Source organism: Arenibacter algicola, from assembly GCF_018860365.1.
Lineage (GTDB): Bacteria > Bacteroidota > Bacteroidia > Flavobacteriales > Flavobacteriaceae > Arenibacter > Arenibacter algicola_B.
On sequence record NZ_JAHKPO010000022.1, the window covers coordinates 57,672 to 115,342 of the forward strand.

Genomic DNA, 57,671 nt, shown 5'->3' on the forward strand with positions numbered 1-57,671 from the left:
ATTTTTACGCCGGCATCGGCCAATTTCTTGGTTGCATTGGCAACTAAAATATGACCGTTTTCATATTCCTTAATAGGTGCCATGGTACGATGTCTGGAACGAGCATCAATTACGCTTCTTGGAGTGTATTTTAAAAGCTTTTCGTTTTCCCAAACATTGGTGGTCTGGTACCAAAAGTATTCCCCGTTCAATCCGCCGTAATTAACGATAAGGGTAGGGGTGTAGGCCGTTTCGCTGGCCGACCATAATTGTAGCACATCATCATATATGGGAGCCACGGGTATATTGTGTTCTATACCTGTGTGTCCGTCCAAGATCATGGACATATTGTGAAAAAAGGTAGATCCTCCTTCCGGAACTACTTCTATCTGCTTCTCATGGGCCGCCTTAATGATCTGCTGTCTTTGATCACGTCTGGGCTGATTGTAGCTTTTTACGGAAAACGCCCCAAAGGCCTTGGTCCTTAGAATAGCGGAACGTGCATCTTCCAAATTGTTTACCGTAGCTTTAAAGTCGCCGTCCGCTCCGTATAAAATAACCCCGGTGGAGAATATTCTAGGGCCTACCATAGTTCCGGCCTTAACCATTTCCGATTGGGAAAATACCACTTCGGTATTGGCTGAAGGATCGTGGGTAGTGGTTACCCCATAGGCCAAATTGGCATAATAGGGCCAGTGTTTTTGGGCACTCAAACCAAACCTAAAATGACTAAGATGTGCATGCGCATCCACTAATCCGGGCATTATGGTCTTTCCGCTAATATCCAAAACTTTGGCATCGGCAGGGATGTTGATTATATCGCTGGGGCCAAGGTTCGTAATTTTATTGTCGTGGATGATGATGGTGCCGTTCCCTATAACTTCATCATTGTTCATAGTAATGATTCTGGCACCTTTTAGGGCAATGGTTCCCTTTGGTTTGTCTGTTGGTAGGCTGAGTTTGATTTTAAGACCTAAGGTGTCCATCGGCGGAATGCTATCCGGAGCCCCTTCCAAAAAGGTAAACCGTTGGTTGATGTCGGCATTAAAATAGGCATCGCCCAAAGTCCAATTTAGTTTGTTGCTATTCGAAGACCAGTGTAGGTTAATGCCAGCATCACGGGCTACCTGTGCTACTGGAACATTGGTGGCCTTTCCGTCCAATTCAATGGTATTTCCTGTCTTGGGCAGGGCCGCAATATATACTTTGAACAAATTGGTAAAGGCCAACCAATTATCATCCGGACTGGGGATGATTCGTTGTGCGTATTTGGATTTTACAATTTCCCGTTCTTCCTTACCCTGTAGGTTCACGGATTTTAAGGTCTTGGTGATGTTCCCCAAAAGATAACCGCCAGTTTGGTAGTAGATTCTGGTGGCATCCTTATTAAAACTTGGAAATATACCTTCCTTTACCACTAATTTTTTACTGGAGGTGATGCCCGATTTTCTGGATTCACTTATTTCCATAAGATAGATCCCGTGCTCTTTGGTATGTACATATCCCTGATGTTGATTACCATCTTCTTCGCGGTATACAATTTGGTTGTTGTTGATGGGGGAAAAGTTTGGCTCTCTATAAATTGCCTTTTCAGTGGTCAGTTTAATAGGACGGTTTTTATTGGAGCTGAGGTCCAACCTATGTAAGGCCCCCATATGTTCATCGTTCCAGGTTACGTACACTAAGTATTTGCCGTCTTTGGAAAATGCAGGTTCATATTCCAGATCCGTTCCGGAGGTAAGTCGGGCAGGGGTACCATTGGGCAGTGATTTTTTCCAAAGGTAACCGGCGGCGTTAAATATTAGTGTTTTTCCGTCAGGGGAGGTTACAGCATTGCGTATAGCCTTTGGGGTAAAGGTCTCCGGAGCTGCATCGTTTTTAAATTTTAAAGCATTTACGATCTTGTGTTCTGCAGTGGCCTCAAAGGGAATATCGCCGGCCTTTAAGGAATTGAGGTCAATTTTTTTGATTTTGCCCTGGACCCAGATTATGATGGCGCTATCATCTGGAGTAAAGTTGAATCCGGTATAGGGTCCAAATATGGCCCATGCTTCCTGTTGGTCCTTGCTAAGTTGATCGTAAATAGGCCATTCCCTTCCGGTTTTAAGGTCGTGCAGGTAGAGCACTGTTTTTTCCCTTACCCTTTTCACAAAGGCCATTACATCTCCCTTATGCGAAATTACGGGGCGTATGGCCCCTCCAGGTCCGCCCGTTACCCGTTCTATTTCCCCATCTTCCAGGTTATAACGATTTATAACGTATATCTGGCTATTGGGGTCTTTGTTGTACTGAAATTCCCCTCCTGGATAAACGTCTTCACTGTAGTATACATATTTACCATCAGGTGAAGCCCAAGGCTCTCCAACATCCTGTTGGTCGTTTTTCTTTTTGGTAAGCTGAATACCCTTGCCGCCAGATTTATGGTACATCCATATTTCGCCAGCTCCTAGAGAGCGGGTGGAGGTAAAATGTTTACGGCAAAAAATATAGTTTCCGTCTACGGACCAAACCGCGTTATTTACCAATCTAAAATCCTCCTTGGTGATCTGTTCGGCTTCGGAACCGTCTGTATTCATCACCCAAATATTATCGCCCCCACCGGCATCGCTGGTAAAGCTAATATGTTTTCCATCCGGGCTGTACCTGGGTTGCACTTCAAAGGCATGGCCGCCCCGTATCAATGTGGCGGTGCCACCGCTGATGGGCATGGTATAGATATCGCCCAGCATATCAAAGACGATCTGGCTCCCGTCCGGACTTACGTCCAGGCTTATCCAAGACCCTTCGTTGGTGGTGATAGAAACATTTTTAAAGGGAAGGGCAGGGGTATTGACATCCCATTTATCTTTTTTGGTTTCTTCTTTATCCTGAGAATAGGAGGTATGGCAAATAAGTAATAGAAGGGCGAATAGGATACTGTTTTTCATAGAAGGTAATTCTAGTAAAATAATGTTCTGCACTTAGGTTAGAAATAAAACTTTAAAGATAGTACTTTGTATTAAATTGCCCTATTGAAAGATGGCTTTGGGCGTTAAGAAAAGCATGTGAAGGTTGAGGTGCTCGAAGTAGGGAGACTGTGCGTGGCGCTTACTTGAACAAGAAAAACAACATCGCGGGGTCGCCCTTAAAGGCCTCCCTTATTTTGGTAAAGGCTATTCGCATTTGGGATTCCACCGTTTTTACGGAAATCCCCATCTGGTCTGCAATTTCTTTATATTTCACCCCCTGAATCTTATTTAACATGATGATTTCCTTACATTTTGGGGGTAGGGAATCAATGACCTGTTTCATTTTTTGGATACGCTCTTCCAGGGCGTCCGAGTCTTCCTGAATTCTATCCACTAAAGCGCGCTCCCAAATTTGACCAAGCAATTTTTCCTGTTTTTTAGCCTTTTTAACGGTATCTATATATCTATTGTAGGCAATGGCATAGAGATATGCCTTTGGGGATTTGGTTTCGTCCAATTTGGACTTATCCTCCCAAAACCGGATAAAGGCATGTTGTACAATATCCTCCGATTGTATTTTATCATGGGTATATGTGGTTATATAGGCCACCAACCGATTATAATATACATTGAATAGATATTTGAAAGCACACCTATCGCCGTTTTTCATGGCAATCACTGCCTCAATTTCATTCATTTGTCCTAGCTGTTGGTTTGGTAGGTTGTTGGAACATAAGTGCGAATATCAAATTTTTTTTTAATTCTTTTTAAGGGTTTTATATTTTTTTAAAGTATTGGTTGTGTAATGTGTAATGAAAGTGATTTTCAGAACTAACACATAACGGGAGAAAATTGGTAATAAGATAATGAAAAAAAATATAACTAAGCTGCTTCTTGGTACAATTACAGAAAAGGAGATTATTGAGCTTCGGGACTGGTTGAAAGATGAAAAAAATCAAACTATTCTTGAATCTTATGTTCGTGATAATCACGATTTAAATTTGGCAATATTGGAAAACAATCTTGATGATGCCTATAACAAAGTTACCCACCAAATCAACATTAATACAAAGCCGGTTAAAAAACTTTTCCCACTTTGGACAAAGTTTGCTGCTGCAGCAGCTATTGCATTGCTAATTGGTTTGGGATTCTACTTTCAACAAAATTCCTCAACAAATCATGGTCATTGTTGTAAGGCACCTTTGGTGCCAGAGGACGAACCTATTACCTTGGAATTGGATAATGGTACCATTCAGACCATTGATATTACAGGAAAGAAGGAAGTTAGGGATTCGGATGGAAATATTATTGGGGCCCAAGAGCAAAATCAGATCAGTTATTCCCATGCTGTCCAAAAGGAAGATTTGGTGTTTAATACCTTAAAAATACCCCACGGGAAAAAATTTCAATTGGTTTTATCAGACAGTACTATAGTTCACTTGAATGCTGGGAGTTCCTTAAAATATCCAGTAGCTTTTTTAACCGAAGGTCCAAGAGAGGTCTTTCTTACCGGGGAGGCTTATTTTGATGTTACCAAAAATGTATCCAACCCATTTGTTGTAAATGTGAACGAACTGGATGTGAAAGTTTTGGGAACGAAGTTTAATGTATCGGCCTATGAGGAGGATAAAAATATCGATGTTGTTCTGGTTGAGGGGGCGGTGAGTTTGGATAATAAAAAGGAATTGGAGGATGATGTTGTTACCTTAACTCCAGGTCAAAAAGGATCTTATGACAATGACTCCAAAGGCATATTGGTAAATAAGGTAAATACAAGCCAATACACTTCTTGGATGCAGGGGCATTTGGTTTTTAGGAATTTAACTTTTAATCAGATTTTGGCAAAATTGGAGCGCCATTATAATATAGAGTTGGAAAATACCAATATTGCTTTGGGGAAAGAAATTTTTAACGCCAGTTTCAATGATGCTAAAATAGATGAGGTGCTTAGTTATTTCAATGACACCCATGAAATAGATTATACCATACAGGAAAATAAGGTAATCATTAAATAGAAGTAGAACCCTAAAACAAATAAACTATGACATAGAATTTCGAATTGAATCTTCGACACTCTGAATTCATAAAAAAGAACCGGAAAATGCGCTAACATTTCCCGGTTAAAAAGAGTGATCGAGTAATTATTTACTAACCACACTTAAACATTCAAAAATATGAAAAAACCACTTAACCAGCGGAGGTTAGGCAAACCTTTGTTGAAATTTGACTTAAAAATGAAACTGACCACGCTACTGTTGTTTACCACTCTATTAGGTTTACAGGCCAATGATAGCTATGCGCAAAAGACCAAGGTTACCTTAGCCGTAGAGAACGCTACAGTGCGGGACATTATTGATGACATTGAATCTACTACGAAATTCCGATTTATTTATAAGGTAAAGGATGTGAACCTACAGCGTAAATTATCCTTGAGTGTTAATAAGGAGCACATTGATACCGTATTGAGAAGTTTATTTGGTAGTACACACACCGCATATAAAGTGCGGGGGACACAAATTATCTTAACTCAAGATGAAAATTTAAAAATTCCTCAAACGGTTTCTAAACACTCCCAAAACGACACTAAACAGGATCAAGTTCTGGTTTCGGGTCTAATTACCGATGATTCTGGCGTCCCTATGCCAGGAGCCAATATTGTAGAAAAAGGCACTACCAATGGTACTCAGGCCGATTTTGACGGTAAGTTTTCAATTCAATTGGACAGTGAAAATGCAACGCTTGTAATATCATATATTGGATTTGCAACACAAGAAGTCGCTCTTAATGGAAGAACGGATATCTCAGTTGTTCTAAAAGAAGATGCCGCTGGCTTGGATGAAATTGTTGTGGTAGGGTATGCCACCCAAAAGAAGTCTACATTGACAGGTTCTGTAAGTAGTATGAAAGGGGAGGAAATTGCCAATATTCCAACAGCAAATGTTTCCCAGAATCTTGCCGGTAGAATGACCGGGGTGAGTATGAGGCCAAACGGTGGTGCTCCAGGAAGTGATAACCCTGACATCCATATTCGGGGAGTTGTTTCCACAGGAAACAATAGTCCCTTGATAGTTGTCGATGGAATACGAAGGGACAATATGAGCCAGATAGACCCCAACGTAATTGAATCTGTAACGGTACTTAAGGATGCAGCAGCAGTTGCGCCTTTTGGTATTGGGGGTGCTAATGGGGTTATTGTAATTACGACCAAGAAAGGAAAGACAGGTAAACCTACTATCAGTTTAAGTAGCTCCTATGGTTTTCAAAGCCCTACTTACCTTCCAGAAATGCTGAGTGCCCGAGATTACATGGCCTTGCAAAACGAAGGGTATTACAATATAAACCCTACAGGGAACACACCTCCGAATGATCCAGGCCTAATAGCGGATTACAACCAATTACACTTGTCAGATCCATACAAGTACCCGGACTCCAATTTTACTGATGAGTTTGCAAAAAGCACGGGTGTATCTATCAACAACTTCCAGATAAGTGGAGGGACCGATGTAATAAAGTATAATGCCGGAATTGGTTATTTTGATCAAAATGGAATTTTTGATCCTGTTGGTTATGAACGATATAACTATAACTTGAGCCTAGATATCCAAGCCACAAAGACAACCAAATTTGGAATGTCTCTTTATGGTTCTGTTGAGACTACAGACGGGATCGATGCCGATGAGAGTCTTACCCACCTAATGCGTAGTTTCTATAAATTTGTGCCTACCCAGACCCTTAGATATCCTGAAGGGGATAAATGGGGTGAATCTTCTGCCAATACTCCAGTAGGGGTTTTAGAGTCTGAAGGTTATCGTAAGGACGAGGATAACACCTTGCTTAGCTCGGTCTATGTTGAACAGGAACTGCCTTTTATTCCTGGGTTAAAGGTTAAAGGGGTTTTTAGTTATGACCCAACTACGAATAATGATAAACTATGGCACGTTCCTTATGTTTATTATAACATTAACCTAGATGAGCAGCCTTACACTTATACCGAGGCAATTTCCTTACAGGAAGGTAATGGGGCCCCATATACTTGGTTACAGTTGGAAAATCGAAGACAAACAAAATTCACCTATCAAGGATATATTAATTATGATCGAATTTTTGGGGACCACAATATTTCTGCCCTGTTCGTTGCAGAGGCCCGCGAGACTAAAAATGACTTTTTCAATGCCCGAAGGAACAATTTTGCCATAGAAATAGACGAGTTGAGCTTGAGGAGTTCAGATAAATTGGATTATGACAATGGCGGCTCCTCGGGAACCGCAAGTGAAATTGGCTATGTTTACCGTTTAGGCTATACTTATAAGGACAAATATATCCTAGAGGCGTCTGGTAGGTATGATGGCCACTATTCCTTTGCACCGGGTAAACGTTGGGGTTATTTTCCAGCTTTTTCTGGAGCTTGGAGAATATCTGAGGAAAGTTTTATGAAGGAGATGACAGCCATCAACAATTTAAAGGTGCGGTCCTCCTGGGGTAAATCAGGGAACCTTCCTTATATTGATGGCAATCTGGCCGCATTCCAATATTTGGCAGGTTATGATCTGCGCGGTAACGCCTATGCGTTTGGGAATGGTAGCCTTGTTCAGGGGTCTAGGGTAAGTACTGAGCCAAACCCTAACATTACTTGGGAAATATCCACGAAATTGGATATCGGTTTTGATCTAACCATGTGGAACGGCCTTTTTAACATGGAATTCGATTATTTCCATGAAGATCGTACAGGGATGCTCCTAGCTCCGCAGGTTACAGTACCGGTAGAATATGGCCTGGCCCTATCACAAGAAAATAAAGGGTCTATGGACAACAATGGTTTCGAGATAGGGATGGGTACCCAGAAAATGTGGGATAACGGTTTCCGGTTCTCACTAAATGCCAACCTAAGCTATGCCGAGAACAATATGTTGGAGGTGTTCCAGTCCGATGCCGAAAGGGATAATCCCAATAGAACTAGAGTAGGACGCCCCTATGGCACACCTTATGGATATAAATCCTTGGGACTTTTCTCCACAGCTGATGACACCAACGGAGATGGCATCATAAACGCTACTGATGGTTATAACATTGTGCAATTTGGGGATTTACATCCTGGAGACGTTAGGTATGCCGATTTAAGTGGCCCTGATGGTACACCTGATGGGAGAATAGATTCCAACGACCAAACGGTAATCGGTAATCCTGTTTATCCATCTGTTACTTACGGGTTTAACACCACGGCAGATTATAAAGGCTTTAATCTTTCCTTGTTTTTCCAAGGAGTAGCCAATTCGGATATCAATATCCAGACATTTTTAACGTCCCCTTTTGCTAACAACGGAAGTAATACCTCCTATGAATATTTTAACAATAGGTGGACTCCTGATAGCCAAGATGCGAGGTATCCAAGGGCATCCCCTTCGCCTTATTCCAACAATACGCAAACTTCGGATTTTTGGATGGTAGACACTGGGTACTTACGTCTAAAAACAGCAGTTTTGGGATACACCCTTCCTAAAAGCGTGTCAGAGAAGCTAAATATGGAATCGATAAGTTTTCGTTTAACGGGACAAAACCTGTTTACTATCAGTAAACTGGATTTTATAGACCCGGAACTCGGGTATGATGATCGCGAAAACTCTTATCCCATTACAAAGACCTTGTCTTTAGGGGTCGATATTTCTTTTTAACTTAAAAAATCATAAAAACCATGAAAGGATTAATATATAAGATCAGTACCATTGGAATCTGTGCATCGCTTTTGTTGGGTGCCGTTTCATGTGATACGGAGGATTTTCTGGAAAACGAGAATAAATCCAAACTTACCGATGCCACCCAATGGTCCTCAGAGGCCAATGCGGATATCTTTATAAATGACGTTTACAGTGAAATACCTAGGATTTGCAACCTGGCCGAGCAATTGGATTACTATACGGATGACTATAATATAAGTCACTACTATACGGCCTCAAACTGGAGGCAGGGTATTTGCCAGGCACCATCCTCTAGTAATGATAGTCCATGGGGCGGTACTTATGGTCCGACCAATGGGTATACCTGGAGTAACTTTTTCGTAAAATTGAGAAAATGTAATACCGGACTCCAAAAATTGGAGGAGAACAAGGAAAATTATTCGGAAGAGTACTACGGACAACGGGTGGCCGAACTTAGATTTCTACGCGCTTTCTTTTACAGTGAATATTTCATGCATGTGGGTGGCCTTCCCATTATCACCGTGCCATTGGATCGTAATACCATGAGCGAGGACGAACTCCTTGTTCCTAGGTCAACATTTGAAGAAACCTTTAATTTTATTACTGGAGAGCTTGGTGATATTGTTGATGATGGCAGTTTGGCAATTAAGTATAACAATGGAAATAATGATGCAGGTCGTGCCACTTTGGGTGCTGCTCTTGCGCTAAAAGGATGGTTGGAACTGTTTGCCGCGAGTCCTTTGTTCAATAGTGGGGCGGGTTATCTTTCAGATCCTGGAAATTTTGTGCATTTTGCCACGGCCGATGCCGGTCGTTGGGCGACGGCGGCAGCGACTAACAAAAAGTTTATGGACCTGTATGATGGTACCTATGATCTGTTCGGAGATCTTCCAAATCTATGGAGGGCTTCTAATGAATACAATGAAGAAATTATTTGGGACAGGCAAATAGTGGCCAATGTAGGGGGTATGGGGTCCAATTATGAAAGACGGGGAGGACCTACCTATGTGTTGGGTAATTATATGACCTGGGGAAATTATAACCCTACCCAAGAACTGGTAGATCAGTTTGCCATGGCCAATGGCTTGCCCATTACTGACCCAGCCTCTGGTTATGACCCTCAAAACCCTTATGTAAACAGGGAAAAACGCTTCTATGATTTCATCGTTTATGATGGGGCTACTTATAAATTGGATTGGATGCCCACAGAGGATATTATCTATACACGTATCGACGAGACCTACGCCAATCCGGATAAGACCAACCAGATAGACCTTGCTGGTAAGACCGATGTTGGGGATTCCGGCTACTACCAAAAGAAACGTTTGAACCCCGATGCGGCTCCTGGAAACGATGCCAGTGGTCAAAACGACGTTTTCTATAGGTACGCAGAAGTTTTATTGAACTATGCCGAGGCACAGAACGAAGCTGTAGGGCCGGACCAATCTGTTTACGATGCCATTAATAGGGTTAGGGATCGTTCGGATCTTCCTGAACTTCCTGCAGGACTTAGCAAGGATGATATGAGAGAAGCTATCCATAAGGAACGTAGGGTGGAACTTTGTTTTGAGAACAAAAGATATTTTGATAACAAACGATGGATGCAGCAAGAGGAGACCATGGGAGTACCAAGGCACAATATGGTGATTAGGAATTCAAGCCCCGCCGATAACTCAGGGATTTGGGTCTACAGTGTAGAGGAAGAGGTGAAATATACGGCCAAGTTTGAGGCTAGACAGTATATGAGTCCCATTCCACAGGATGTAATAGATCAAAATCCAAATATTGATCAAAATCCTGGATATTAGATTTTGTAAGCAATAGAAAGACAATTTTTACATTTAAGTTAGTTTTGTACAAGGGGCTCCCAGTTATTGGGGGCCTTTTTTATTTTCATCAATCTATAATCCCAATTTCCCAAAGTTTAACCGCAACTTTCCACTATCATACTTTCATGGGTGATGTAGGTGTTATTATTGGTGTCCTTAGGTTTGGTATGTTAGTGTGAATTATTTGCGAAAGGGAATCAGGAAAACCGTTCTCCATCTTTTGTATCACACATAATTCCATAAATATATGATTTGGTATTGAGCACATTAACAAATCTTCATTTCATGGTACGAGTTTATTTATTTTTTACAATCTTTATACACCACTAAATTTTAAATAAACCAAATGAGCGTATTTAAAAAATTAATAGGCATTGAATTGGCATTGCTTTTTTTAATTTTTCACCAAGGAGTTTTTTCCCAAATTCCAGTGAAAAGCAGACCCAACGTCATTGTAATTTTGACCGATGACCAGGGCTCCATAGATTTGAATAGTTATGGGGCAACCGACCTGCATACCCCAAATATGGATAGGTTGGCGAAGGAAGGTGTAAGGTTTACCCAATTCTATGCTGGTGCACCGGTATGTTCACCATCACGTGCCGCCCTTATGACCGGGAAGACCAATTTGCGGGCTGGGCTGGAGGGAAATGTCCCTATACCTGAACGTGCACAAAGAAGTGGTGAACATGGATTGCCTACGGAGCAGATCACTATGGCGGAGATGCTTAAGCCCAATGGCTATTATACGGCCCTGATTGGTAAGTGGCACCTGGGACATAGGGAACAGAATTTGCCCAACGGACAGGGGTTCGATTATTTTTTTGGACATCAGCGAGGCTGCATTGATAATTATTCCCATACCTTTTATTGGGACGGGCCCAACAAGCACGACCTGTATAGAAATTCAGAGGAGGTATATTATGATGGCCAGCATTTTTCCGATTTAATGGTGGAAGAGGTCAAACAGGTTATCAACCATACACAGGATAAGCCGTTTTTTATTTATTGGGCGTTTAATGCGCCGCATTATCCCTACCAAGGAACTACAAAGTGGTTGGACTATTACAAGGATCTTCCAACGCCCAGAAAGGAATATGCTGCTTTTGTGTCCAACACGGATGAGAAAATTGGGAATGTTCTGGATTATCTGGACGAGATGGGTATAGCGGATAACACCATTGTTATTTTTCAATCAGATCACGGGCATTCCTTGGAGGAAAGGGCATTTTGGGGAGGTGGTAATGCCGGTCCGTATAGGGGAAGTAAATTCAGTTTGTTCGAAGGGGGTATCCGTGTGCCGGCCATAATCCGTTATCCGGGAATTATTCCTGCAAATGAAGTTCGCGATCAGTTGAGTATGGAGATGGATTGGTTTACTACTATCGCGGAATTGACCAAGTCCAAAGTTCCCGATAATTTGGATGGAAAAAGTCTTATGCCCATTATTCTGGATAATAAAAAGGAATCAGGTCATGAGGTAGTGCACTGGCAATTGGGGAGTTATGACGATAAAACGGCCCAATGGGCTGTTCGCAAAGGTTCATGGAAACTTATTGGCAATGTAAAAGAACCTGTTGTTGAAGGGAAGAAAATCGATTTGGAAAAATTATACTTGGTGAATCTGGAAAATGACATTGGTGAAAAGAAAAATTTGGCCAAGTCCGATCCAAAGAAGATGAACGAATTGTTACAGTTACATAATTCCTGGATAAAATCGGTGCGGTCAGAAATGAAGCAGTAGCTAATTTTCTTATTTAATTTTAGCTGGTCTCATAATAGTACAAGTTAATTTATTTTAAAAGGAACAAAGGGAAACCACTGTTCCTTTTTTGTTGTATAACCATAATATTACAGCCAACTGCTACTAGTTGCCATCATTTTAGGTGTTTTCAAAAACAATGATTTCCATCTATTTGTAAAAGACTAAATTTCAAGAATACAAGCGTGAAAATAAATGTACTATAGCAGGGAGGACGGCATGCTTAACTAAAACGGAAGATAATGGACTTTGCTCTGTTTGGGCAGGCGCAATGCTTTAAGAATTTGTCAAGGCCATCAAGTTTAAGGATTCAGTGTACAAAACATCAATTTAGAAGTATATTGGGGCGGAATAGACTAATTAAGTGATTTAAAAATAGTAATAGGTTATGAGTGCAAAATTAGGACTACTGGCTGTTATGGCTTTAAATATTTTAACAATGTCATGCAAGGCAATATCAGCCGATAACAATACTTCGATAGTTAATCCTTTACAAAATAATACTATAAATATTTATTGTGATGAAGATAATAATTTGTACCAATTACTATTGTCCAGCGAATATGAGGTAAAGCGTTATGAAAATATTGATAAAGCTCTAGATGGTACTTTAAATGGTCAGAGACTATTGATTTTCGCTAAAAACTATCCCGATCAAAAGACCGTACTACCCGCGAGTTTCTATAAAAAGGCCAAGGAAAAGAAGCTGAAGGTCTATGTAGAGTTTCCAGACCGTTTGTCGACCGAAGCTACGGGAGAAATAAAATCTACCGAAAAAGAACGATTGGTGGTCACTTCTGACTTTTTTGGAGAGCATCTTAAACCGTTAATGATCTTGGATGCAGGTCTTTATAAATATGTAAATGTGCCTGCAAGGGCCTCCCACCTGAACGGAGCCAAGGTAGCGGGGTTTAAAACAGCCGTTTATGGTCTTGAAAACACCCCAAATTCCCCCATTTTATTTGAAGATGGGGATGTGTTGGTATCGACCACCAAGTTGAGCGATTTCAACAAAAGTCGGTATTCTCCCCATAATGCATGGCGGAACGCTATAGGAGGAATCCTGTCCCACTTGGGTATAGATATTAAAGAAAAAGCTATACAATGGGAACCCATAGTACGGCCAACCTTCGATGCTTCGACAGCTATTTCCTTGGATGACTATCGCACCGCGGTAGATCGCGGTGCGGAGTGGTACGATAAGGCCAGGTTTCTCATTCATCCGGAATGGAAAGATCAGTGGCGCAGTATCGATACTTTAAAATTACCTGTCGGCCCTCCAATGGATCTATCACTGCCTTCGGGAGATGGTTCATTGGGTGTTATGGAAGGCCACTACTCCTATATTAACCCCGATGGGAGCCAACAATACCGATATTGGCTCCGTGCCGATTGTGTAGCCGAGACCGCAATGACTTTGGCAACCGCGAACGGGATAAAACAAAATTCTAAATATTTGGAAACCGCCACCAACCTAATGGATTTTGTATATAATTCGGAAACCTTCAAAACTATCAGTAGTATAGATCCAAAGCAATCTTCCTATGGACTGATAGGATGGGCTGATACGAATAAACATCGATATTATGGTGATGACAATGCCCGTGTGATCCTTGGTTCGGTACTGGCGGCACAGACGATGATGAATCCCAAATGGGACAAGCAGATATTGGAACTGATTCTGGCCAATTTCCGGACCTCTGGCTATAAAGGGTTTCGAAAAGGAGCGTTAAATGGTAAAGATATAGACCAAACCACTTGGCAGGTACTCATGGAAAGGGATCTGGAAAATATTGCCCCACACTACGAGTCATGGATTTGGGCCACCTATCTCTGGTTGTACGATAAGACAGGCTACACACCTTTGTTGGACAAAGCCAAGAGAGCTATTTCCATTACTATGGAAAACTACCCAGCAAATTGGTTATGGACCAATGGGCTCCAACAGGAACGTGCTCGGATGATTCTGCCACTTGCGTGGCTGGTGCGAGCCGAAGATACAAAACAACACAGGGATTGGCTCCATTTAATATGCGATGATCTATTGGAACATCAGGTAGACTCTGGGGCATTTAGGGAAGAATTGGGAATTGGTGATAATGGAAGATACGGTGCGCCAAAGTCCAACGAAAGCTATGGGCATGCTGAAGCTCCCGTAATTCATATTAATGGAGACCCAGTGGCAGATATGCTCTATACCACAAACTTTGCGTTTTTTGCTCTGAACGAAGCTGCACAGGCAACACAGGAACAAAGATATCTGACAGCTATCGACAAACTGGCAGATTTTCTGGTTCGTATTCAAAGCACCTCTACTGGAAGGGCAGATCTGGATGGCTGTTGGTTTCGTGCCTTCGATTTCGAAGATTGGGAATATTATGGTTCCAATGCCGACCATGGCTGGGGTGCTTGGGGAACCCTAACAGGATGGACACAGAGCTTTATCACTACAACTTTGGCACTAAAACTTGAAAATACGAGCTATTGGGAGAAGACTAAGAAATCTACAGTAGGAACCGAAATTGAAGAAGTTTGGCAACAAATGTTGCCGGGAATAGCACATTGATTTAAAGGCCTTGGCGTTTGATGTAAAAAAAGTAAAATTATATACCCCTGAAATCACAAAATTCGAAATTTCGATGATACCGCCTAAGGGAGGCTTACTATATTTGGAGTAAAATCTTATCATTGCAGTTTATGAATATAAAATCTGCCAATACTCAATTATTAAATTTTATGCGATTCAGTTTTATTTTCTTAATGCTCTGTTTTACCAGTGTTTTAAGTGCCCAACAGATAATAGACCTCAAGGATTATGGGGTTAGGGCCAATTCCTTTCAGGATGCAGTACCGGCAATTACCCGAGCTTTGGCCGATGCCGCGAAATATGAATCTGCCGTAGTGCGATTTCCAAAAGGGCGTATCGACCTATGGCCTGCCGAAGCTGCCAAAAGGGAGCTTTATGTTTCCAATGCTACCGAGTCCGACTCTCTGAGCAAGGTTAAAAATGTGGGTATTCTATTGGAGAATATGAGTAACATTACCTTGGAAGGGCTTGAAACTATCATCATGAGCCATGGTAAAATGGTACATCTGGCGAATATTAATAGCCGGAATATTACGGTAAAAAATATAGGTTTCGATTATGAGCGGCCTTCCATGTCCGAATTCACGATATTGGAGGTGACAGATGATTTTGCCTTGGTGAAAGTTCATCGAGATTCTCGCTATTCAGTTATCGATCAAAAAGTGGTGTGGTATGGCGAGGGCTGGAAATCAGGGAAATTACATACTATCAAATTTGACCCAGACCAGGAAGCAATGTATTATTTTAGGAACCCGGCTTTTGAAAATGCCGTTGCTACGGACCTTGGGAATGGCCAAATTCAATTCCGAGGAGATTTCACTAATGTGGGATTAGCAAAGGGTGATGTTTTAACGATGCGGGATACCTACCGCGATTGTTTGGGCGTACTCAATCATTTTTCAGAGAATTTAACCTTTGAGAACATAGGCTTTCATTACATGCATGGTTTGGGGATGGTAAGCCAATTTTCGAAGAACATTTCCGTAAATGGTCTTAGAGCGAAACCTAGGTCCGAAACAGGAAGGATTATTGCCGGTTTTGCCGATTTTCTTCATTTTTCCGGTTGCTATGGTAAAATTTCCATAGAAAACAGTCTTTTTTCAGGATCTCATGACGACCCCGTAAATGTTCATGGGACCCATTTGCGAGTGGTCGGCCACGAAGGGGATAGGATAAAAGTGCGGTTTATGCACCACCAGACATGGAACTTGATGGCCTTTGAAGCAGGGGATTCCATTGGCTATGTGGACAATGAGAATCTTTTGGTATATGAAAATGCAGTGGTAAAAAAGGTGACAAAACTGTCGGATAGGGAGCTGGAACTGCAATTGGACCGCTCGGTGCCAAAGGAATTGAAAGAGAAGCATTGTGTGGAAAACCTCACCAAAACCCCTGAATTAGTAGTGAGGAACAATAGATTTGAACATACCAATACACGAGGACTTCTAGTTACAACCCGAAAAAAGGTAGTGATAGAGGGTAATACTTTTTTTAGAACCGGCATGCATGCTATTCTTATTGCCAACGACTGTAATTCGTGGTATGAATCGGGAGCGGTAAAGGACCTTACGATCAGTAATAATAAATTTATTGAATGTGGTTACAATTCCTTTCCCAATACCTATCCCATTGCCATTATGCCGGAGACCCATAGTTTTGTAAAGAATCAATATGTTCATTCCAATATTAGTATTGTAGATAATGAGTTCACGCTTTTTGGCCCCCCATTATTGTTTGCTAGAGCCACGAAGAATATTACTTTTGAACGCAACAAGGTGCTGAAAGGAGACCAGGATATTTTTCCTATTAGTACTCAGCCCATGTTTTTTTTGGAACACTGTGAGGATGTTAGTATTCGGTCGAATGTTATGGATACCAATGGAATGGAAACTATGATCCAGACCAAGGGTATGAAAAGGTCACAAATAAAGTATGATGCCAAAAACAAATTGCAACTTATTACAAAATAGACTTCTGTTTTAAAGCGGAATGTACTTTAAATAACGACAAAGAACCGAAAGAACAAACCCAAGAATTTACAATATATTAAACCAAAATATTCAATAACAATCCCAGTAATGAAGCATACCACTGTAATACTTAGTATTTTATTATTGATCACATCATGCAGCACCGAAAAAAAGGAATCGCCGCGGGAACCCCTGAAAATATGGTATGATGAACCGGCCTTGGCAACTGTGAAGGACAATCCAAATGGTTGGAAAGACGATGCGGAATGGCTAAAGGCGCTCCCCTTGGGCAACGGATCCTTTGGGGCAATGGTGTTTGGAGATGTTAATTTGGAGCGAATCCAATTGAATGAAGAAAGTATGTGGTCCGGTAGTCCGGATGATAATGATAATCCAGAGGCATTTGCCGCTCAGGCAAAAATTCGAGAGCTATTGTTCAATGGCAATTACAAAGAAGCTACCGAACTTACCAATAGTACACAGATCTGCAAAGGAGAGGGCTCTGGGCATGGGAATGGGGCCGAAGTTCCTTTTGGATGCTTTCAAACCTTGGGAGACCTTTGGATAGATAATGGACAAAAAGAGCCATATGAAAACTACCATAGGGAGTTGGATCTTGATGATGCCATAGTACGCATAAGCTATACCCAAAATGGGGTGAATTACAAAAGGGAAATCTTTACCAGCTATCCCGATCAGGTTATGATAGTTCGATTTACAGCGGATAAACCAGGTCAAATTTCCTTCAATGCTACTATGGACCGGCCTGAGAATTTTAAAACTTATTCTGAAGATGAGCAGTTGATCATGTCAGGGGCATTGCCCAACGGTAAGGGACAAGATGGATTGCAATATATGACCCGACTAAAAGGCGCCAATAAAAAAGGTGCTTTGCAATATGTAGGTGATAGACTGGTAGTTGAAAATGCGGATGAAGTCACTCTATATTTATCAGCCTCAACAGATTATGTTTTAGACCCGCCAAATTATAATGGCCGGGATTATATAAATATTACTGAAGCCAATATAAATAAGGCCTTGGCCAAATCTTTTGATCAGCTATTATTAGATCATACCCAGGAATATCAAAACTACTTTAAGCGAGTAAGTTTGGATATTACTCCAGACCCTATAACTCCAATGCCTACAGGAACCAGATTGGAAAGGTATAAGGAGACCAAAAACGACCCACACTTGGAGGAATTAATGTTTCAGTACGGGCGATACCTTTTGATCTCCTCTTCCAGACCAGGTACGCTACCCGCCAATTTGCAGGGGATTTGGGCCAATAAAATTCAAACTCCATGGAATGGCGACTACCATACCGATATAAATGTACAGATGAACTATTGGTTGGCAGAGACTACTAATCTATCGGAATTGCACATGCCATTGTTCAATTTAATAACCTCCTTGGTGCCTTCGGGCGAAAGGACTGCTGAGGTACAATATCACAATAGTGGGTGGGTGCTTCACCCCATCACCAATGTTTGGGGCTATACTTCTCCTGGGGAAAGCGCCTCTTGGGGAATGCATGCTGGTGGCGGTGCATGGTTAAGTACCCATATTGCAGAGCATTATAATTTTTCAAAGGACAAGGATTTTTTAAAACGGATGTATCCTGTTTTAAAAGGCTCGGTTGAATTCTATATGGACTGGTTGGTAGAAGATCCCAAAACAGGGAAGTTGGTATCCGGACCTGCAGTTTCCCCTGAAAATACCTTTATCGCGCCAGATGGCAGTCGAAGTCAGATCAGCATGGGACCTGCCCATGATCAACAAGTAATCTGGCAACTTTTTACCGATTTTCTTAATTCTTCCAAAGAACTTGGAATAAGCGACTCCTATGTACAAAAGGTAAGCCAAGCAAGGAATTCCCTTTTAGGACCAAAAATAGGCAGTGATGGCCGTTTAATGGAATGGGCAGAGGAATTTGAGGAAGTAGAACCGGGGCATAGGCACATTTCACACCTATTTGCCCTTCACCCTGGAAATCAAATCAGTAGGATAGAGACTCCCGATCTTGCAGCAGCCGCTGGGAAATCCTTGGATTATAGAATTGCCAATGGTGGGGGAGGTACGGGATGGAGTGCAGCCTGGCTCATTAACCAATACGCGCGTTTGGGCAATGGTGATAAAGCCAAGAGTAGTTTGGAAACCGTCCTCAGCAAAAGTACTGCTGCTAATTTATTTGGACTGCATCCGCCTTTTCAAATGGACGCTAATTTTGGAACCACCGCAGGAGTAGCAGAAATGCTTTTACAAAGTCATGCCGGAGCCATAGAGTTATTACCGGCCTTACCTAAAGCCTGGCCAACGGGCAGTGTAAATGGGCTTAAGGCAAGGGGAGACATAACCGTAGATATGAAATGGGAAAATGGACAACTAATTTATGCCAATATCCTGGCACCTGAGGAACAAGAAATTACTGTTTCATACGGTACATTGAAAAAAACCATACAGTTAAAGGAAAATGAAATTTTCAAGTTTGTAATGGACAATCCCAACTAATTAAAAAAGCTGATGTGAGTTGGTAGCAAAAGGAACAATGGGAAACTATTGTTCCTTTTCTGTTGGATACTAACCTCCAAACCCCGTAAGTTATTAATGCCAGGGAGCTCTTTTTTATCATCAATCCTTAAACTGGGTCACATCATCGCTCAGATCAAAAACGGTAGCACCATTTAATTGGCTTTCTAGAATGCTACTTCCTGCCGCACTACGATAACCGCCGCCACAGTGCACCACAATGGGTTTGTTGGAGGGGATTTTGGCTGCTGTTTCCCGCAATTGGTTCAAAGGATGGGTCAATGCACTGTTAAAGATTTTGCCCTCGGCCACCTCGCTCTCGTTGCGAATGTCTACGATGGTATAGTGGTCGGGATTGTTTTTAAAATCCTGAAGATCCAATAGAGGTGTTTTAACCAGGTTTTCTTTGGGAAGGGTCAATACCATTTGGAGTTGCTTTTCATATCCAATTTTTGCCACTCGTTGCAAGACTGTTTCCAAATCATTTGGAACGTCTATGGCCAAGCTGAATTTTTCCTCTGGTTTTATGATGGCACCCAACCAAGTTTCAAAGGGAGCGTCTTCAGAGGAAGCCTGAATGTTGATGCTTCCTTTTAGGTGTCCTTTTTTAAAAGCGGATTCCTGGCGCACATCCACAATCAATCCTTCAACGGAGGTATTCAGTTTAAAGGGTACTTCAGCAATAGCAGTACGAAGCATTGCCGCGCCCTGCCTGTTCACGTCCACGTTGTACCCAAAATAAGAAGGAATAAAGGGCTGGCTATCTAGCAACTCGTTTATAAATTGTTCTTGTGTCTGTTTCTTAAATGCCCAATTGTCCCTACGCTCATTCCCCAAGGTGCTGCTGCTGGCATCGGATTGGCTCTTTCCACATAGCGAACCGGCACCATGGGCAGGGTAAATGATGGCCTCATCGGGCAAATTTTTGAACTTATGCTGTACGGTATGGTACACGGATTCGGCCATTTCTTGGCGTTTGGACTTCATATTGCCGGCTTTTTCACGAAGGTCAGGTCGGCCTACATCGCCAATAAGCAAGGTGTCGCCTGTAAACAATATGGTTCCCTTTCCTTCTTTCGCAACTATGGTAATACTGTCCGGCGAATGGCCGGGGGTGTTGATGGCACTAAGGGCTGTTTGTCCAATTTTAATGGAGTCCCCTTCATCAAAGGGTTTATGCGGATAATCCGCTCCCAATTTTTTACTGTTGTAGATGGTTGCCCCGGTTTCTTGGTGAATTTGCCAATGCGAACTCACAAAATCGGCATGTGGATGGGTCTCAATGACCGCAATGATTTTGGCTTTATTGGTCTTGGCAAAAGCGTAATACTGGAAAGGATTGCGCTCTGGATCTATGATTGCCATTTCCCCATCACTGATTAGGGCATAGGAATAATGTGCTAAGGGGTCGTATTTAAACTGTTTAACTTTCATAGTCAATTTTGTTTAAAGGAATAACAAGACAATATGTAAAAAAATATTCGGCTACACGGGCTCTATCAATATAAGTATTGCGTCTAAAGGAAAAAATGTGTGAGCGAATTTAAGTTGAAGTCAAAATTGCGAGGGAAAAGGATTGACTCGTACGCTGGGCTGGCTCTTTGGGCCTTGAGGGAGGCTTTACAAGGAAAGCCTCCAACGCCAATTTCATAGTATTGTTAAACCAAGAAATTTATGGAATAACTTTTTGTTTCCCATTGAAGAATTTGGGGGAATCGAAAAATGGAATAATCGCAACTTTAATAATGGTGAAACCAGAATAGTTCAACAATCCATCTAACAGCTAGGTAAAATTAAATTACATTATCTTAAGGACGTCTGTCCCTTTTTTTTGTTAAAACCAAAGAGTAAAAAAAGTACAGCTTCCATTTTTGTGCCCAATTTTTCGGTAAGGATTTTAAAGGCCCGTGTAATATGGCCTTCCACAGTTTTTGTGGAGATATTAAGATATTCGGAGATTTCAGTATGAGTAAGGCCTTCCTTTTTGTTCATTAAAAATATTTCCTTGCATTTTGAAGGCAAATTCTCGATCTCAATATTCATTAATTTTATTAAGTTGTCCAGTTCTTCCGGCTCTATGTCAACTACCAAATCAATGGCCTCATAATATTTTTTCTCCAGATATATCACGGGTTTATTTTTTCTGTATTGATCAATAAACTCATTATAGACCGATTTATATAAATAACTCTTGATGGATAAGTCTGGATTAATTTTTTTTCTCTTATCCCACATCTTAACAAATACGTTTTGAACAATATCCTCGGCCAAGGCATGGTCTTGACACAGTGATTGGGCATAAGCACACAAATTCTGGTAATAAAATTCCATCAATAAATCATAGGCTTTTGGGTCGCCTGAAATTAATCTTTGGGCCAAAAACAAGTTTTTCTTATTGTCCATTAAAATAAGTAATTCTTAATATCAGTTGGCAATAATAGTGAATATCTAAAAAAAATCATAAAAAAATAGAGGGGTATTAAAAAATGAAACGTATTAGGAAGGAATTATTGAATATTAAATGGCTGAATTAGAAAAATTAATCGTTAAGTTTTTAAATAAAGAAGCAAATCTTTCAGAGTTGGAAAAATTGGAAGACCTACTTAAGAATGACGAGTGCGGACAAGTCTTTAATAGTTTTGTTAAAACCCAATACCTAAGTAAACTTTCTATGACAGAATTCAATCTTGACAATGCCAAAAAGTCTATTAAAGCAAGGCTAAAAAAGAGCAAGCGCATAAAAAGGATAAACATATATAAGAGAATTGCCGTGGCCGCTTCTGTACTGCTGATGTTGAGTATGGCCTTTTACCTGTTGTATAACACCGACGGGGCAGATGGCCCAGTAGGTGAGGAACGACCCCATTTAATTGTTGCAGGTACCGATAAGGCTATTCTTACCTTGGAAAATGGTGATGAAGTGGCCCTGGAAAAAGGGAAAAAATTTCAAACAGGAAAAGTCAGTAGCAATGGGGAAGAATTGGTATATGCCGAAAAAGGGCAAACTGATGTTGTCGAAAAAGAACAGTCTTATAATTACTTGACTATACCAAGGGGAGGTCAGTTCTTTGTCCAGTTATCCGATGGTACGGAAGTTTGGTTAAATTCTGAAACCAAATTAAAATATCCGGTAACATTTAAGGACGGTTCTACCCGCAAGGTGGAACTACTATATGGCGAGGCCTATTTTAAGGTTTCGCCAAGTACCTCCCACAAGGGGGCTGCATTTCATGTGCTTACAAAAACTCAAGAAATAGATGTGTTGGGTACTGAATTTAATATTAGGGCCTATAATAATGACCAGATAATGGCCACTACCTTGGTTGAGGGGAAAATTAGAATTAAGAATGGAGAAGATAGTGAAACTCTTGTACCCAACCAACAGGCCACAATTAACTATGAAAGTGATAAAATAGATATCGAAGAAATTGATGTGTCCCAAGAAATCTCATGGGTCAACGGATTGTTTAGCTTTAATGAAAAACCCTTGGAGGAAATAATGACAGTCCTTTCGAGATGGTATGATACCGAGGTCGTATTTGGGAATGCCAAACAAAAGAAGTTTGTCTTTACGGGGATACTGGAAAGAACAGAGGCAGTAGAGGATATCCTAATGTTTATTGAGGCTACCAGCGAGGGGCAGTTACAATTTGAAATCAACGATAAAACAATTATTATTAAATAAAAAAGGAAAAGGCCAGCACCTTCTACAGCAATAGCCTTTTTCCAAGTAGATCAATTAAAACAATGTTTAACTAAACCATTACAAATTTATGAAATTTAAATTAACCAAACGACCACCTTGTCCGTTGGGCAAAGTTCTTTTACACTTTTTTATGAAATCCATTATTTTCTTGTTTTGTGCGATTTCATTTGCACTCAGTCCCCTAAATGGTGAGGCCCAAGATGCTGAGATTATTGTAGATGCCGATATGACATTGAGCGTAAGACAAGCATTTCGGCTGATCAATAAACAAACTGATTATAAGTTTATTTATAGGCATGACCTTATAAAAACTGCCCCGAATATCGACCTAAAAAAGGGGGTTATCAAGGCAGGGGCGCTTTTGGACAAATGCTTGTCACCCATAAGTTTTACGTATAATTTTACGGAAGGCGGCACTATAGTCGTTAAGAAAAAACAGGCTAATTTTTCCAATAGCGGTCCAAACAAATTATTAATTCAAAATAAGCAATATCAGGTCAATGGTACTGTGACAGATAAGGAAGGTGTTCCTTTACCTGGGGCTAGTATTGTGGAAAAGGGTACAACAAATGGTACTCAAGCGGATTTTGATGGAAATTTTTTCATTTCCGTAACCAATGAGTCTTCTATTTTGGTAATTTCCTATGTAGGTTTCACTACTAAAGAGATACCTGTAAATGGTGAAGCAAATATTTCCATAAAACTAATGGAAAACGCTTCTAGCCTGGACGAGGTAGTCGTTGTGGGTTATGGCACCGTGAAAAAAAGTGATTTGACCGGTAGTGTGGGTAGCGTAAAGATTGAAGAAATGACCAAAGCACCAGTCACATCTTTTGATGATGCTCTGGCTGGGCGAGTTGCGGGTGTTTCGGTAATCTCAGGCGATGGTCAACCTGGAACGCTTCCTGAAATTGTGATCAGAGGGGGGAACTCATTAACGCAGAACAATTCTCCGCTATATGTTGTTGATGGCTTCCCCTTGGAAGACAATGATAACAATTCGATCAATCCTTCGGACATAGAATCCATAGACATATTAAAGGATGCTTCTGCAACAGCAATTTATGGGGCGCGTGGGGCTAATGGTGTAATTATGATTACCACGAAAAGTGGTAAAGAAGGGGTCCCGACTATAAATTTTGACAGGTATTACGGGTTGCAAGATGATATCAAAAGGATTGAAACCATGGATCCATATGATTTTGCTGTTTTACAGTTGGAGATTGATCCAGTAAATTCACCTTATGTTTATTTGGAAAAACCGGGTAGAACATTGGAGGATTATAAAACCTATGAAAAGATTGATTGGTATGATAAAGTATTGCGTACCGCCTCTATGCAGAGCAATAATTTATCAGTTTCCGGAGGAACCGGAAAAACAAAGTATTATGCGTCCGGATCTTATTTGGAGCAAGAGGGGATATTCATAAATACCGGGTTTGAGCGGTATCAGGGAAGAATCTCATTGGATCAAGAAATTACTAGAAAATTGAAAGCTCGGGTCAACGTGAATTACAGCAATACCAAAAACTATGGGGTCATTGCCACAAACAATGGGGGATCTTCCACCGCCAGCTTAATGTACAGTATCTGGAGTTATCGTCCGGTTGCTACTGGATTTGAAGTAGATCTTGAAGAGGAACTAACAGATCCAGAAGTTAATCCTGCAACAGATTATCGGGTTAACCCTGTACTCGAAGCTGAAAATGTGCTGCGGGAAACCATTTCCCAGAATTTATTAGGGAATGGTTCACTGGAATGGAGTATAATAAAAGGGTTGAAATTTAGAGTTACGGGCGGAGCCAGTGACAATTTAAGGCAAAGCAATGCATTCTATAACTCAAAAACCCGTAACGGAGGACCCAGTCATCCACAGTCTCGTGGTCCGAACGGATACCAACAGTATTACCGAAGTACAACATTCTCCAATGAAAACCTTCTAACGTATTCAAATAGGTTTAACAAAGCACATTCACTGACCGTCTTGGCTGGTTATTCACAACAAAAGAATAAAAGTTCTATGTTTGGCGGGGAATCTGTTCAAATTACCGATGAAGAATTGGGTCTTAGTGGTCTAGATGTAGGTACCCCTACCAGGTTATGGGCATACTCTTCCAACTGGGCGTTACAATCCTTTTTTGCACGCCTCAATTACGATTTTAAATCCAAATATATTTTTACCGCTACGATCCGTGGAGATGGTTCGTCTAAGTTTTCACCCAATAATCGGTGGGGATATTTTCCTTCGGCCGCATTCGCCTATCGCCTGAGCCAAGAGAGTTTTATGAAGCCGCTTGAATTTGTTTCAAATGCCAAGGTCAGGATTGGATATGGGGTGACCGGAAACAACCGGGTGAGTGATTTTGCTTATTTATCGGGAATAGGCACTGCAAACTGGACGGGATATTCCTTTGGAAATGAAAATCCTAGTCGTGGAACCTTTGTGTCTGGCTTGGACAATGCCGATCTTCAATGGGAGTCCACCGCTCAATTGAACTTTGGTCTTGACCTTGGGTTTTTTGACAACAGGCTTTCCTTTACGGGAGATTACTATTATAAGGAAACGAAAGACCTGTTGCTAAACGCCCAATTGCCTTACGCTACCGGGTTCACCACCGCCTTTAAAAACATAGGTTCCGTGTCCAACCAAGGAGTTGAACTGGCTTTAAATACTGTTAACTTGGACAGTGAACATTTTACCTGGAAGTCAGATTTTAATATTTCATTTAACCGTAGTAAGGTATTGTCTTTGGTTGAGAACCAAACCTCATTGACTTCTACCACATCTGCAGTATATAACGGCAATCCAGGTTACATTGCGAAAGTAGGTGGGCCGGTAGCCATGTTCTATGGTGTTTTGTATGAAGGGGTTTACCAATACGAGGACTTTGACCAGTTGACCAACGGAAACTATGTGTTAAAGGAGGGGGTTCCAGCCAACGGAAGTGCACGGTCCAATATTTTACCAGGTTATGCGAAGTACACCGATATAGATGGGGATGGTAATATTAGTTTGAACGACTATACCGTTATGGGAAACCCTAATCCTGATTTCGTTGGCGGTTTTAACAATACCTTCAACTATAAAAACCTCGATTTAAGTATCTTTTTCCAATTCTCCTACGGCAATGAAATAATGAATGCCAATCGCGTGCTTTTCGAAGGCACCTTCCTAACGGGTAGAAACCAATATGCTAGCTATACAGATCGTTGGACCGAGGAAAACCAAACGTCTGATATTCCAAGGGCAAAAGGAGAGCCTGCCTTATATTCCAGTAGAATTATTGAAGATGGCTCCTTTCTTAGGTTGAAGACTGCTTCATTGGGGTATACCATTCCTTCGCAATTTTTGAAAGAATTGGGGATCCAATCATTCAGGACCTACATTTCCGCTCAAAATTTAATTACTTGGACCGAATATTCAGGTATTGATCCTGAAGTTTCTACACGGAATTCAGCTTTGACCCCAGGCTTTGATTTCTCTCCTTATCCAAGACAGAGAACACTAATCACTGGAATTAATGTAAAATTTTAAGGTTAATCAAACTAAGTTTTAATACTATGAAAAAATATATATATTCTATTCACATACTCCTTGTGGGTTTAATGATCTCTTGTGTCAAACTAGATACGGAGCCAACGGATTATGCCACTTCTCTTAGCTATTATAGCAATGAAACAGAGGTGGAATACGCGCTGAATGGTGTGTACGATAAAATGGGTTCCAATTATATATTTGGTGGAGGGGATTGTCTCTCGTCCATCTTTGATGCGACTGACCAGTTCTGGGGAAGTACAAGTCCTTCCATAGCAGTATATGATTATTCCGCAAGCGATAGGTATGTGAGTATTATTTGGAAGGAATTGTATACCGGCATTGAAAGGGCTAATATTCTGCTTAAGAATATCAATGGTGCGGATATGGACGAAAGTCAAAGGAATGTTACAATTGGCGAGGCAAAATTTCTTCGAGCATTTTATTACTTTATGTTGGTTCAAAATTATGGTGATGTGCCGTTAAAAATCGAGCCCACTGAATCTGCCAACGATGTGAGTTTTGCACGTACCGATGCCTCTGAAGTTTATGATTTTATCTATGCCGAAATGGTAGAAGCAGAATCCTTGGTGAATCCTATTTCTGATTATTCCTATGCTGAGCGAGTTACGAAATCGGCAGTGCAGGGAATATTGGCGAGAGTAAGTTTATATAGGGCCGGATTTCTTAACCGAAAAGATAAATCTGCAGAACAAATAAGGGAATATTATGATAATGCCCTATTCTGGGCCGAGAAAGTAATCAACTCTGGGTTACATGACCTCAACCCGGATTATGCACAAGTATTTATCAACCTTATTCAGGATAAGTATGAAACTAAAGAAAGTATCTTCGAAATAGGTCATTTTACCGACGGGGCATCAGGAGTCTTTGGGTCGTCCGAAATTGGAGATTTGGGGAATCATAATGGCATTCCACAACAGCTTACGCAATATGGATTTTCCGGCGCACGATACAGATTACACCCCAAATTATTTAATGCATTTGAGTACAATGAGGAATACCAGGATGTGCGTAGGGATTGGTGCATAGCAGATTATCAGTTTATTCGTAATTCAGATCCTCCGGAAAGGGAGTATTGGACCGAGGTTTATGGGGACACTTATGAAGACCCTAATAAGGTATTATATAGGCGGATTGGTAAATTTAGAAGGGAATATGAATTGGAAGTGGATAAAATAAAAAATTACAACTCTACCAACAACCCGGTGTTGCGCTTTTCAGATGTGTTGTTAATGGCCGCCGAGGCCGAAAATGAGTTGAATGGCCCAACACCCAAAGCGCATCAATATCTAAATCGGGTACGGAATAGGGCCCAAGTTTCGGAAATAGAAAATATTACATCTAAGGAGGAATTTCTAGATATTATTCAGGATGAACGATATACAGAATTGTGTTTTGAAGGTTTTCGTAGAATGGATCTGATCCGTTGGGGCATTTTAGTTGAGGAAATGAGAGAAATGGTCGATTATAATAATGCGAACAGTGTAACTCACATTACTTTTAATCGTGCAGGGGTAAATATTTCTGAAAGGGATTATTACCTGCCTATTCCGGTAAGGGAACTTTCGCTTGACCCATTATTGACCCAAAACCCAGGGTGGTAATTATAATTTTAAAGACTAAAGAGATATGAAAAAAATATATTCGATTCTAGTACTGGCAAGCGCTTTTCTTACCGCATGCCAAGATGATAGTGTAGAAATTCCAACACTTGACGTTTCCATTGAAAAAACCAATTATGTGGAAGGTGAGCTCGCTCAATTTCAACTTACGGGCAATGCCGACTTTGTCACCTTTTATTCGGGAGAAGTAGGTAGCAGGTATGAATTCTCCGAGCGAAGTTCAGAAAAGGGGACCCCGATTTTAAGTTTCAAATCGGCTGTGGCCAATGGGTCGCAGGAATCTTCTCTTCAATTATTGATTTCACAAGATCTCGCTATGGTGGGTACAAGGGATAGTGCAGTAGTTGCCCAAGGAATCACTTCGGCCACCTGGTCAAATATTACCGATCGGGCAGATTGGGCCACGAATAGTTCAAATAAGGGTTCTGGGGATATTGATTTGTCCGATTTTTCGGATAAACCGGTATATATTGCTTTTAAGTATACAGCTTATCCGGGATCTGTTCAAAATAAATGGACCATTTCTTCCCTTGAGGTAAAAAATAATCTAGCAGATAGTACTTCATATACCATTGCTAACCATGGTACATCAGCCATTAATAATTATGGGATTTCCACCACGACAAGTCCAGGATGGCTTGGTAGAAATATTGTTAACTCTTATAATTGGGGGGTTAGTTCCACAAATTTTGTAATTACGGGTTCTACCAACGCCAGTACAGCTACCGAAGCAGAGGCATGGTGTATCTCAGGCCCAATTGATTTGACCCATGTTACTCCAGACGTAGGAAAATTGGTTAAGAACATGTCCGCATCAATGACCGATTATGAATATCAGTTCAATACGGCCGGGGAATATAAGGTGTCCTTTGTTGGCAAGGCAAGCAATGTTTATGGGACGGAGGACGTGGTCAAAGAATTAAATGTAGTAGTCCAACCCTTGGAAGATGAATAACGCTTTTGGAAGGATCGGCACCATTAGGTGCTGATCCTTCTTTTTCTTATAATTTACTTAAACCCACCTTTTTTATTCATTGGGCCAAACCAGTTTAATTATTCTGATGGCCCGGTACAACATTAAAAAGCCAATATAATTATTAGGCCTAGCACTATTATGTCATATCAGAAGATAAATATGAAAAATCTTATTGTGTTATTTGTAATCTTTTCGCATACACTTTTTGCTCAAGATTTAACATCTTATAAAGACCGCAAAAATCAGGTTATTAGTTCACTAATGGATGTTACACTTGTTGAAAGGGGAAAACATGGACTTCCCAAGGCTATTGCCCGTCTTGAATCCGATCCATACGACGAGGCGGCATTGACCTATATTACCAACGACCTGGATAATCGATATCAAAGCATGTTCGACTTTCCTGGGATGGCTTTGGCACTTTGTCGATACTGGGACAGTTTTAATGAAAAACAGTTGAAAAAGATTAAAAGGGATCTGGAAAAGTTGGCTAAATCGGACAAGCAGGGAGGGGAAGGCTTCTTAGGTCATGGTACTGAGAACCACGCCACTATGATGTGGTCCAGTGCCTATCTTTTTGGGCAGTTGTTCCCCGATGCCCGTTGGGCGAATGGCATGAGCAGTACGGAATTGATGGCCGATATGAAGGAGCGTTTGCGCAAGACCTTTAAAGACGTATATGATCACGGGTATGCAGAATACCTTTCCACTACTTATGAAGTGGTTATGAACTTCCCAGTAGAAATGTTAATGGAATATGCCGAGGATCCTGAAGTCAAAGCCATAGCCGAAGCGTTTATGCTTTATAAATGGTCCCTTTTGTCCTTGAACAATTTTGAAGGAACTATTTTGGCACCCTATGGTAGGATGAACACACAGCAGGATCATCTTTCCGATGAGAGTTATATCTCTGCCACTACCTATTACAATTGGTTGATGTGGGGCTGGGGCCCTGCAACGGGAAATGTGAAGTTGGATCAATTTGACGATTATCAGGAAGCAAGCTATACTATTTTTGCGGCGCTGTCCGGAGTGGTGCCCCCAAGCGTCTTTTTTCGCTTAGCTTCCAACGATTCTGCCCCGTTTGAACTAAAAACTTCGGCCTCCTCCTTTGGACCCTTTGGAACTGGAGTCCCTCACTGGATGATGCGCAAAGTATTTCGCAACAAGACCTATGCCATCGGGACAGGGAATTTTCGCTGGACACCCGGGGGTGATTATGCCGACCACGATGCCAATGGGTTTAACATTTCCTATCATAGCCCGGACCGATTTAATTATATCAATTGCTTTCACCCCTACTGGTATAGCGACGGTGACGAACTGGATCGCACCGCGGATACCTGGTATAAGGGGACCAACTCCCCCTTTCAACAGACCGCTCATTCCAAGAACACGGTGATCACACTCTTTAATATTCCGCAAAAGGATCCATGGGTCAACACTCCGAGTGAGACCAAATGGGCCTGGCGGGACGGCCATGCAGATAATCTGAAAAAAAGGGGGATGTTGCGCTATCCGAAATCGGTAGATGAAAAAGTAGAGGAAAACGGCTGGATCTTTCTTCGGGAAGGAGATACCTATATCGGGATCAGACCCTTAAAAAGCTATTATGAACAGACCGATTTGAAAGGGAAAGGATTGGATGGTTTCAATATTGTGAAAAGCGATCACTCCCAGACTGGTTTTGTATTCGAACTCGGGAGTAAAAGTGAATCGGGTACCTTCGATAAATTTCGCCGAACCTTGAATAAAAATCGGCTTTCCATAGATTGGAAGAATATGAGGGTTACTTATACCGATAGTCAAAAGGAGAAACTACAGATTCAATATCAGGAAGGGCTGCCAATAGCCCCAGAAAATAAAATGCCTGAACATTTGTCTAGAAAGGGTATTAAAGGGATGGCAGAATCGGTTCCCGTTGTAAAAATCAAAAATAAATCAGAGTTAGGGTACCGCCAATGGCCAATGATAGAGAGTCCGTCTATTAATATGGATAATAGTATTCTAAAAATTGATGATGGTCAAACAGAAATCACGGTTAATTGGCAAGGAAACATTCCGGTGATTAATGCAAATTGATGCATTTTATGAACAATAGATATAGGAAAATGAAGAAGCTTGTATTCCTGCTTATAGCTTTGTGTGGCGTGTTGATTGCCAAGGCAGAAGTTGTGCTGCCAAATATATTCAGTGACAATATGGTGCTTCAAAGGGATACACCGGTAAAAATTTGGGGCCAAGCGGATGCGGCCGAAAAAGTAGAAGTCGCTTTCAACGGACAGGAACATAAAACTTTGGCGGACACCAATGGAAACTGGGAGATAACCCTAAAACCCATGGCTTTTGGAGGTCCATATTCGTTAAGTATACAAGGTAAGAATGCGATTGTGCTGCAAAATATTTTAATTGGTGACGTATGGATCTGTAGTGGGCAGTCCAACATGGAATTTTCAGTTAGACATGTTAAAGATGCTGAAAATGAGATATCTAAGGCCCATTATTCCAAAATTCGTTCTTTTAGGGTAAAGAGGAACATGGGCTATGATCCATTGGAGGATTTGGATGGGGCCTGGACAGTATGTAACCCTGAGACTGTGGGGCAGTTTTCAGCAGTTGGTTATTTCTTTGCCCGTAAGGTCTATGAAGATACAGGTATCCCCATAGCGCTGATTAATAATTCATGGGGAGGTACGCAAATTGAAACTTGGACTGATAGGGAAGTTTACAAGAAACTACCGGCAGAATATTGGGAACGCTATCCAGAAGGTGTTTTTGGCGTGGATCCAGTTAGGTTTGTCGCCTCTCAGGAAACGGCACAAAAATCATTTCAAGAAGCAAAGGGAATCAAGGATGACAGTAAGGAAGAAGGATATTTTTTTCCACCTAACATTTCCGATTATAAGACGTGTAAAATGCCCCTGCGATGGGACCGTTCCGAGCTAAAGAACATTGACGGGGTCGTGTGGTTTTATACCACCATCCAATTACCTGCCAATGCCGTCCAAAATGATGGCATCCTCAATCTAGGTCCCATAGACCAAAAAGACATGGTTTGGATCAATGGAAAAAGCGTAGGGGAATCGGAGACCTACATGGAGGAGCGTAGCTATAAAATCACTAAAGGTGTTCTAAAGGAGGGCAACAACACTATAGCGGTTAGGCTCGACGATAATGGTGGTAATGGTGGTTTTGCGGGCACTGAAGAAGATTTGTTCCTAAAAATTGATAACAAAAAATATTCCTTGGCAGACGATTGGACTTATAGAAAAGGGATTACCAGTGATATGTTCGGGTATGAGCCAAATGCCCGAAATTTATATCCTGGTCTCTTATACAACGCTATGATAAATCCATTACTGCAATTTAAAATAAAAGGGATACTCTGGTATCAGGGAGAACACAATGTTGGTAGGTCGCAGCAGTACAGAACCTTGTTCCCTTATTTGATTAAGGACTGGCGTAAAAAATGGGGAGTGGACTTTCCATTTTATTGGGTGCAACTCGCCAATTATTTGAGAATCGATGATAAACCTACCAGGAGTACCTGGGCCGAACTCAGGGAGGCACAAACCAGTGCGTTGACACTTCCAAAAACTGGGGAAGCTGTAATTATCGACCTAGGGGAGGCAGAGGATATCCACCCTAAGAATAAACAGGATGTGGGGCAGCGTTTGGCATTGATAGCCTTGAACAAGGATTATGGTAAGAAACATTTGGTGTACTCCGGACCCACCTTTAAAGCTGTTAAATTCAAGAGAGGAAAAGCGGTGATTTCTTTCCGAAATGTAGGATCTGGACTGGTGACTTCCAATAATACACCTGAAGTAAAAGGTTTTGCCGTAGCTGGAACAGATAAAAAGTTTGTTTGGGCCAATGCCATAATAATGGGAGATAAAATAATTGTAGAAAGTGACCAGATTAAGGAACCGGCCTTTATTAGATATGCTTGGGGAAATAATCCGGAGACCAATTTATATAACAAGGAAGGTTTACCGGCCCGCCCATTCAGGACCGATAACCCCAATAAATAATTTAACCTAGGATCTATCATGAAGCTAATGTTAAGCGTATGGCTCGTAGTTTTCCAAATATGGATAATGCCTGCACAAACAGTGGTCCAAAACAATACTTCTGATTTGTTCGGACCTTATTTGACGGGTGAATCACCAATGATTATAAAAGATTTGGGTGAAGAAATTGAAAATGGAGTAAAACTTAGAAGGGTGATTTTTCATTCTTACAACTATCATGAAGCAGGAGATGAGAAAAATGCCGAAATCTTTGCTGCCATTGCACGTCCCGAGCAAGAGGGTAAATACCCGGGATTATTAGTCTTGCACGGAGGTGCAGGATATGCCGAAATAGAGAAGGCGAAGAAATGGGCGACTCAGGGGTATATCGTAGTTGTCTTGGATGAACCAGGTGTTGCACATCCTGATAAAATACCAATGTCCCATGGCCCGTGGGAAAAATACAAATATGGCGAAAATCGTTTTGTAGTGAAGCCAGAAGTTAAATCTAGTACTTTATTTTCCGCAGTACTCGCTTCTGTTCAAGGATTATATCTGCTATATTCCCAACCAGATATTATGGCCGATAAAATAGGGATAACTGGAATATCATGGGGCGGTTATTTGACCACTTTTGTATCTGGTCTGGCAAATTCAATGGTTACGGCATCCTTTTCTGTCTTTGGCAGTGGTTATTATGATTATGGGTCCACCTTCCAAAAGAACTTGGACGACATGAATGCCAAAGATCGTAGGGACTGGCTAAAGCACTTGGATGCAGGAAGAGTATCCAAAAATATTGGAACTCCATTTTTTATTGCTGGTGCAGCCAATGATAATTGGTTCTACCCTCCTGCAGTATCCCAAACACTAATGTCGATGAAAGGGGAGACCAACCACTTGTATGCCCCTAATAACTCGCACAAAATAGAACTTCCAGGAGGAACTAAGGGAAAAGCAGCGGAGGAGCCAGGTTGGTTGTCCATGGAGCGGCTCTATTTTGAATACCATCTTAAAGGAAAAGGGAATCCCCTTCCGAAAATTGTAAAGATTGAAACCGTAAAAATGAAAAATGGCAATTCCAAAATTCGGTTTAAGGTTACAGGTCCTGTGCCTTTTGAAAGCGCAAATGTGTGTTATAGCCCAGAAGGTAAGGATTGGCCAAAAAGAGTTTGGGAAATAGTTACCGCAACCGATTTGAAAAACGGATGGTATGAAGCGGAGATTCCCACAAAGGATTTGAAACGGAATATTTCTTGTTTCGCTTCAATTTCAGATACCAGGCCTGTTACGGTCTCTAGTAAAATAGTAACCATTAAATGATTTATAAACTATAAAAAACACCATATGCATACTAATACACTAACCATTTTATTTTTTACACTTTTTACTTTTTCGGTATCCGGACAGAGCAATTACAATTTAAAAAAGTTTCCAGAGGGGAAAATGCCCCAGGAGATAGGCATGCGAATTGCTGAAAAGTTTCTGAACACTTCCCATTCGCAATACGGAAATACTAAGCCGCCAAAACCGCCAAAGCAAATTACCTATCCAGATGTGTGTACCTGGCTTGGGGGTATGTGGTTTGCCGAAGCAACAAAAAACAATAAGCTTTTTAGTCGATTTGAAGATCGTTTTCACCCCTTGTTAAATGAGGATAAGAACTTAATTCCCAAGCCCAACCATGTGGATAACAATGTTTTTGGGGCGGTTCCTTTGGAACTGTATCTACAAACCGGGAAGCAAAAATACCTTCAATTGGGATTGAAATATGCAGACACCCAATGGATACTACCCAAGGATGCTAAGCCAGAAGAGGAAAACTGGGCAAACAAAGGTTATTCTTGGCAGACCCGTATTTGGATCGATGATATGTTCATGATTACCGCAATACAGGCTCAGGCATATAGGGTTACAGATGATTCCAAATATATCGATAGGGCCGCGAAGGAAATGGTTTTGTACCTTGATGAAATACAATTGGATAATGGGTTGTTCTATCATTCTCCCGAAGCGCACTTTAGCTGGGGCCGAGGGAATGGATGGATGGCAGTTGGTATGGCCGAGATTCTTCGGATACTTCCAAAGAAGAACCCCAATAGAGAACGTATAATGGAAGGATACCACAAGATGATGTCAGCTTTACTGAAATATCAGGAAGAAGATGGAATGTGGAGACAGATCATTGACGATGAGGAAGCCTGGAAAGAGACTTCGGCTACGGCCATGTTTACCTATGCCATGATTACTGGAGTGAAAGAAGGCTGGCTGAATAAAAAAATTTACGGGACGGCGGCTAGAAAAGGTTGGTTGGCCCTAACCGACTATATCAATGCCGATGATGAGCTTACAGAGGTGTGTGCCGGTACGAACATTATGAACAGCAGGGAACATTATATGAACCGGCCACGCATTGTTGGCGACCTGCACGGGCAAGCACCTTTGCTCTGGTGTGCGACCGCTTTGGTAAGATAAATATCATTTTTCAGTAATATAGAAGTAGTAGTATATGAAAAAAAAGATTATTCTAATTGCTTTGTTTCTAGGTGCGGTTTCCCTTGTTTTTTCACAGAAAAAACGAATCACCTATAAACTGATCGAAAACCTATCCTATACCGATGTCTACGAAGGGGAAAAGGACGATTATATGAACGAGCGTTGCAAACTGGATATCTATTATCCCGAAAACCAAAAAGATTTTGCAACGGTTGTTTGGTTCCACGGTGGCGGACTCACAGGAGGGGAAAAATCCATTCCCAATGATTTGAAAAATAAAGGCAATGCAGTAGTTGCGGTCAATTATCGCTTGCACCCCAAAGTGAAAAACCCTGTCTATATAGAGGATGCTGCGGCTTCGGTGGTCTGGGTATTTAGGAATATTGAAAAATATGGAGGTAATAATACAAAGATTTTCGTTGCCGGTCATTCGGCCGGGGGGTATTTGGCCAGCATGGTGGGCCTAGATAAAAGTTATTTGGCAAAGTACGGTATCGATGCCAATTCAATTGCCGGACTGATTCCCTTTAGTGGTCACACCATTACCCATATGACCGTGCGGAAGGAAAATGGTGTAGGCAACAAGCAACCGGTGGTAGATAAATTTGCCCCATTATTCCATGTGCGTGCCGATGCTCCGCCATTAGTACTTATAACAGGCGATCGTGAAATTGAGATGTTGGGTCGCTATGAGGAAAATGCCTATATGTACCGAATGATGAAAGTTGTTGGGCATGAGGAGACCAGCCTTTATGAAATGCCTGGTTTCGACCACGGAACAATGACCTGGCCGGCCAGTCATATCATGCAAAAACATATTAAACAAATTTTAAAATCGAAACAAAATTGAAATTGAATAATCTAATTCAAATTATTCTATGAAAAACCTAAGAATCAATTTTTACTTAATTCTATTATTTACATTTCTTACCCAACCGGGTAAAGCATTTACCAACGGCCTTCCAAATAAGGTAGCCGACACCGTCCGGATTTTAACCATTGGCAATAGTTTTGCAGATAATGCCTGTAAATATTTGAAACAAATTACAGAATCGGTAGAAGGTTGCAATATTATTATTGGGAAGGCAAATATTGGGGGATGCCATTTGGAAAAACATGCAGACCTAATGAAGCAAAGTGAACTGGATCCAACGCTTAAACCACATAATGGTAAGAGCTTAAAAGAGTGGTTGTTAACGGATGATTGGGATATTGTTTCCATTCAGCAGGTAAGCAATCTTAGTTTTAAGGCGGAAACCTACCAGCCCTACGCGGATGAAGTTCGTGATTACGTAAATAAATACGCTCCCCAGGCCAAAATTTATATTCATGAGACCTGGGCCTATGCCCCGGATTGCCCACGCTTGAAGGGCTTTGGGATAACCTCTGGTCAAATGTTCCAAGGGCTGAAGAATAATTACGAAGTCCTTTCCGAACGTTACAATTCGCCCATTTTACCATCTGGTGACGCCTTTAATAGATCTTTCAAGAAAAGGGAAGAAATCGATCTTTGGAGCTCAAATGATCGGTTCCATGCCAACGAAAATGGATGCTACTTGGCCGCCTGTGTTTGGTTTAAGGTGTTGTTTGGGAAATCACCAAAAAAAATAAAATACAGACCAGAGGAAATATCCAAAAAAACAGCTCGATACTTAAGAAGGGTTGCCTCAAAGTAGATAGGTCTGTTAAAGAAAAAATCAGGTATAACCAACTATCCAAAATATGAAACGTCGAAAATTTTTAGAAACAGTACCACCAGTAGGATTGGGGCTTTTTGTTGTCCCAAATTTAACGCTTTGTTCTTCTTCCAACCAAGAAAAATTGAATGGGGCAACCAGGGTTCCTTTGAGTGTTATAGGTAGTTCAGTTAAAATTTCGAGTGATAAAAGGATTGCATTTGGATGGTCTCCGCACGTACTTAATCCTGATGACGAGGTGCTGTTGAAATCCAAGCAATTGCCCCGGGATACATATGTTTTTTTACGCATATCGGTTGCACTGGAAATGTGGGACCAGGCCATTTTACAGGTATTTGTTCCAGATGAGGGGGAAACCCAGATAGGGATTCTTGATATCAGGCATTCTTCGGTACTGGTTCCTTATGAATTGAAGATAGATAGTAAACATATTCCTTTGATCAATAAATACGGTATAAAAGTAAAGCTTCTGACCTCCAAACCTTTTGGTTTTTTTAATCAACCTTCAACTGAGGTCGGTAATAATGTATTCACCCCGCATTTGCTATTGTCTCCTAGTGAAAAGGGTGCAGTTCCTGATTTTTTAAACTGTTTTATGTCGATTGATTCGGTTCAGGCATTTGGTTGGCGGGAAGGTACCGTACTGGATGGCCTATGGCAGTTATATTCCTTGAAAGGGGAGGAGAAGGCACTGACGGCAATTAAGGAACATTTTGATTTGTTCTTTGAGGGGGAGAATTTAAAGTATGAAAACTCTAGGAACGACCCCAGAGATAACAGAATAGATGGCATAGAGTCAACCATCCCATATGCAACCCTGGCCCGGATTCATCCGGACCACCCCATATTAAAAACGGTCATAGAGGCCTGGGATAGTTATGCCCAAGAAAATGGTATGGTCACCGATGGGCCTACGTTAACCGCCGAAGGATGTTATACTGTGGCCTACCCAATGGCCGTGATAGGTAAAGTTTGGAATGATCCTGCTTTAAAAAATAGAGCGCTCGAACAACTAAGACATCGATTTGTACTTATAGAAAATGGTAATTTAAATCTAAGGTATCATAGTGATATGGGATCATATAGCTATAAGAACTGGGCACGAGGGGCTGCATGGACCTTACTGGGTTTTGCCAGAACACTATCCGAATTAAAAGGAGAAATTCAAGATCGGGAAATCATCAATAAATTCAAGGAAGGGGTAGATAATGCCATTTCTATGCAAAAGGAGAATGGGCTATGGAACGGGTTTATGGATGCCGAAAATGCGCCCGATACCTCAGGGTCTGCCGGGATTTCCGCCGCTATTTTGATCGGGGTAAAGGAAGGTTTTTTGCCTGCAACTTACAGGCAATATGCAGATAAATGCTGGACGGCACTGCAAAACTGTTTAACCCCTGATGGCCTTTTAAAGGAAGTTTCCCAGGACAATAGGGGAGGGCTACAATTACAACAGGGTAATTATAGGGTAATTGCCCAAATGGGCATGGGATTGATGGCCCAATTATATGCAAACAGGGAATAGCGACAGAATCAAAAAACATTAAAATAAAGAATTTATTATGCGACTAGCAGTAACAGCCCTAATTCTATTATTGACAGGTGTTAGTCTTTATTCACAGAATAATACTGATATAAGCCTGTTTTTTAATAAGGACAGTACAAAATACCTTAATGATGTAAGCTCGGAAACAGGGGATTTGTTTAATTATTTAGGGCATCATGGACCCGCTATAGAAAATGAATGGCTAGGTTTTAGAATGTATTTTAATAAAACAGGAGCTATTGATATTTACTCTAAAACCAAGGCTGGCCTAGAGTTACGGAAAGCACGTTGGTACCCTACCACAGATCAGCAAAAAGACGGATGGGGAGCGGATTATTACAAAGTGGGCAGTACCGTTGGTCTTGGCGGTATTCGATTGTGGGATGGAGAAAAGGTGGTGCCATTAAATCCCATAAGTAAAAGAACTGGACGTGTGGCGAAGGAGGGAACGATCTCTTATATGGAAATGCTTTCAGAAGGAGTTCCGTATAAAAACACCAAGGTGGATATATTGGTAAGGGTAACCGTTTTTACAGGTATTCGAAAAGCTAAAGTTGAAGCATTTGCGTTGACTTCCGATGAGGTGCAATTCGTTACAGGGATTAATTATCATGCGGGTCAAAAGGTAAAAAACGAATCGGATTATATTATAACGTGGGGCGTACATCCGGAAGATGTGGCTTTGGAAAAAATAGAACTAGGTGCAGCACTGTTATTTGATCCCAATGATTTTAATCAAAATATACAGGAAGAAGGTCAATACCTGTTGGTATCCAAACCTACAAAACTAATAGAGAGTTGGATAATTTCGACCAATGCAAAAGAAGCTGATTTAAATACTTTTCAAAAATTCGCTAAGTATATTGAAAATGAAGGTCATTATTAATCACGATTCTTAAATAAACTATTGGATTAAGGTTGTATAACGTACTAATTAAATAATATCTGAGGTTTTCTCATAAATTTCCATTTTCGGCTTAAGGGGTACATTCGATTTGTTCCAGTGCCAGTTGGGACTTGGATACTGTGTTTTTTGCCTGGTGAGGGGGTGGCTGGAATGACAAGTTTAAATTGAATCAACTAAAACAATAATTAACACTATAATTTTTATATGAAACATTTACTAGTACCCGTGGCACTTCTTGCTTTAGGCCTTTTAGTGAGTTGTAATACCAGTAATTCCAATCCAGAAACTAAACGACCTAGGGAAGTCTGGGTTTTTAGGTCTGTTCTGGATGAAAGACCACGAATGGCTACAGCGGCGCTAAACGACAACCTTTGGGTTGCCTATGATACCCAAACCGCAACCTTATATAAGGCTTGGAACGGGGGGGTATTTTTTGATGGAGCAGTTTTTACCACAAAGCACGGACCGCAGCCTACCAGTTTGGGCTATGCCTATTTTTCACATAACGAGGAATGGGTGCTTTGGAAAGATGGTGATCAGATTGCTCCGATAATACAGTACAAAGGCCATAGGTTTAAGGATGGGGAAGTAATTTTTAAAGTTGAACTAAGAACCCCGGACGGGGATATTATTTTGGTAGAGGAATCACCTAGATACCAGCGTAAAGGAGATAAGAACGGATTGGTCAGGTACTTTACGGTGGCCAACCCTACAGATTATCAAGTGGGCTTGAGAACCGTTATTGCCTCTCTTGAAGATGAAGGCGATTTTTCCACCGATGGTACGTTTGGGGAAATAATCAAGGAAATCATCACCTTTGAGGATGGTGAAGTTTTAGAAATTGAGGGAACCCTACTTTTGAACAAAACCAACACGGAACTGAGTATCCTTTTTCATCCAGGTTTTGATAAACTCCAAAGGAACGCAATGGCTTCCGGGTCCGATCAGGTCACACAGAAAACGGGTATAGCTTTAGTGGCGATGAACGATTGTGTCGCCTGTCACAACGAAACGGAAAAAACTGTGGGACCTTCATACATGAGCATTGCGGAAAAATATGGGGATGATACTGGAACGATTGAAAAATTAGTAGGCAAAATAAGATCGGGCGGAAGTGGTGTCTGGGGGCAGGCGGTGATGACCCCACATCCGGATCTGGATGATAATGACCTAGAGGATATGGTGAAATATATCCTTGCCTTGGATGACAATGGAAATAATGACTCAGAAGGTAACCCCATAAAATATACCCTGGGAGAAAAGTCGAATCCATTGAAATTCGAGTCGGATATGGAGCCAAAAAATGGTACCGGCCTTGTGGCCCATCTTTATGTCAAAGATCCCAATGACAAGGATAGGAAATATACCGAAGCCCCTATACAGAATGGGGTGACCAGCAGTGTCCATGTCCTTTCTGCCCAAGACTTTGGTAGTCATAACTCGGATATAAAAATTGTTTTTCAAGGCCAGATCACCGTAGAAAAGGAAGATAGTTATGTGTTCAGGTTGATTAGCGATGATGGTTCACAACTTTATATTGATGATAAACTGGTTATTGATAACGGTGGCGCCCATGCTTTTCAGGCAATAGACGGCGAAACCTATCTCAAGGCGGGAAAGCATTCGATAAAGATAGATTTTGAACAAGGTGGTGGAGGCGCTGCCGTCTCCTTACAATGGTTCGATAAAAAAAGCGACACGTTTACCATTGTCCCGGAGGAAGTACTTTCCTATTCTTCCAATGATTTTATAAAATCCGAACCCTTGCCCACTCCCCCTCTACAAGAGGTACATAAGCCAGGCGATAAGGCTCCCCTGGCTGCTGTCCATCCTTCCTTTTCCTTATACGACATGCGGCCTGATGGTTTTGAGCCAAGGGTAGGGGGTATGGACTTTAAGTCGGACAGCACCCTTGTTCTAAGTACCTGGGATGCCGATGGCTCTGTTTACTATATTAAAAATTATTTGGCCAAGGACCGAAATGACATTGAGGTTAAAAGAATAGCTACGGGCCTGGCCGAACCCTTGGGCGTTAAAGTGGTGGGCAATGAAACATACGTATTGCAGAAACACGAGCTTACAAGGCTTATAGACCATGATGGTGATGAGGTTATAGATGAATACGAGACGGTAAGCAATGATTGGGGGGTATCCGGCAATTTTCATGAATTCGCATTCGGCCTCGCCTATAGGGAAGGGTATTTCTATGCCACACTGGCTACTGCTATAATGCCTGGTGGGGCAAGTGCCGACCCACAGGTGAAGGACAGGGGCAAGGTTGCCAAGATAAACCTAATGGATGGTTCGGTGGAGTTTATTGCCTCGGGCCTTAGGACACCCAATGGAATAGGGTTTAACGGGGATGAAGAGATCTTTGTGGCGGATAACCAAGGTGATTGGCTGCCGGCTTCAAAGATCGTACATATAAAAAAGGGGGAATTCTACGGGTCCCGGTCGGTAGATTTTGATGGCACCGAGGATCTGAAAGAGAAACTTCCTGTGGTTTGGTTGCCTCAGGACGAAATAGGAAATTCTCCCAGTCAGCCTACCTACTTAAACCTAGGCCCCTATAAAGACCAACTGATACATGGTGAAGTTACCCATGGAGGAATCAAGAGGGTTGCCTATGAAGAGGTTGAGGGTCAATTACAGGGGAGCGTATTTAGGTTTTCGCAGGGTATCGAGGCTGGTGTAAACAGACTGGTGTGGGCCCCAGATGGTTCGTTGATTGTGGGTGGCATAGGCGTCTCGGGCAATTGGGGGCATTATGGAAAGCTTAACCATGGACTCCAGCGTTTGGAATACAACGGTAGTTCCACATTTGAAATGTTACGGATAAATGCGCTTTCCAATGGCTTTGAAATTGAGTTGACAGAACCTTTGGCCAAAAATATCACTTTAAATCCCGGGCATTTGGAAGTGGAAACCTGGTATTATTTGCCTACTCCCGAATACGGAGGCCCCAAATTGGGTAAGGCCTACATGAAATTGTCAAGGATACAATTGTCCAAAGACCGTAGGAAAGTATTTGTAGGCCTAAATGGATTAAAGGAAAACCATATGGTTTACTTTCACTTGAACCCTGATTTAAAGAGTGACTCAGGAAAGAATTTGTGGACTACCGAGGCTTGGTATACCCTGAACAAAATACCCAAAGATAGGTCGGTAAAAGAAAAGGACTATTAGTTATAGGTCTGTTTAATTATGCCTTGATTAGGAGAACTTGTTCAAAGCAAGTATCTGTAAAAGGCGGATTGATTTTACAAATAAAAAAAGTTTTGGTAAAAAAATATTAAGATAAGTTGTTGAGTTAGTTGAGAGAAGAGGGGTTCCGGAGCATTGGAACCCTTTTTTTGTGCAAAATGCCACATTTTATACGATTAATTCAAATGTGATTTCTTGAAGTAAAAAACAGCGCAGCTGGACTATACCATAACCCGCTTAAGGCGATTGGCTTTTTATTTATGTTCTGAGTTTAATATTATTTCGCCCTCCTTATAGAAGTTTATCGTCTTGATACCAGTTTTTGTTGAAGACGTTCGTCAACAAATATTCTACGGCACCCTAATTAGAGAACATTGGATTCTCTTCTCGAATGGACTCTTTCCTCCGCCTTGCTGCGGAAAGGGCCTTGGGGTGGCTTTACAAAGAAAACCATGGTCGCTTCACGCCCTATTTTTTCGTTTTGCTTCAAAGCCAATGCGAGCATTGCTTTTGCGCAAAACAAAAAAAACCAGCTATTTCTAGCTGGTTTTCTTTGTAGCGGGAACTGGACTCGAACCAGTGACCTTCGGGTTATGAGCCCGACGAGCTACCTACTGCTCTATCCCGCGATGTGCGTTTCCAAAACATTCAACTTGGCTCTAAACCCTCAGTTCATAATGCTGACTGAATTATTTCGGACTGCAAAGATACATGCTTTTTATGATTTCCCAAATCTATTTTGAATTAAATATTAAAAATGAGACTAAATTTTTATCATACATTTAAAAATGCCCAGTTGTAGTCCTCATTGTCCAAAATCTTTCTATTTTGTATCGATTTTAATTACAATCCGTCACTTTTAATTCGCCCGATCATTTATGGATAACTATGGTTTTCTCTCAATCTTACCACCCGTAATCGCTATTATATTGGCGCTCAGAACCAAACAAGTTTATATAGCCCTACTTTTTGGGATATGGTTTTCTTGGGTGATCATCAATGATTGGAATTTCTTCACTGGTACCTTGGCAGCCATTGAAGGGATGGTCAATGTTTTTAAGTCTCCCGGTAATACCAGAACCATAATGTTCAGTGCCTTAGTGGGGGCCTTACTTTTATTTATACAGTATTCCAAAGGTGTTGAGGGTTTTATAAACGAGCTCAATAAGGTAATAGCCTATTTTGAGAAAAAACAAAGTGGCTACAGCAGGGTGGTGGTACAGCTTATGGCTATGTTCACAGGAATATTATTGTTTGTGGAGACCAGTATTAGTTCCTTAACGGTTGGAACGCTATATCGTCCAATTTTTGATAAACTGAAGATTCCCAGGGAAAAACTGGCCTATATTGCCGATTCCAGTTCCGCACCCTCCTCCATTTTAATTCCCTTTAATGCTTGGGGAGCATTTATAATGGGACTTTTGCTTACCCAGGGGGTCGAAAATCCGTTTGGAACCATGCTTTCGTCCATAGCTTATAATTTTTATCCTATCCTGGCCATTGCCATTGTTTTCGTGGTGATTATTACCAAAAAGGATATTGGACCTATGTCAAAAGCGGAAAAGCGCACTAGGGAAACGGGTAAATTGCTAAATGATAATGCCAAACCTATGTTGTCCAGTGAGGTAACCTCCTTTGAGTCCAAGGAAGGGATCAAGGCCAAGGCCTTTAATATGATCGTTCCCTTGGCAACCATGGTAGTCATGATGCCTTTCTTTCTGGCATATACGGGCTGGGATGCTGTGGAGGGTGCAACTTCTTTTGGTGATCATGTTTTTAAGGCTATTGGTCAAGGTTCTGGTTCGTCATCTGTCCTGTACGCAGTTCTGACGGCGATATTGGTTGCTATGGTGCTCTATCGATCTCAAAAAATTATGAAAACCAAGGAAATGATAGACCTCACCCTGAAGGGTATAAGTGAATTGATGCCACTGGCTTTATTAATGTTATTGGCCTTTGCCATAGGAGACGCTTGTAATGCCCTGGGTACTGGACAATTTATCGCAAACTGGTCCAAAGATTGGTTGTCTCCTGTTTTTTTACCGGCAGTTATTTTTGTGATCAGCTCTTTTATCGCATTTTCAACTGGGACTTCTTGGGGGACCTTTGCCATTATGATGGCGATTTCCATGCCGATGGCCGAAATCCATGGCGCACCACTACCTTTGATAGTAGCCGCGACTTTAGGAGGAGGGGTTTTTGGAGATCACTGTTCGCCTATTTCGGACACCTCCATTATTTCCTCCATGGCCTCAGCCAGTGATCACATAGACCATATAAATACCCAGTTGCCCTATGCTTTGACCGGGGGCCTAATAACAGTGCTGCTATATGTAATTTTAGGCTTTATTATGATATAGATGGAAGGATTCTACTACCTTTGCAATTATTAAAGTTAAAAAGGGAAGATGTCGCATAAAGCCGGTTTTGTAAATATTATAGGAAATCCCAATGTAGGGAAATCCACACTTATGAATGCCTTTGTAGGGGAAAAATTATCCATTATTACCTCCAAGGCACAAACTACCCGGCACCGTATTTTGGGAATCGTCAATGGGGACGATTTTCAAGTGGTCTTATCAGATACTCCTGGAATCATAAAGCCTGCCTATGAATTGCAGTCCTCTATGATGGACTTTGTAAAATCGGCCTTTGAAGATGCCGATGTGCTACTTTATATGGTAGAAATTGGGGAAAAGGCCTTAAAGGACGAGCGCTTTTTTGAAAAACTAAAAAATACCAAAATCCCTGTTTTGCTCTTGTTGAACAAGATAGATGTTTCCGAACAGGGTATCCTGGAAGAGCAGGTTCAATATTGGCACGAACAATTACCAACAGCTGAAATACATCCCATATCCGCCTTACAGAATTTTAATGTTAAGGAAGTTTTTCTGCGGATTTTGGAATTGCTGCCAGAAGCCCCGCCTTATTACCCCAAGGACCAATTAACGGATAAGCCGGAACGCTTTTTTGTAAACGAAACCATTAGGGAAAAAATTCTTCAATTCTATAAAAAGGAAATTCCGTACTCCGTGGAGATCGATACAGAGGAATTTTTTGAAGACGAGGACATTATCCGCATGAGATCAGTCATCATGGTGGAGCGCGATTCCCAAAAAGGGATTATAATAGGGCATAAAGGAAGTGCTCTGAAAAGGGTAGGGGTGGAAGCCCGCAAGGACTTGGAAAAATTCTTCGACAAGCAGGTTCATTTGGAACTCTATGTTAAGGTAAACAAGAATTGGAGAAGCGATCCCAATCAGTTAAAGCGCTTTGGTTACAACCAGGGTTAGCGTTTTAACAGTTCGTTTTGTTGTTGGCCGCTATTTTTCTTTACTCACAACATTTAGGCTAGATCCTTAACAATTAGTTATTATTTATTTTACGCTTAGCTTATAGCCAGTTTACATCTTTGGTTTTAAATAAATAACCAAAGAAAATGAAAAAAACACTTTTAGCACTTTTCGTAGGTGGAATGCTATTCACCTCCTGTATTAAAGATCATATCGGTCATGGTGGCGGTAATGACGATGTAGATGTATCAACCCTTACATTCGCCAAAATAGGTGGGTTCTCCAACGGTAGCGGAGAGGAAGGTTTTGCTGAAATCAGTGCCTTTGATTCCGAGACCAACAAATTGTTTATCGTAAATCCAGTTCAGTCCGAAGTTTCGGTTTGGGATATTTCATCTCCTTCCTCCTCAGTAAAATTAAGTTCAATTTCATTGGCGGGAACTCCAAACAGTGTTGCGGTGCACGACGGACTTTTGGCTGTGGCCGTAGAAAATGCCAATAAACAAATGAATGGTACAGTACAGACTTATGATACCGAGACCCAAGCCTTGGTAAATTCATATAATGTGGGGGCATTGCCAGACATGGTTGCTTTTAGTCCTGATGGGAAATATATAATTTCTGCCAATGAAGGGGAGCCAAATGCTGATTATTCGGTAGATCCAGAGGGGTCTATTTCTGTAGTGGACGTTCAAAAAAATGAAGTTAATACTATGTTTTTTACTTCCTATAGTGCGGCTTCAATAGGGAACGATTTCAGGGTTTTTGGTCCATCGGCAAGTATTTCCCAGGATGTGGAACCAGAATATGTGGCAGTTTCGGACGATAGTAAGTTTGCCTATGTAACGCTTCAGGAAAATAATGGTATAGCCGTAGTGGATTTAAAAAATAAGGCCATTGCCAATGTTTTTGGTCTAGGTGTAAAAGATTATTCATTTGGGGAAAATAAGATGGACGCCAGTAACAAGGATGACGTGGTAGGGAACTTTCAGAATTGGCCAGTGCTTGGTTTTTATATGCCGGATGCCATTACTTTTGCCAAGCTAGATGGCATGGATTATATTATTACGGCCAATGAAGGGGATTCTAGGGATTACGATGGGTATTCCGAAGAGGAAAGGGTAGAAGATGTAACCTTGGACCCAACAGCTTTCCCTAATGCCGCTGATCTACAAATGAAGGAAAATTTGGGAAGGTTAAAAATTACCACCGCCAATGGTGATATCGATGGCGATGGTGACTTTGATAAAATATATGCCTACGGAGGAAGGTCATTTACAATCTGGTCTACTTCTGGGACTTTGGTATATGACAGTGCGGATGAAATTGGAAGAAGGACCTTAGAGCTTAACCCGTCTTATTTTAATGCCGATGAGGGCGAGGCCGATGGAAGAAGTGATGATAAAGGTGCCGAACCAGAATCTGTAACTACTTTAAAGGTGGGCAATTCTACTTTGTTATTTGTTGGTTTGGAGCGTACAGGGGGTGTTTTGGTGTATGATATAACCAACCCCAATAGTCCAGAATACGTAAATTGGCTTTTTGATGCCTCGGATATGGCTCCCGAAGGTTTGGTGACTATTTCAGAGGAAAATAGCCCAACAGGAAATGCCTTGGTAATTATCACCAATGAGGTTTCCAATACCGTAGCGATTTACGAAATAAAATAGAAAAAATAAATATTGGAATTATCCCTGGGTATCTTGATGTCCAGGGATTTTTTATTTTCATACCAACATCCAGCATCTAATATCGAGTTCCCGATGCCAACTTATAATTGGTTATCAACCTTGGCATGCTGCAACATAAACTCATGCAATTGATGCATTTGGGGCTTGCCCTTTCTTTTTCCTATTCTACCAAATACATAAAGAACAATCCACGCTACGACCATTAAAGCCATTAACCCGATCTGAAGGCCTATTTCTTTGCCCAGGGCCTTGTTGGAATATGCCCAAACCCCAAAAATGATAAAAAGGGAGGCCACTCCAAAATGGACAAACATAAAGAATGTCCATAAGGTAGGATTGGGACCAAACAATCCATAAATGGTACTGTTGCCGTCCTCTTGGTCCACAATCTCAATTTGTAATTGCGGCGACCAGAAATGGGATTCCGACTTATTGAATTTTATAAAAATATGATGATCGGATCTTTTAACGATAAAAGGAGGATTGTCTACTTCTTGAAACAATTGCAGAGTGGGTTGGGCCGAACCTTTTAGGTTAAGTTGGAACCTAGGTCTTAGTACAATTTCGTTGGGTAAAGCTTTCAAACTATTTGGCTGATAATTAGGATAAAAGATACTGTTTTTTCTTCGGATATAAATAGTACTTTTGCATCAAATTAAAAGTATGAGTGCTATAGTAGCCATTGTAGGAAGACCTAATGTAGGCAAATCAACCTTTTTCAACCGATTAATTCAAAGAAGAGAGGCCATTGTTGATGCCGTGAGTGGGGTTACGCGAGATCGTCATTACGGAAAGAGTGATTGGAACGGTGTGGAGTTTTCTTTGATCGATACCGGCGGATATGTGTTAGGGAGCGATGACGTTTTTGAAAAGGAAATAGATAAGCAGGTAGAATTGGCTATCGATGAGGCCGATGCCATCATTTTTATGGTGGACGTGGAATCTGGGGTTACCGGTATGGACGAAGATGTAGCCAATTTGTTGAGACGTGTAAATAAGCCTGTTTTCTTGGTGGTCAATAAGGTAGACAACGGCAAAAGAGCGGAAGATGCCGTGGAGTTTTATTCCTTGGGTCTAGGGGAGTATTATACCATTGCCAGTATAAACGGAAGTGGTACGGGCGATTTGTTGGACGATTTGGTAAAGGTATTACCGGAAAAAGAAAAGGATAAGGACGACTTGCCTCGTTTTGCGGTGGTAGGTAGGCCCAACGCCGGAAAATCGTCTTTTATCAATGCCCTTATCGGGGAGGAAAGATATATAGTAACCGATATTGCCGGTACTACTAGAGACAGTATAGATACTAAATACAACCGGTTTGGGTTCGAATTTAATCTGGTAGATACCGCTGGGATCCGTCGTAAGGCCAAGGTAAGGGAGGATCTGGAGTTCTATTCCGTAATGCGGTCTGTAAGGGCTATTGAACATTCCGATGTCTGTATTCTTATGTTGGATGCCACCCGTGGTTTTGATGGACAGGTGGAAAATATTTTCTGGTTGGCTCAGCGGAACAACAAGGGAATAGTGATCTTGGTAAACAAATGGGATTTAATTGAGGACAAAGAAACCAATACCATTAAACATTACACTCAGAAAATTAAAGAGGCCATAGCACCCTTCACAGATGTGCCCATTCTTTTTATCTCTGTTTTAACAAAACAGCGGATTTTCAAAGCCATTGAAACGGCCGTTCAGGTGTATGAAAATAGGCAAAAAAAGGTGGTGACCAGAAAACTGAACGATATTATGTTGCCCATTATAGAAAACTATCCGCCACCTGCCTATAAGGATAAGTATGTAAAGATTAAATTCTGTACCCAATTGCCAACGCCTTATCCACAGTTCGCTTTTTTCTGCAACCTTCCACAATATGTAAGGGAGCCGTATAAGCGTTTTCTGGAGAATAAATTAAGGGAGAATTTCGATTTTACAGGGGTACCGGTAACGGTATTTATGAGAAAGAAATAGGAAACTGTACCTGTATTGGGGTATTTCTTAATATGAGGTCTTAAAGTTCTGTTAAGCATTTGGGTCGTAGAAGGTCAAGGGTTATTTTTGGGGGCTTACCAAACTACCAAGAATCCGAGACATTTTTACCAAATGAAGAAATTTCACTTTTCTATCCTATTTTCCATTTTATTTTTTAGCCTTTCTTTTTCCCAGGATTTTGTTTTGAGCGGGAAGATTGTTGATGCCATTACCCAGGCCCCATTGGAGGCCTCCACTATTTATGCAGAATCTGTAAAGGACAGCACATTGGTGTCATACACTGTATCCGATCAAAAAGGAGCATTTGAATTGGAAGGGGATACCAGTCTTAAGGAGGTAAATGTATTCTTCTCCTATAATGGGTATAAACCACATTATGTAAAAGTTAAATTGGAGTCTCAGGTAGATTTGGGGAAAGTACAATTGGAGGAGCAGGCGCAAGAGTTGGAAGGAGTGCTGATTGTGGGCGATAGGGTGCCAATTACTATTAAAAAGGATACCTTGGAATTTAATGCGGATTCATTTAAGACAAAGCCGGATGCTACCGTGGAGGACGTATTGAAAAAGTTGCCCGGGGTAGAAGTGGATAGTGATGGTAAGATCACTGTAAACGGGAAGGAAGTAGACCAGGTACTGGTCAATGGCCAGGTATTCTTTAGTAACGACCCCAAGGTGGCAACCAAAAGTTTGCCCAAGGATATCATAAGTAAGATACAGATTTCGGATACCAAGACCAAAGAGCAGGAGTTTAGTGGAGAAGAAGGGGAAGGGGAGAACAAAACCATTAACCTAACCATAAAGGAAGATAAGAATAAAGGGTATTTGGGAAGAATGGCGGCCGGTTACGGTACTGATGAGAGGTATCAACTCAACGGACTGCTCAATTATTTTAGCAATAAGAAGAGGTTGAGTTTTATTGCCAGTTCCAATAATATTAACAATTCCGGATTTTCCTATGACGAAATTTACGATATGGTGGGGAATACCAATGGAGGGTATTCCGGTGCACAGGAATCGGGCTTGATCAATAACTTTGGAAATGGTATTACCACCTCTTCCAACTTGGGTACCAGCTATGCCAATGCGGAAAAGGGCCAGTATAAGATCGATGCCAATTACTTTTTTGGATACAGCGATTCCTATAATGATCAAAAAACATCCCGGGAGAATATTTTGCCTGACAGCAGATATTTTACGGAAAACGAATCCAATTTTGAAGGGTCTACCAATTCCAATCGAGGAGCAGCAAATATAGAATATGATGTGGATAAGACCCTTCGTGTTAGCCTGCAGCCTTCCATGAGTGTCAATAGAACCAATTCTGTGAACAGGAACAATACGTTTTCTACTGATGAGGAGGGAGAATTGATAAACAGCAATAATCGTATCACGGTCAATGACGGTTTTCAAAGAAATTTTTCCAATAGGTTAAGTGTTATGAAAAAGTTGGATACGATTGGCAAACTGATCACTTTTTCATTTTCCAATGACAATACCGAAAACAAAAGCAGTTCCAACCTCAATTCCGTAAGGGAAGTATTTGGGGACGATCCCAGTGTAGAGAACGTGGATCAGCTGTCCGACATCAATAACAAAAGAAATTCCTATGAACTGGAAGCTCGTTATAGGCAGCCTTTGACCACCAAGTTGTTCTTGGATATTGGCTACGAATTTAAGAATGATCACAGGGACAATACCAAGGAGGTTATGGACTATGATGTGGATGATAATAGGTATACCCAGTTTAACGAGGCTTTAAGTTCCGATTTTAACTTTGAAAATATTCAACAGTCACCTTTCTTGGGGTTGCGCCATAACGGAGAAAAGCTAAACCTACGGGTGAACGCTTCTTATGTAATGACCGAGCTGGACAATCAGGACTTTTTGCAAGGGACATCCTTTTCCAAATCGTACAAAAACCTATTGCTAAGAAGCCGATTAAGGTATTCCTTGGGAAAAAATAGTCGGGTTTATTTACGGTACGACTCCCGACTCAATCTTCCTTCGGTAAGTCAGTTGCAGCCAGTACCCAATGTAAACAACCCATTGAACGTGGTGATAGGTAACCCCAATTTGTTGCCAAGTGTGAATCATGGGATAGATTTTAACTACAATAATTATAATTGGAAAGAACGGAGCGGGGTCTTTTTCTATACGGGGCTGGATATACAAAAGGATAGGGTTTCTGCCATATCAACTACCGATGAAAATTTCCTGAGGACCACCAGATATACCAATATTGATGGTAATTACAGTGGCTATGGGGGAATTGGTTATTCCAAGCAGATTAAAAAGGATAGCCTTTATACCTTAAAATTTAATGTAAGGCCACGATTAAGTTACGGTAGGCAGATCAGTTTTACCAACGGAGTTGAACTTAGGGCCAAAAGGTTTGATGTATCGCCCTATGTGTCTACCACCTATAATTATAAGGAGGTTCTGGAAATTGAACCAGGCTATGGTATTTCTTTTAACAATACTACCTACAATCTGGATAATATAGAGGATGTGGAATATACTTCCCAAAATGCCAATCTAAGGGTCACTTCATATTGGCCTAAAAATTTAATTTGGGGCAATGACCTTAAATATAGTTATAACGGAAATGTGGGACCAGGATTTAGAAAGGATGCCCTTTTTTGGAATATGAGTCTCGGTCTTCAAATACTGGAAGATAAAGGTACCCTTAAGGTGTTGGCTTACGACTTGTTGGATCAAAATATAAATACCCGTAGGACTACAGGGGAAGATTTTATTCAGGATTTTCAAGGCACTGTGCTACAGCAGTATTTTATGGCAAGCTTTACCTATAAGTTTGATCAGTTTGGGGGCAAAAAACCCGATATGGGATCAAGGGGAAGGCGTTATTACAATTAATGTTTTTGTTTGAAGGGTTTCTGGTTTAAAGGGTTTAAGGTTTGAATGGTTATTCATTTTCTTTTTCAAATCTTCAAATTAGTCCATTGTTCCATTCTCTTGGATATTGCTTGACCTTCTTTTTTCTAGTCTCTAGTCTCTTGTTTCTAGTTTAAAGGGTTTGAGGTTTGGAAGGTTATACAGTTGTAGTTTCAAATCTTCAAATTCTCAAACTAGCCCATTGTTCCATTCTCTTGGATATTGCTTGACCTTCTTTTTTCTAGTCTCTAGTCTCTAGTCTCTAGTTTCTGGTTTGAATTGTTTCTAGTTTAAAGGGTTTAAGGTTTGGAAGGTTATACAGTTGTAGTTTCAAATCTTCAAATCTTCAAATCTTCAAATCTTCAAATTGTCAAATTACCCAATTAACACATTGTTACATTAAGCAATTGGTACATTTTCACATTAAAACCATCACCAACCTCCTGAAGAACCACCGCCACCAAAGCCGCCACCACCGAAGCCTCCTCCGAAACCACCGCCGCCAAAACTGCCTCCACCTCCAAAGCCACCGCCCGAGGACCCGGATCTGTAACCGCCACGGCCCATATTGCTGAGCACAATAATATCCCAAAGGTCCATTCCCTTACGGTTTCCTCCCTTGCCACCACCTCCTCTTCTCCCTCTATTGGAAAGTATAATAAGGATTATGATAAAAATGATGAATGGTAGTAAGGTCTGAAATGGAAATCCAGGACTTTTGTCAAAACTGCGCTCTTCCTTGAATTCGCCATTAAGTACCTTAAAAATGGCATCTGCCCCCTTGTTGAGTCCGTTGTAATAGTTGCCCTGCTTGAATTCTGGGATGATTACTGTTTCTATAATGCGTTTGGATAGTGCATCTGTCAATAGCGGCTCAATGCCATAACCTGTATTAATGGCAATTTTTCTGTCGTCCCGTGCCAACAGAATTAAAATACCGTTGTCCTCCTTGGCTTGTCCTATTCCCCAAGCATGTCCCCAGTTTGCTCCTAGAAAGTTTATATTTTCCCCCTGTGTAGAGGAGATAATCGCCGTTACTATCTGGGTGGAAGTACTGTCCGAATAGCGGATCAATTTTTGCTCCAGGCTAGTTTTCTGTTCGGCAGAAAGTAGATTTATATAATCATAAACACTCGTTTGTGCCCCAGGTTTTGGCTTTTCGGGGATTTTAAATTGGGCAACAGTTATAGAGAAGCTGCATAATACTAGGAATAAGAGACTACCCTTTAGATACTTCATTGCTTAATTCGTTGGGATTATTATGCTGCCAGGGGAAATGGGTTTCCAATTCTTTACCGGCCATGAGTATTCCTTCTATGATACCTTGCTTAAAATTTCCTTTTTTAAAATGATTTTCCAGAATCGTTTTGGTATTGTCCCAAAAATTATCGGGGACAACTCGGTTTATGCCCTTGTCGCCATAAATAACAAATTTCTTGTCATGTACGGCAATGTAGATCAATACCCCATTTTCTTCTTTGGTATTGTCCATTTTTAAATAGTGGAAGACCTCTTGGGCACGTTCAAAATGGGCTTTTTTGGACATAGGTTCAATATGCACCCTTATTTCCCCGGAAGTATTTTTTTCGGCCTCAACAATAGCATTCACTATTTCCAATTCCTCATCGGCCGTTAAAAAATCTTCTACTTTGGACATCTTGTTTTAGTTGAATTCGAAATTCACGTCTGGAGCTTGCTCCGCACCGGCTTCCGATTTAAAGTAAGCCAATTCATCAAAATTAAATAGACCTGCCAATACGGAATTTGGGAAGGTTTTTATGTGATTGTTGTAAGGCAAAACACTTTCGTTAAAACGATTTCGTTCTATGTTTATTCTGTTTTCCGTGCCTTCCAATTGTGACTGCAGTTCCAGGAAATTTTGATTTGCCTTCAGGTCAGGGTATCGCTCCACGGTTACCAAAAGACTTTTCAAGGCACCGCTAAGTCCACCCTGTACCTCGTTGAATTTTGCAAGTTGCTCAGGGGTAATATTAGTAGGGTCTATGCTGACCGAGGTGGCCTTGGCCCTTGCTTCTATAACCGCTGTAAGTGTTCCCTTTTCAAAGTCCGCTGCGCCCTGTACTGTCTTAACAAGGTTGCCAATAAGATCGTTACGTCTTTGGTAGGCACTTTCCACATTGGCCCAAGACTGGGTAGAAGTTTCCTTAAGTTTAACAGCGGTATTGTTAAAGCCTACGGCCCATTGGTATAAGCCTATTCCTAAAACCGCGAGGATAATTACTGGAATTAACCATTTTTTCATGATCAGTGTATTTAGTGTTATTTATAGTTGGTTCTTTATTTTGATAAGTTCAGCCTTGACCTTTTCCAATTTTTGGATTACATCAAAGGTAGACAAGGTTTTTAATTTATCTTCCTTTAAATGTGTTTTGGCACCTTCTAGCGTAAAACCGCGCTCCTTTACCAAATGGTAGATAAGTTGAAGATTTTTAATGTCCTGGGGAGTGAATTTTCTATTGCCCTTAGCATTCTTTTTAGGCTTGAGCACGTCGAACTCCTTTTCCCAAAAACGGATAAGTGAGGTGTTCACATCAAAGGCATCGGCCACTTCACCAATACCATAATATCGTTTTTCCGGAAGATCTATATGCATTAATCCAGGGATTGATTTTCTTGGTTTGCGTATTTCAACATATTTTCGAATTCTTCCGCGGTTAAACTGCCGTAGTAGAAGTTAATAGGGTTAATTCTTTCGTCATCTTTCCATACCTCGTAATGTAGGTGTGGCGCTTCTGATCTACCTGTGCTTCCTACAAAACCGATGAGGTCACCTCTTTTTACCTTTTGGCGGGCTTTAACGTTATACTGACTTAAATGACCGTAAAGGCTCATATATCCATAGCCATGATCTATTCTTATATGTTTTCCGTAACCCGAGGCATTGTTGTCCGCTCTAGTAACCGTTCCGTCGCCCGAAGCATATATCGGAGTTCCTTTTGGAGAGGTGAAATCCATTCCCCAGTGCATTTTTCTAGCTTTGGTAAATGGGTCGGAACGCCAACCATAACCAGATGCCATGCGTGTTAGGTCTTCATTCTTTATGGGCTGTATGGCAGGGATTGCCGCTAATAATTTTTCTTTTTCTTCCGCCAGCTTGGTAATTTCATCCAAGGATTTGGATTGAATCACCATTTGCTTTTGAATAATGTCCAGCCTTTTCGTAGTGGCGATGATCATTTCGGAATTATTGAAGCCTTCTAGGGATTTATACCTGTTTACCCCTCCAAATCCAGCTCTTCTCTGTTCTTCGGGTATTGGGTTGGCTTCGAAATATAATCTGTAAATATTGTTGTCCCGGTCCTCAATATTGGCCAGTACATTTTCTATCTGCTCCATTTTTTTGCCCAGCAATTCGAACTGAAGCTCATAGTTTTTGACCTCTCTGGCCAAGGAAAGTTCTCGTGGGGTGTTTACCAAATTGGTGTTTAAAAGTAATATAAGGCCTAAAAATCCAAATAGAAATGACCCTAGAAAAAATAGAGCAATATTTCTAAATCTTCTGGATTTTTTGGGTTCTATCTTACGGTAAGATAGGGTGTCCGGGTCGTAATAATATTTTACCTTAGACATGTATCTAATTTATCCTATTTTTGTGGTCATGTTTATAGATAACTTGCAAATTTGCAAATTGTTTTCTAACAACCGTTAAATATATAAAAAGCTTACCAATTTACATGAAATCCCAAGAAATTAGAGCCAAGTTTTTAGAATTTTTTAAGGAAAAATCCCATAAAATTGTTCCTTCTGCACCAATGGTCATCAAAGATGATCCAACATTAATGTTTACCAATGCGGGTATGAATCAGTTTAAGGAGTTTTTCTTGGGGAACTCTGTACCTAAGAACACTCGTGTGGCCGATACCCAAAAATGCCTTAGGGTTAGTGGCAAGCATAACGACTTGGAAGAGGTGGGGAAGGATACCTACCACCATACCATGTTCGAAATGTTGGGGAACTGGAGTTTTGGGGATTACTTTAAGGTCGAGGCCATTGCTTGGGCATGGGAGTTTTTAACCGAAGTATGCAAGATTGATAAAAATAGCCTATACGTAACCGTCTTTGAGGGCAGTAAGGATGCCGATAAGCTAGATCAAGATACTGAAGCCTTGGAGCTTTGGAGTAAAATAGTGGCCAAGGATAGAATACTTTTTGGGAACAAGAAGGATAATTTTTGGGAAATGGGAGACCAAGGGCCTTGTGGACCTTGTTCGGAAATTCATGTGGATATCCGTTCCGCAGAGGAAAAAGCAAAAGTATCCGGTGCTGCTCTTGTCAACCAAGATCATCCACAGGTTGTGGAAATCTGGAACTTGGTTTTTATGCAGTACAATAGGAAGGCCAACGGACAATTGGAAGCTTTGCCGGCCAAACATGTGGATACGGGAATGGGCTTTGAGCGTTTGTGTATGGTAATGCAGGGGGTGCAATCCAATTACGACACCGATGTTTTTACACCAATAATCAGGGAGATAGAGACCATCACCAATTCCAAATATGGAAAGGACGAAGAAATAAATATTGCCATAAGGGTAATTGCCGATCATATAAGGGCGGTTTCCTTTTCCATTGCAGACGGACAGTTGCCCAGTAATACAGGGGCTGGCTATGTAATCCGTAGAATTTTGAGAAGGGCCATTCGTTATGGATTTACTTTTTTGAATACTAAGGAACCTTTTATGTTCCAATTGGTAAAGGTGCTTTCCGATACCATGGGGAAATCCTTTCCAGAACTTAAGGACCAACGACAGTTAATAGAAAA

Annotated in this window: 36 protein-coding genes and 1 tRNA gene (2 of these 37 cut by a window edge); 26 read left to right on the forward strand and 11 right to left on the reverse strand. The window is 41.2% G+C overall.

What is annotated here, in order from left to right:
• On the reverse strand, positions 1 to 2,906 hold the 5' portion of the coding sequence (locus KO529_RS17520) for an amidohydrolase family protein (protein ID WP_215949166.1). 397 nt of this gene lie to the left of the window's left edge; the window shows 2,906 of its 3,303 coding nt (coding positions 1-2,906); its start codon is at positions 2,904 to 2,906; the stop codon falls past the left edge of the window.
• A gap of 160 nt (positions 2,907 to 3,066) precedes the next feature.
• Complete coding sequence (locus tag KO529_RS17525; protein ID WP_215949167.1) at positions 3,067 to 3,624, reverse strand: RNA polymerase sigma factor; 558 nt, start codon at positions 3,622 to 3,624, stop codon at positions 3,067 to 3,069.
• Between the two features lie 169 nt (positions 3,625 to 3,793).
• On the opposite strand from KO529_RS17525, the gene KO529_RS17530 reads away from it, so the two are divergent.
• The 7 genes from KO529_RS17530 (at position 3,794) to KO529_RS17560 (ending at position 19,279) form a co-directional block, all read left to right on the forward strand.
• On the forward strand, positions 3,794 to 4,942 hold the full coding sequence (locus tag KO529_RS17530; RefSeq protein WP_215949168.1) for a FecR family protein: 1,149 nt from the start codon (positions 3,794 to 3,796) through the stop codon (positions 4,940 to 4,942).
• Between the two features lie 159 nt (positions 4,943 to 5,101).
• Positions 5,102 to 8,596, forward strand: a complete 3,495-nt coding sequence (locus KO529_RS17535; RefSeq protein WP_215949169.1) for a TonB-dependent receptor — start codon at positions 5,102 to 5,104, stop codon at positions 8,594 to 8,596.
• A 20-nt stretch (positions 8,597 to 8,616) separates the two neighbouring features.
• Positions 8,617 to 10,428, forward strand: a complete 1,812-nt coding sequence (locus KO529_RS17540) for a RagB/SusD family nutrient uptake outer membrane protein (RefSeq protein WP_215949170.1) — start codon at positions 8,617 to 8,619, stop codon at positions 10,426 to 10,428.
• 367 nt (positions 10,429 to 10,795) lie between these two features.
• A complete protein-coding gene (locus tag KO529_RS17545) occupies positions 10,796 to 12,193 on the forward strand; it encodes a sulfatase family protein (RefSeq protein ID WP_215949171.1) in 1,398 nt (465 codons plus the stop codon).
• Between the two features lie 406 nt (positions 12,194 to 12,599).
• Complete coding sequence (locus tag KO529_RS17550) at positions 12,600 to 14,777, forward strand: hypothetical protein (protein ID WP_215949172.1); 2,178 nt, start codon at positions 12,600 to 12,602, stop codon at positions 14,775 to 14,777.
• Positions 14,778 to 14,908: 131 nt separating this feature from the next.
• Positions 14,909 to 16,768 (forward strand): alpha-1,3-galactosidase-related protein, encoded by a 1,860-nt coding sequence (locus KO529_RS17555; RefSeq protein ID WP_215949173.1) that lies wholly within the window; start codon positions 14,909 to 14,911, stop codon positions 16,766 to 16,768.
• Positions 16,769 to 16,876: 108 nt separating this feature from the next.
• Complete coding sequence (locus tag KO529_RS17560; protein ID WP_215949174.1) at positions 16,877 to 19,279, forward strand: glycoside hydrolase family 95 protein; 2,403 nt, start codon at positions 16,877 to 16,879, stop codon at positions 19,277 to 19,279.
• 120 nt (positions 19,280 to 19,399) lie between these two features.
• Here the strand turns inward: KO529_RS17560 and KO529_RS17565 are convergent, their stop codons facing one another.
• Positions 19,400 to 20,731: an MBL fold metallo-hydrolase gene (locus KO529_RS17565; protein WP_215949175.1), complete on the reverse strand. Its 1,332-nt coding sequence runs from the start codon at positions 20,729 to 20,731 to the stop codon at positions 19,400 to 19,402.
• 369 nt (positions 20,732 to 21,100) lie between these two features.
• The gene (locus KO529_RS17570; RefSeq protein ID WP_215949176.1) at positions 21,101 to 21,700 is read right to left on the reverse strand and encodes an RNA polymerase sigma factor; all 600 of its coding nucleotides are present in this window, start codon (positions 21,698 to 21,700) and stop codon (positions 21,101 to 21,103) included.
• Between the two features lie 118 nt (positions 21,701 to 21,818).
• Between KO529_RS17570 and KO529_RS17575 the strand changes: the two genes are divergently transcribed.
• The 13 genes from KO529_RS17575 (at position 21,819) to KO529_RS17635 (ending at position 43,005) form a co-directional block, all read left to right on the forward strand.
• On the forward strand, positions 21,819 to 22,982 hold the full coding sequence (locus KO529_RS17575) for a FecR family protein (protein ID WP_215949177.1): 1,164 nt from the start codon (positions 21,819 to 21,821) through the stop codon (positions 22,980 to 22,982).
• Positions 22,983 to 23,070: 88 nt separating this feature from the next.
• Positions 23,071 to 26,538, forward strand: a complete 3,468-nt coding sequence (locus tag KO529_RS17580) for a SusC/RagA family TonB-linked outer membrane protein (protein WP_215949178.1) — start codon at positions 23,071 to 23,073, stop codon at positions 26,536 to 26,538.
• 26 nt (positions 26,539 to 26,564) lie between these two features.
• Positions 26,565 to 28,166 carry a RagB/SusD family nutrient uptake outer membrane protein gene (locus KO529_RS17585; protein ID WP_215949179.1) on the forward strand — a complete coding sequence of 534 codons (1,602 nt, stop codon included), beginning with the start codon at positions 26,565 to 26,567 and terminating at the stop codon, positions 28,164 to 28,166.
• 25 nt (positions 28,167 to 28,191) lie between these two features.
• The gene (locus KO529_RS17590; RefSeq protein ID WP_215949180.1) at positions 28,192 to 29,139 is read left to right on the forward strand and encodes a DUF5017 domain-containing protein; all 948 of its coding nucleotides are present in this window, start codon (positions 28,192 to 28,194) and stop codon (positions 29,137 to 29,139) included.
• Positions 29,140 to 29,319: 180 nt separating this feature from the next.
• On the forward strand, positions 29,320 to 31,242 hold the full coding sequence (locus tag KO529_RS17595; RefSeq protein WP_215949181.1) for a hypothetical protein: 1,923 nt from the start codon (positions 29,320 to 29,322) through the stop codon (positions 31,240 to 31,242).
• A gap of 29 nt (positions 31,243 to 31,271) precedes the next feature.
• The gene (locus KO529_RS17600; RefSeq protein ID WP_215949182.1) at positions 31,272 to 33,194 is read left to right on the forward strand and encodes a sialate O-acetylesterase; all 1,923 of its coding nucleotides are present in this window, start codon (positions 31,272 to 31,274) and stop codon (positions 33,192 to 33,194) included.
• A gap of 66 nt (positions 33,195 to 33,260) precedes the next feature.
• The gene (locus tag KO529_RS17605; RefSeq protein WP_215949183.1) at positions 33,261 to 34,496 is read left to right on the forward strand and encodes an alpha/beta hydrolase family protein; all 1,236 of its coding nucleotides are present in this window, start codon (positions 33,261 to 33,263) and stop codon (positions 34,494 to 34,496) included.
• A 24-nt stretch (positions 34,497 to 34,520) separates the two neighbouring features.
• Positions 34,521 to 35,648 carry a glycoside hydrolase family 88/105 protein gene (locus KO529_RS17610; protein WP_215949184.1) on the forward strand — a complete coding sequence of 376 codons (1,128 nt, stop codon included), beginning with the start codon at positions 34,521 to 34,523 and terminating at the stop codon, positions 35,646 to 35,648.
• Positions 35,649 to 35,682: 34 nt separating this feature from the next.
• Entirely contained in the window at positions 35,683 to 36,519 is an 837-nt protein-coding gene (locus KO529_RS17615) for an alpha/beta hydrolase (protein ID WP_215949185.1), read from the forward strand.
• A 28-nt stretch (positions 36,520 to 36,547) separates the two neighbouring features.
• A complete protein-coding gene (locus tag KO529_RS17620) occupies positions 36,548 to 37,345 on the forward strand; it encodes a DUF4886 domain-containing protein (RefSeq protein WP_215949186.1) in 798 nt (265 codons plus the stop codon).
• Between the two features lie 46 nt (positions 37,346 to 37,391).
• Positions 37,392 to 38,891 (forward strand): glycoside hydrolase family 88 protein, encoded by a 1,500-nt coding sequence (locus KO529_RS17625; protein WP_215949187.1) that lies wholly within the window; start codon positions 37,392 to 37,394, stop codon positions 38,889 to 38,891.
• A 37-nt stretch (positions 38,892 to 38,928) separates the two neighbouring features.
• Positions 38,929 to 39,798 (forward strand): DUF4861 family protein, encoded by an 870-nt coding sequence (locus KO529_RS17630; RefSeq protein ID WP_215949188.1) that lies wholly within the window; start codon positions 38,929 to 38,931, stop codon positions 39,796 to 39,798.
• Between the two features lie 225 nt (positions 39,799 to 40,023).
• Complete coding sequence (locus KO529_RS17635) at positions 40,024 to 43,005, forward strand: PA14 domain-containing protein (protein ID WP_215949189.1); 2,982 nt, start codon at positions 40,024 to 40,026, stop codon at positions 43,003 to 43,005.
• Between the two features lie 574 nt (positions 43,006 to 43,579).
• Here the strand turns inward: KO529_RS17635 and KO529_RS17640 are convergent.
• Positions 43,580 to 43,652: transfer RNA gene (locus KO529_RS17640), tRNA-Met, on the reverse strand.
• A 249-nt stretch (positions 43,653 to 43,901) separates the two neighbouring features.
• Between KO529_RS17640 and KO529_RS17645 the strand changes: the two genes are divergently transcribed.
• The 3 genes from KO529_RS17645 (at position 43,902) to KO529_RS17655 (ending at position 47,986) form a co-directional block, all read left to right on the forward strand.
• A complete protein-coding gene (locus tag KO529_RS17645) occupies positions 43,902 to 45,383 on the forward strand; it encodes a Na+/H+ antiporter NhaC family protein (protein ID WP_215949190.1) in 1,482 nt (493 codons plus the stop codon).
• A 48-nt stretch (positions 45,384 to 45,431) separates the two neighbouring features.
• On the forward strand, positions 45,432 to 46,316 hold the full coding sequence (gene era, locus KO529_RS17650; RefSeq protein ID WP_111624910.1) for a GTPase Era: 885 nt from the start codon (positions 45,432 to 45,434) through the stop codon (positions 46,314 to 46,316).
• A gap of 146 nt (positions 46,317 to 46,462) precedes the next feature.
• A complete protein-coding gene (locus KO529_RS17655) occupies positions 46,463 to 47,986 on the forward strand; it encodes a choice-of-anchor I family protein (RefSeq protein ID WP_215949191.1) in 1,524 nt (507 codons plus the stop codon).
• Positions 47,987 to 48,087: 101 nt separating this feature from the next.
• On the opposite strand, the gene KO529_RS17660 is transcribed toward KO529_RS17655, so the two are convergent.
• The gene (locus KO529_RS17660) at positions 48,088 to 48,591 is read right to left on the reverse strand and encodes a GTP-binding protein (RefSeq protein ID WP_215949192.1); all 504 of its coding nucleotides are present in this window, start codon (positions 48,589 to 48,591) and stop codon (positions 48,088 to 48,090) included.
• Positions 48,592 to 48,670: 79 nt separating this feature from the next.
• Here KO529_RS17660 and der point away from each other — a divergent pair, with 79 nt between their 5' ends.
• Entirely contained in the window at positions 48,671 to 49,975 is a 1,305-nt protein-coding gene (gene der, locus KO529_RS17665; protein WP_215949193.1) for a ribosome biogenesis GTPase Der, read from the forward strand.
• A gap of 132 nt (positions 49,976 to 50,107) precedes the next feature.
• Positions 50,108 to 52,873: an outer membrane beta-barrel protein gene (locus KO529_RS17670; RefSeq protein ID WP_215949194.1), complete on the forward strand. Its 2,766-nt coding sequence runs from the start codon at positions 50,108 to 50,110 to the stop codon at positions 52,871 to 52,873.
• 450 nt (positions 52,874 to 53,323) lie between these two features.
• Here KO529_RS17670 and KO529_RS17675 read toward each other — a convergent pair whose 3' ends face one another.
• Genes KO529_RS17675 through KO529_RS17695 form a run of 5 tightly spaced genes read right to left on the reverse strand, consistent with a single transcriptional unit; the run spans position 53,324 to position 56,482 of the window.
• On the reverse strand, positions 53,324 to 54,130 hold the full coding sequence (locus KO529_RS17675; RefSeq protein ID WP_215949195.1) for a TPM domain-containing protein: 807 nt from the start codon (positions 54,128 to 54,130) through the stop codon (positions 53,324 to 53,326).
• Positions 54,111 to 54,548 carry a TPM domain-containing protein gene (locus tag KO529_RS17680; protein ID WP_215949196.1) on the reverse strand — a complete coding sequence of 146 codons (438 nt, stop codon included), beginning with the start codon at positions 54,546 to 54,548 and terminating at the stop codon, positions 54,111 to 54,113. Before KO529_RS17680 ends, KO529_RS17675 begins: the two co-directional genes overlap by 20 nt.
• 6 nt (positions 54,549 to 54,554) lie before the next feature.
• Positions 54,555 to 55,154 carry a LemA family protein gene (locus KO529_RS17685; protein ID WP_215949197.1) on the reverse strand — a complete coding sequence of 200 codons (600 nt, stop codon included), beginning with the start codon at positions 55,152 to 55,154 and terminating at the stop codon, positions 54,555 to 54,557.
• A 21-nt stretch (positions 55,155 to 55,175) separates the two neighbouring features.
• Positions 55,176 to 55,505, reverse strand: coding sequence for a MerR family transcriptional regulator (locus tag KO529_RS17690; RefSeq protein ID WP_031445282.1), 330 nt, complete (start codon positions 55,503 to 55,505; stop codon positions 55,176 to 55,178).
• A complete protein-coding gene (locus KO529_RS17695) occupies positions 55,505 to 56,482 on the reverse strand; it encodes a M23 family metallopeptidase (RefSeq protein ID WP_072860729.1) in 978 nt (325 codons plus the stop codon). The genes KO529_RS17690 and KO529_RS17695 overlap by 1 nt, the downstream gene beginning before the upstream one ends.
• A 104-nt stretch (positions 56,483 to 56,586) precedes the next feature.
• Here KO529_RS17695 and alaS point away from each other — a divergent pair, with 104 nt between their 5' ends.
• Positions 56,587 to 57,671 carry the 5' portion of an alanine--tRNA ligase gene (gene alaS, locus KO529_RS17700; protein WP_215949198.1) on the forward strand. It continues 1,531 nt past the right edge of the window, so the window shows 1,085 of its 2,616 coding nt (coding positions 1-1,085); its start codon is at positions 56,587 to 56,589; its stop codon lies beyond the right edge, outside the window.

What these genes read in the sequence shown, in the direction of transcription:
- KO529_RS17525 (WP_215949167.1), bottom strand. Translation starts at nt 3,624, where the DNA reads ATGAATGAAATTGAGGCAGTGATTGCCATGAAAAACGGCGATAGGTGT.
- KO529_RS17530 (WP_215949168.1), top strand. Translation starts at nt 3,794, where the DNA reads ATGAAAAAAAATATAACTAAGCTGCTTCTTGGTACAATTACAGAAAAG.
- KO529_RS17535 (WP_215949169.1), top strand. Translation starts at nt 5,102, where the DNA reads ATGAAAAAACCACTTAACCAGCGGAGGTTAGGCAAACCTTTGTTGAAA.
- KO529_RS17540 (WP_215949170.1), top strand. Translation starts at nt 8,617, where the DNA reads ATGAAAGGATTAATATATAAGATCAGTACCATTGGAATCTGTGCATCG.
- KO529_RS17545 (WP_215949171.1), top strand. Translation starts at nt 10,796, where the DNA reads ATGAGCGTATTTAAAAAATTAATAGGCATTGAATTGGCATTGCTTTTT.
- KO529_RS17550 (WP_215949172.1), top strand. Translation starts at nt 12,600, where the DNA reads ATGAGTGCAAAATTAGGACTACTGGCTGTTATGGCTTTAAATATTTTA.
- KO529_RS17555 (WP_215949173.1), top strand. Translation starts at nt 14,909, where the DNA reads ATGAATATAAAATCTGCCAATACTCAATTATTAAATTTTATGCGATTC.
- KO529_RS17560 (WP_215949174.1), top strand. Translation starts at nt 16,877, where the DNA reads ATGAAGCATACCACTGTAATACTTAGTATTTTATTATTGATCACATCA.
- KO529_RS17565 (WP_215949175.1), bottom strand. Translation starts at nt 20,731, where the DNA reads ATGAAAGTTAAACAGTTTAAATACGACCCCTTAGCACATTATTCCTAT.
- KO529_RS17570 (WP_215949176.1), bottom strand. Translation starts at nt 21,700, where the DNA reads ATGGACAATAAGAAAAACTTGTTTTTGGCCCAAAGATTAATTTCAGGC.
- KO529_RS17575 (WP_215949177.1), top strand. Translation starts at nt 21,819, where the DNA reads ATGGCTGAATTAGAAAAATTAATCGTTAAGTTTTTAAATAAAGAAGCA.
- KO529_RS17580 (WP_215949178.1), top strand. Translation starts at nt 23,071, where the DNA reads ATGAAATTTAAATTAACCAAACGACCACCTTGTCCGTTGGGCAAAGTT.
- KO529_RS17585 (WP_215949179.1), top strand. Translation starts at nt 26,565, where the DNA reads ATGAAAAAATATATATATTCTATTCACATACTCCTTGTGGGTTTAATG.
- KO529_RS17590 (WP_215949180.1), top strand. Translation starts at nt 28,192, where the DNA reads ATGAAAAAAATATATTCGATTCTAGTACTGGCAAGCGCTTTTCTTACC.
- KO529_RS17595 (WP_215949181.1), top strand. Translation starts at nt 29,320, where the DNA reads ATGAAAAATCTTATTGTGTTATTTGTAATCTTTTCGCATACACTTTTT.
- KO529_RS17600 (WP_215949182.1), top strand. Translation starts at nt 31,272, where the DNA reads ATGAAGAAGCTTGTATTCCTGCTTATAGCTTTGTGTGGCGTGTTGATT.
- KO529_RS17605 (WP_215949183.1), top strand. Translation starts at nt 33,261, where the DNA reads ATGCCTGCACAAACAGTGGTCCAAAACAATACTTCTGATTTGTTCGGA.
- KO529_RS17610 (WP_215949184.1), top strand. Translation starts at nt 34,521, where the DNA reads ATGCATACTAATACACTAACCATTTTATTTTTTACACTTTTTACTTTT.
- KO529_RS17615 (WP_215949185.1), top strand. Translation starts at nt 35,683, where the DNA reads ATGAAAAAAAAGATTATTCTAATTGCTTTGTTTCTAGGTGCGGTTTCC.
- KO529_RS17620 (WP_215949186.1), top strand. Translation starts at nt 36,548, where the DNA reads ATGAAAAACCTAAGAATCAATTTTTACTTAATTCTATTATTTACATTT.
- KO529_RS17625 (WP_215949187.1), top strand. Translation starts at nt 37,392, where the DNA reads ATGAAACGTCGAAAATTTTTAGAAACAGTACCACCAGTAGGATTGGGG.
- KO529_RS17630 (WP_215949188.1), top strand. Translation starts at nt 38,929, where the DNA reads ATGCGACTAGCAGTAACAGCCCTAATTCTATTATTGACAGGTGTTAGT.
- KO529_RS17635 (WP_215949189.1), top strand. Translation starts at nt 40,024, where the DNA reads ATGAAACATTTACTAGTACCCGTGGCACTTCTTGCTTTAGGCCTTTTA.
- KO529_RS17645 (WP_215949190.1), top strand. Translation starts at nt 43,902, where the DNA reads ATGGATAACTATGGTTTTCTCTCAATCTTACCACCCGTAATCGCTATT.
- era (WP_111624910.1), top strand. Translation starts at nt 45,432, where the DNA reads ATGTCGCATAAAGCCGGTTTTGTAAATATTATAGGAAATCCCAATGTA.
- KO529_RS17655 (WP_215949191.1), top strand. Translation starts at nt 46,463, where the DNA reads ATGAAAAAAACACTTTTAGCACTTTTCGTAGGTGGAATGCTATTCACC.
- der (WP_215949193.1), top strand. Translation starts at nt 48,671, where the DNA reads ATGAGTGCTATAGTAGCCATTGTAGGAAGACCTAATGTAGGCAAATCA.
- KO529_RS17670 (WP_215949194.1), top strand. Translation starts at nt 50,108, where the DNA reads ATGAAGAAATTTCACTTTTCTATCCTATTTTCCATTTTATTTTTTAGC.
- KO529_RS17675 (WP_215949195.1), bottom strand. Translation starts at nt 54,130, where the DNA reads ATGAAGTATCTAAAGGGTAGTCTCTTATTCCTAGTATTATGCAGCTTC.
- KO529_RS17680 (WP_215949196.1), bottom strand. Translation starts at nt 54,548, where the DNA reads ATGTCCAAAGTAGAAGATTTTTTAACGGCCGATGAGGAATTGGAAATA.
- KO529_RS17685 (WP_215949197.1), bottom strand. Translation starts at nt 55,154, where the DNA reads ATGAAAAAATGGTTAATTCCAGTAATTATCCTCGCGGTTTTAGGAATA.
- KO529_RS17690 (WP_031445282.1), bottom strand. Translation starts at nt 55,505, where the DNA reads ATGCATATAGATCTTCCGGAAAAACGATATTATGGTATTGGTGAAGTG.
- KO529_RS17695 (WP_072860729.1), bottom strand. Translation starts at nt 56,482, where the DNA reads ATGTCTAAGGTAAAATATTATTACGACCCGGACACCCTATCTTACCGT.